Annotated in this window: 56 protein-coding genes (1 of these 56 only partly in view); 30 read left to right on the top strand and 26 right to left on the bottom strand. The window is 69.0% G+C overall.

The window, feature by feature from the left end; genetic code table 11:
• Positions 1-449 carry the beginning of a cytochrome P450 gene (locus tag ON19_RS14060; RefSeq protein WP_218006411.1) on the bottom strand. It extends 853 nt beyond the left edge of the window, so the window shows 449 of its 1,302 coding nt (coding positions 1-449); it begins with the start codon at positions 447-449; its stop codon lies beyond the left edge, outside the window.
• A 141-nt stretch (positions 450-590) separates the two neighbouring features.
• On the opposite strand from ON19_RS14060, the gene ON19_RS14055 reads away from it, so the two are divergent.
• Genes ON19_RS14055 through ON19_RS44515 form a run of 4 tightly spaced genes read left to right on the top strand, consistent with a single transcriptional unit; the run spans position 591 to position 3,590 of the window.
• On the top strand, positions 591-1,742 hold the full coding sequence (locus tag ON19_RS14055) for an acyl-CoA dehydrogenase family protein (protein ID WP_043691316.1): 1,152 nt from the start codon (positions 591-593) through the stop codon (positions 1,740-1,742).
• A gap of 34 nt (positions 1,743-1,776) precedes the next feature.
• On the top strand, positions 1,777-3,006 hold the full coding sequence (locus tag ON19_RS14050) for an acyl-CoA dehydrogenase family protein (protein WP_043691313.1): 1,230 nt from the start codon (positions 1,777-1,779) through the stop codon (positions 3,004-3,006).
• A 24-nt stretch (positions 3,007-3,030) separates the two neighbouring features.
• Positions 3,031-3,333 (top strand): hypothetical protein, encoded by a 303-nt coding sequence (locus ON19_RS43290; protein WP_043691311.1) that lies wholly within the window; start codon positions 3,031-3,033, stop codon positions 3,331-3,333.
• Positions 3,330-3,590: a hypothetical protein gene (locus ON19_RS44515; protein WP_043691309.1), complete on the top strand. Its 261-nt coding sequence runs from the start codon at positions 3,330-3,332 to the stop codon at positions 3,588-3,590. Before ON19_RS43290 ends, ON19_RS44515 begins: the two co-directional genes overlap by 4 nt.
• A 6-nt stretch (positions 3,591-3,596) precedes the next feature.
• Here the strand turns inward: ON19_RS44515 and ON19_RS14035 are convergent, their stop codons facing one another.
• Positions 3,597-4,250 carry a TetR/AcrR family transcriptional regulator gene (locus ON19_RS14035; protein ID WP_227954722.1) on the bottom strand — a complete coding sequence of 218 codons (654 nt, stop codon included), beginning with the start codon at positions 4,248-4,250 and terminating at the stop codon, positions 3,597-3,599.
• A gap of 132 nt (positions 4,251-4,382) precedes the next feature.
• Between ON19_RS14035 and ON19_RS14030 the strand changes: the two genes are divergently transcribed.
• Together ON19_RS14030 and ON19_RS14025 are read left to right on the top strand one after the other, a co-directional pair.
• Positions 4,383-5,210, top strand: coding sequence for an enoyl-CoA hydratase-related protein (locus ON19_RS14030; RefSeq protein ID WP_227954721.1), 828 nt, complete (start codon positions 4,383-4,385; stop codon positions 5,208-5,210).
• A 1-nt stretch (position 5,211) separates the two neighbouring features.
• Positions 5,212-6,180 carry an NADPH:quinone oxidoreductase family protein gene (locus ON19_RS14025; RefSeq protein WP_043691303.1) on the top strand — a complete coding sequence of 323 codons (969 nt, stop codon included), beginning with the start codon at positions 5,212-5,214 and terminating at the stop codon, positions 6,178-6,180.
• Between the two features lie 82 nt (positions 6,181-6,262).
• Here the strand turns inward: ON19_RS14025 and ON19_RS14020 are convergent, their stop codons facing one another.
• The 4 genes from ON19_RS14020 to ON19_RS14005 all read right to left on the bottom strand — a co-directional run bounded on the left by ON19_RS14020 (position 6,263) and on the right by ON19_RS14005 (position 9,969).
• Positions 6,263-6,577 (bottom strand): 2Fe-2S iron-sulfur cluster-binding protein, encoded by a 315-nt coding sequence (locus ON19_RS14020; protein WP_051168848.1) that lies wholly within the window; start codon positions 6,575-6,577, stop codon positions 6,263-6,265.
• A 181-nt stretch (positions 6,578-6,758) separates the two neighbouring features.
• Positions 6,759-7,526, bottom strand: a complete 768-nt coding sequence (locus ON19_RS14015; protein WP_043691301.1) for an enoyl-CoA hydratase/isomerase family protein — start codon at positions 7,524-7,526, stop codon at positions 6,759-6,761.
• On the bottom strand, positions 7,526-8,797 hold the full coding sequence (locus tag ON19_RS14010; protein WP_083899362.1) for an acetyl-CoA hydrolase/transferase family protein: 1,272 nt from the start codon (positions 8,795-8,797) through the stop codon (positions 7,526-7,528). Before ON19_RS14010 ends, ON19_RS14015 begins: the two co-directional genes overlap by 1 nt.
• A complete protein-coding gene (locus tag ON19_RS14005; RefSeq protein ID WP_043691524.1) occupies positions 8,794-9,969 on the bottom strand; it encodes a CaiB/BaiF CoA transferase family protein in 1,176 nt (391 codons plus the stop codon). Before ON19_RS14005 ends, ON19_RS14010 begins: the two co-directional genes overlap by 4 nt.
• Positions 9,970-10,074: 105 nt before the next feature.
• On the opposite strand from ON19_RS14005, the gene ON19_RS14000 reads away from it, so the two are divergent.
• The 5 genes from ON19_RS14000 to ON19_RS13980 all read left to right on the top strand — a co-directional run bounded on the left by ON19_RS14000 (position 10,075) and on the right by ON19_RS13980 (position 16,437).
• Positions 10,075-11,607, top strand: a complete 1,533-nt coding sequence (locus ON19_RS14000; protein ID WP_227954720.1) for a class I adenylate-forming enzyme family protein — start codon at positions 10,075-10,077, stop codon at positions 11,605-11,607.
• Positions 11,604-12,380 (top strand): SDR family NAD(P)-dependent oxidoreductase, encoded by a 777-nt coding sequence (locus ON19_RS13995; protein ID WP_043691299.1) that lies wholly within the window; start codon positions 11,604-11,606, stop codon positions 12,378-12,380. The genes ON19_RS14000 and ON19_RS13995 overlap by 4 nt, the downstream gene beginning before the upstream one ends.
• Positions 12,381-12,527: 147 nt before the next feature.
• On the top strand, positions 12,528-13,511 hold the full coding sequence (gene acuI / locus ON19_RS13990) for an acrylyl-CoA reductase (NADPH) (protein WP_043691298.1): 984 nt from the start codon (positions 12,528-12,530) through the stop codon (positions 13,509-13,511).
• Positions 13,512-13,524: 13 nt separating this feature from the next.
• Positions 13,525-14,718, top strand: a complete 1,194-nt coding sequence (locus ON19_RS13985) for an FAS1-like dehydratase domain-containing protein (protein ID WP_043691295.1) — start codon at positions 13,525-13,527, stop codon at positions 14,716-14,718.
• A gap of 9 nt (positions 14,719-14,727) precedes the next feature.
• The gene (locus ON19_RS13980) at positions 14,728-16,437 is read left to right on the top strand and encodes a class I adenylate-forming enzyme family protein (RefSeq protein WP_043691293.1); all 1,710 of its coding nucleotides are present in this window, start codon (positions 14,728-14,730) and stop codon (positions 16,435-16,437) included.
• A 37-nt stretch (positions 16,438-16,474) separates the two neighbouring features.
• On the opposite strand, the gene ON19_RS13975 is transcribed toward ON19_RS13980, so the two are convergent.
• Complete coding sequence (locus ON19_RS13975; RefSeq protein WP_043691290.1) at positions 16,475-16,873, bottom strand: hypothetical protein; 399 nt, start codon at positions 16,871-16,873, stop codon at positions 16,475-16,477.
• Between the two features lie 225 nt (positions 16,874-17,098).
• Here ON19_RS13975 and ON19_RS40190 point away from each other — a divergent pair, with 225 nt between their 5' ends.
• Positions 17,099-17,290, top strand: coding sequence for a (2Fe-2S)-binding protein (locus ON19_RS40190; protein WP_083899360.1), 192 nt, complete (start codon positions 17,099-17,101; stop codon positions 17,288-17,290).
• Positions 17,291-17,348: 58 nt separating this feature from the next.
• Positions 17,349-17,828: a bacterioferritin gene (bfr, locus tag ON19_RS13970; RefSeq protein ID WP_043691287.1), complete on the top strand. Its 480-nt coding sequence runs from the start codon at positions 17,349-17,351 to the stop codon at positions 17,826-17,828.
• Between the two features lie 53 nt (positions 17,829-17,881).
• Here bfr and ON19_RS13965 read toward each other — a convergent pair whose 3' ends face one another.
• Genes ON19_RS13965 through ON19_RS13945 form a run of 5 tightly spaced genes read right to left on the bottom strand, consistent with a single transcriptional unit; the run spans position 17,882 to position 23,120 of the window.
• Entirely contained in the window at positions 17,882-18,997 is a 1,116-nt protein-coding gene (locus ON19_RS13965) for an acyl-CoA dehydrogenase family protein (protein ID WP_043691284.1), read from the bottom strand.
• Complete coding sequence (locus ON19_RS13960) at positions 18,997-20,193, bottom strand: acyl-CoA dehydrogenase family protein (protein ID WP_043691282.1); 1,197 nt, start codon at positions 20,191-20,193, stop codon at positions 18,997-18,999. The genes ON19_RS13965 and ON19_RS13960 overlap by 1 nt, the downstream gene beginning before the upstream one ends.
• The gene (locus ON19_RS13955) at positions 20,190-20,972 is read right to left on the bottom strand and encodes an enoyl-CoA hydratase/isomerase family protein (protein ID WP_043691280.1); all 783 of its coding nucleotides are present in this window, start codon (positions 20,970-20,972) and stop codon (positions 20,190-20,192) included. Before ON19_RS13955 ends, ON19_RS13960 begins: the two co-directional genes overlap by 4 nt.
• A 4-nt stretch (positions 20,973-20,976) precedes the next feature.
• Complete coding sequence (locus ON19_RS13950; protein WP_043691518.1) at positions 20,977-21,918, bottom strand: acyl-CoA dehydrogenase family protein; 942 nt, start codon at positions 21,916-21,918, stop codon at positions 20,977-20,979.
• A gap of 32 nt (positions 21,919-21,950) precedes the next feature.
• Positions 21,951-23,120, bottom strand: a complete 1,170-nt coding sequence (locus ON19_RS13945; RefSeq protein WP_043691278.1) for an acyl-CoA dehydrogenase family protein — start codon at positions 23,118-23,120, stop codon at positions 21,951-21,953.
• A 121-nt stretch (positions 23,121-23,241) separates the two neighbouring features.
• Here ON19_RS13945 and ON19_RS13940 point away from each other — a divergent pair, with 121 nt between their 5' ends.
• The 8 genes from ON19_RS13940 to ON19_RS13905 all read left to right on the top strand — a co-directional run bounded on the left by ON19_RS13940 (position 23,242) and on the right by ON19_RS13905 (position 34,444).
• Positions 23,242-24,048 carry a FadR/GntR family transcriptional regulator gene (locus ON19_RS13940; protein ID WP_043691514.1) on the top strand — a complete coding sequence of 269 codons (807 nt, stop codon included), beginning with the start codon at positions 23,242-23,244 and terminating at the stop codon, positions 24,046-24,048.
• A gap of 515 nt (positions 24,049-24,563) precedes the next feature.
• Positions 24,564-26,174: an SMP-30/gluconolactonase/LRE family protein gene (locus tag ON19_RS13935; protein WP_043691276.1), complete on the top strand. Its 1,611-nt coding sequence runs from the start codon at positions 24,564-24,566 to the stop codon at positions 26,172-26,174.
• A gap of 7 nt (positions 26,175-26,181) precedes the next feature.
• A complete protein-coding gene (locus tag ON19_RS13930) occupies positions 26,182-27,042 on the top strand; it encodes an SDR family NAD(P)-dependent oxidoreductase (RefSeq protein ID WP_043691274.1) in 861 nt (286 codons plus the stop codon).
• 30 nt (positions 27,043-27,072) lie between these two features.
• Positions 27,073-28,449: an aromatic ring-hydroxylating oxygenase subunit alpha gene (locus ON19_RS13925; RefSeq protein ID WP_043691272.1), complete on the top strand. Its 1,377-nt coding sequence runs from the start codon at positions 27,073-27,075 to the stop codon at positions 28,447-28,449.
• A gap of 58 nt (positions 28,450-28,507) precedes the next feature.
• Positions 28,508-30,337, top strand: coding sequence for a flavin-containing monooxygenase (locus ON19_RS13920; RefSeq protein ID WP_043691270.1), 1,830 nt, complete (start codon positions 28,508-28,510; stop codon positions 30,335-30,337).
• Between the two features lie 45 nt (positions 30,338-30,382).
• On the top strand, positions 30,383-31,309 hold the full coding sequence (locus ON19_RS13915; protein ID WP_043691268.1) for an SDR family NAD(P)-dependent oxidoreductase: 927 nt from the start codon (positions 30,383-30,385) through the stop codon (positions 31,307-31,309).
• Positions 31,299-33,005 (top strand): thiamine pyrophosphate-binding protein, encoded by a 1,707-nt coding sequence (locus ON19_RS13910; RefSeq protein ID WP_043691265.1) that lies wholly within the window; start codon positions 31,299-31,301, stop codon positions 33,003-33,005. Before ON19_RS13915 ends, ON19_RS13910 begins: the two co-directional genes overlap by 11 nt.
• A gap of 2 nt (positions 33,006-33,007) precedes the next feature.
• Entirely contained in the window at positions 33,008-34,444 is a 1,437-nt protein-coding gene (locus tag ON19_RS13905; RefSeq protein WP_043691263.1) for an aldehyde dehydrogenase family protein, read from the top strand.
• Positions 34,445-34,501: 57 nt separating this feature from the next.
• Here ON19_RS13905 and ON19_RS13900 read toward each other — a convergent pair whose 3' ends face one another.
• From ON19_RS13900 to ON19_RS13890, 3 genes are all read right to left on the bottom strand, one after another.
• Positions 34,502-35,341 (bottom strand): patatin-like phospholipase family protein, encoded by an 840-nt coding sequence (locus ON19_RS13900; RefSeq protein ID WP_051168846.1) that lies wholly within the window; start codon positions 35,339-35,341, stop codon positions 34,502-34,504.
• 71 nt (positions 35,342-35,412) lie between these two features.
• A complete protein-coding gene (locus ON19_RS13895; RefSeq protein ID WP_043691260.1) occupies positions 35,413-35,784 on the bottom strand; it encodes a hypothetical protein in 372 nt (123 codons plus the stop codon).
• Positions 35,785-35,897: 113 nt separating this feature from the next.
• A complete protein-coding gene (locus tag ON19_RS13890; RefSeq protein WP_218006409.1) occupies positions 35,898-36,410 on the bottom strand; it encodes an ATP-binding protein in 513 nt (170 codons plus the stop codon).
• Between the two features lie 101 nt (positions 36,411-36,511).
• Between ON19_RS13890 and ON19_RS13885 the strand changes: the two genes are divergently transcribed.
• From ON19_RS13885 to ON19_RS13870, 4 genes are all read left to right on the top strand, one after another.
• Positions 36,512-37,126, top strand: a complete 615-nt coding sequence (locus ON19_RS13885; protein WP_157229697.1) for a hypothetical protein — start codon at positions 36,512-36,514, stop codon at positions 37,124-37,126.
• 240 nt (positions 37,127-37,366) lie between these two features.
• Positions 37,367-38,041, top strand: coding sequence for a TetR/AcrR family transcriptional regulator (locus tag ON19_RS13880; RefSeq protein ID WP_218006408.1), 675 nt, complete (start codon positions 37,367-37,369; stop codon positions 38,039-38,041).
• 112 nt (positions 38,042-38,153) lie between these two features.
• Positions 38,154-38,954 (top strand): SDR family NAD(P)-dependent oxidoreductase, encoded by an 801-nt coding sequence (locus tag ON19_RS13875; RefSeq protein ID WP_043691252.1) that lies wholly within the window; start codon positions 38,154-38,156, stop codon positions 38,952-38,954.
• A gap of 40 nt (positions 38,955-38,994) precedes the next feature.
• Positions 38,995-40,431 (top strand): FAD-dependent monooxygenase, encoded by a 1,437-nt coding sequence (locus ON19_RS13870; protein WP_043691250.1) that lies wholly within the window; start codon positions 38,995-38,997, stop codon positions 40,429-40,431.
• 35 nt (positions 40,432-40,466) lie between these two features.
• Here ON19_RS13870 and ON19_RS13865 read toward each other — a convergent pair whose 3' ends face one another.
• From ON19_RS13865 to ON19_RS13850, 4 genes are all read right to left on the bottom strand, one after another.
• Positions 40,467-41,663, bottom strand: coding sequence for a L,D-transpeptidase (locus ON19_RS13865; protein WP_086006640.1), 1,197 nt, complete (start codon positions 41,661-41,663; stop codon positions 40,467-40,469).
• Positions 41,664-41,963: 300 nt separating this feature from the next.
• On the bottom strand, positions 41,964-42,671 hold the full coding sequence (locus ON19_RS13860; protein WP_227954717.1) for a hypothetical protein: 708 nt from the start codon (positions 42,669-42,671) through the stop codon (positions 41,964-41,966).
• 96 nt (positions 42,672-42,767) lie between these two features.
• Positions 42,768-43,094, bottom strand: a complete 327-nt coding sequence (locus tag ON19_RS13855) for a hypothetical protein (RefSeq protein WP_043691246.1) — start codon at positions 43,092-43,094, stop codon at positions 42,768-42,770.
• A 492-nt stretch (positions 43,095-43,586) separates the two neighbouring features.
• Positions 43,587-44,012: a DUF4383 domain-containing protein gene (locus ON19_RS13850; RefSeq protein ID WP_043691243.1), complete on the bottom strand. Its 426-nt coding sequence runs from the start codon at positions 44,010-44,012 to the stop codon at positions 43,587-43,589.
• 484 nt (positions 44,013-44,496) lie between these two features.
• Here ON19_RS13850 and ON19_RS13845 point away from each other — a divergent pair, with 484 nt between their 5' ends.
• On the top strand, positions 44,497-44,679 hold the full coding sequence (locus ON19_RS13845; protein WP_043691241.1) for a hypothetical protein: 183 nt from the start codon (positions 44,497-44,499) through the stop codon (positions 44,677-44,679).
• 145 nt (positions 44,680-44,824) lie between these two features.
• On the opposite strand, the gene ON19_RS13840 is transcribed toward ON19_RS13845, so the two are convergent.
• Positions 44,825-45,130: a hypothetical protein gene (locus ON19_RS13840; protein ID WP_043691239.1), complete on the bottom strand. Its 306-nt coding sequence runs from the start codon at positions 45,128-45,130 to the stop codon at positions 44,825-44,827.
• Between the two features lie 170 nt (positions 45,131-45,300).
• Positions 45,301-45,891 (bottom strand): HdeD family acid-resistance protein, encoded by a 591-nt coding sequence (locus ON19_RS13835; RefSeq protein WP_043691236.1) that lies wholly within the window; start codon positions 45,889-45,891, stop codon positions 45,301-45,303.
• 212 nt (positions 45,892-46,103) lie between these two features.
• Between ON19_RS13835 and ON19_RS13830 the strand changes: the two genes are divergently transcribed.
• Positions 46,104-47,090 carry a glycosyltransferase family 9 protein gene (locus ON19_RS13830; RefSeq protein ID WP_043691234.1) on the top strand — a complete coding sequence of 329 codons (987 nt, stop codon included), beginning with the start codon at positions 46,104-46,106 and terminating at the stop codon, positions 47,088-47,090.
• A 63-nt stretch (positions 47,091-47,153) separates the two neighbouring features.
• On the opposite strand, the gene ON19_RS13825 is transcribed toward ON19_RS13830, so the two are convergent.
• Complete coding sequence (locus ON19_RS13825; protein WP_083899359.1) at positions 47,154-47,474, bottom strand: ArsR/SmtB family transcription factor; 321 nt, start codon at positions 47,472-47,474, stop codon at positions 47,154-47,156.
• 185 nt (positions 47,475-47,659) lie between these two features.
• Between ON19_RS13825 and ON19_RS13820 the strand changes: the two genes are divergently transcribed.
• A complete protein-coding gene (locus ON19_RS13820; protein ID WP_083899358.1) occupies positions 47,660-48,376 on the top strand; it encodes a M23 family metallopeptidase in 717 nt (238 codons plus the stop codon).
• A gap of 266 nt (positions 48,377-48,642) precedes the next feature.
• Positions 48,643-49,725 carry a hypothetical protein gene (locus ON19_RS13815; RefSeq protein ID WP_063709429.1) on the top strand — a complete coding sequence of 361 codons (1,083 nt, stop codon included), beginning with the start codon at positions 48,643-48,645 and terminating at the stop codon, positions 49,723-49,725.
• On the opposite strand, the gene ON19_RS13810 is transcribed toward ON19_RS13815, so the two are convergent.
• On the bottom strand, positions 49,697-50,017 hold the full coding sequence (locus ON19_RS13810; RefSeq protein WP_043691232.1) for a hypothetical protein: 321 nt from the start codon (positions 50,015-50,017) through the stop codon (positions 49,697-49,699). The two genes, ON19_RS13815 and ON19_RS13810, sit on opposite strands and share 29 nt — an antisense overlap.
• A 243-nt stretch (positions 50,018-50,260) precedes the next feature.
• Here ON19_RS13810 and ON19_RS13805 point away from each other — a divergent pair, with 243 nt between their 5' ends.
• The gene (locus tag ON19_RS13805; protein WP_043691230.1) at positions 50,261-50,596 is read left to right on the top strand and encodes an RNA polymerase-binding protein RbpA; all 336 of its coding nucleotides are present in this window, start codon (positions 50,261-50,263) and stop codon (positions 50,594-50,596) included.
• A 75-nt stretch (positions 50,597-50,671) separates the two neighbouring features.
• Here ON19_RS13805 and ON19_RS13800 read toward each other — a convergent pair whose 3' ends face one another.
• From ON19_RS13800 to ON19_RS13790, 3 genes are all read right to left on the bottom strand, one after another.
• The gene (locus ON19_RS13800) at positions 50,672-51,454 is read right to left on the bottom strand and encodes an ABC transporter permease (RefSeq protein WP_043691492.1); all 783 of its coding nucleotides are present in this window, start codon (positions 51,452-51,454) and stop codon (positions 50,672-50,674) included.
• Positions 51,455-51,543: 89 nt separating this feature from the next.
• Positions 51,544-52,536 (bottom strand): daunorubicin resistance protein DrrA family ABC transporter ATP-binding protein, encoded by a 993-nt coding sequence (locus ON19_RS13795; protein ID WP_043691490.1) that lies wholly within the window; start codon positions 52,534-52,536, stop codon positions 51,544-51,546.
• The coding region (locus ON19_RS13790) for a non-ribosomal peptide synthetase (RefSeq protein ID WP_043691228.1) at positions 52,533-56,682 on the bottom strand (4,150 nt) is incomplete at its 5' end. The genes ON19_RS13790 and ON19_RS13795, both read right to left, overlap by 4 nt.

Here is a 56,682-nt window from a genome sequence, read left to right as displayed (position 1 = left end):
CAGTCCCCCTTGCCCTTGGCCAGGTACTGGTCGAGCATCCGGTCGGCGATCGCCCACATCGCTTGCTCGTTCTCCTTGAGGCGCTTCGGGGTGATCAGCCGCATCAGCAAGGCGCGGTGATCGGTGTGCACCGGCGGGTCCAGGGTCGGCAACTGGTCGCTCATCGGCAGTTTGTCCCGGTGCTCGGCGATCAGCGCGTCGACGTCGGATCCCGCCTCCAGCGGAACCGGGAAACCCGGGAACGGGCCGGTGACGGAGACGCAGGAGGAGAACCGTTCGACGTCGTTGTAGACCTCGAGCGCCTCGTCGTAGCCGGTCACCATCATCACGTCGTGATGCTTCTCGCGTGTCACCGGGCACTGCTCGCGCAGCGCGTCGAAGTACGGGTACGGATCGGCGACCAGCTCCTGCCCGAGGAAGAAGTCCAGCTCCTGGAAGTTGTTCACCACTCGACGGTCCCTTCGACGCCCCGGCCTGCCTCGCTTTCGACGGGCATTGCCAGTTGACTTCCCTGATTGAGAATATGCCTCTCATCTGTGAGTATGAGATTTCCATATCCCGCGCTGCGCGTCAACCGAAGGACCGGAATCATGCCCCTCGACACCACCGCGGATCAGCGGTTTTTCCAGTCGACCACCCGCGACTTCCTCGCGAGCACCGTCCCGGTCGCCACCGTGCGCGCCCTCGCCGAGTCCGGGACCGGATTCGACCGGAGCTGGTGGCGGCGCGGAGCGGAACTGGGGTGGACGGCCATGCTGGTGCCCGAGAAACTCGGCGGCGGAACGGTCTCCGGCAGCCCGATGACCGAACTCGCCCTCGTGGCGGAGGAACTGGGTCGCGCCTGCGCGCCCGGCCCGTTCGTCACGACCAGTGCCGTCCTTGCCGGGCTCGCCGCGGAAGCGGATCGTCTCGCCGACCTCGTCGCCGCCGTATGCACCGGCGAAACGATCGTGACGTGGGCGGTGTACGAACCGGGCCGCGGCTTCGAGGCACTCGCCCCCTACGCCGGCGCCACGGAACCGAGCACCGTTGCCGAACGCGACGGCGACGGCTACCGGGTCGACGGTGTGAAAGACCGTGTGGAGGCAGGCGACCAGGCCGACCTGTTCCTGGTGAGCGCCCAGAGCCCGGACGGCCCGGTGCAGCTGCTGGTGCGTGCCGACGCCCCGGGCGTGACGATCACTCCCACGTGGACGCTGGATCTGGTCCGCCGTACCGCACGGGTGTCGTTCGAGGACGTCGCGGTCTCCGCCGACGCGGTGGTGCACGTCGGCGACGATGCCGTGGCCGCGATACGCGCGCAGGCGCAGGCGGCGGCCGCACTCACCGCCGCGGAAATGGCCGGCGCCGCCGACACCGCCCTCGCCGCGACGCTGACCTGGTTGTTCGACCGCTACACCTTCGGGCGGCAGCTGGCCTCCTACCAGGCGCTCAAGCACCGGATGGCCGACAACAAGACCTGGCTGGAAGCTTGCCGAGCCACCGCCACCGCCGCTGCCGCCGCGTGGGACGACGACCCGGCCGGTGCGGGCGAGGCGATCAGCATCGCGAAGTCCTATGTGGGAGCGAAAGCCCCGGTGATCGCCCAGGACTGCGTGCAGTTGCACGGCGGCATCGGCGTCACCTGGGAACACGACATGCACCTGTATCTGCGCCGGATCACCTTGGGCCGCGCCCTCTACGGCACGCCCGAGGAACACCGGCGCCACATCACCGACCTGCTCGACACCGCGGCCGCGTGAGCCCGATCGAACCCAACTGGAAGGCACCGTCGCAATGACCACAGATCTGGAGCCCGTCGAGGACTTCCGCGCCCGCGCGCGGACCTGGTTGCGGGACAACCTGGGCCCCGCTTCCGCGACGGACCACAAGTCCGACACGGAGGAGGCATGGGAGCGCGCCCGGCACTTGCAACGGACCCTCCACGAGGGCGGATTCGCCGGGATCTGCTTCCCTGCGGAGTACGGCGGGCTCGGCCTCACCCCCGACCACCAGCGTGTGTTCACCGAGGAATCACTCCCCTACGAGATGCCACTGCTGCTGAATGTGCCGACGCTGGCCATCTGCGCGGCGAGCCTGCTCGATCTCGGCACCGAAGAGCAGAAACGCAGCCACCTGCCCGCGGTGCTGCGCGGCGAGGAGATCCTGGCGCAGTTCCTGTCCGAGCCGCGCGGCGGATCGGATCTGGCCGGACTCACCACCCGCGCCGAACGCGACGGCGACCGCTGGATTCTCAACGGGTCCAAGATCTGGAGTTCCGGCGCGTACGCCGCCGACTACGGCCTGTGCCTGGCTCGCACCAACTGGGAGGTCACCAAGCATCGCGGGCTCACCATGTTCCTGGTGCCGGTGCACGCCGAAGGCGTCACCGTGCAGCGGATCAAGCAGGTGACCGGCTCCACCGAGTTCTGCCAGGAGTTCTTCGACGACGTCGCGCTGCCGGAGGAGGCGGTGCTCGGCCAGGTGGACGGCGGGTGGGACGCCGCGTCCCGGCTGCTGCACCACGAGCGGGCCGCGCTGGGCGGCACCTCGCCCTACACCAGTGGCGCACGCCCGCACCTGGGCGGCGAGGCCGACCGATTGATCGAGCTGGCCCGCGCCACCGGGCAATGGAACGACCCGCGCACCCGGGAGGACATCGGCGAGGCGCGGGCCATGAACGTGGTGCGCGACCAGCTCATCGCGCACGTCTCGCGGGCGATCGCCAACGGCGATCTGCCGCCCTCGGCCGGTGCCATTCCCCGGCTGCTCAGCGCGGAGAACGCTTGGCTGCAAACGGACATGGCCGTCCGCATCGCAGGTTCCACCGCGGCGACCCACAGCCCCGGGGACGCGGCCGACACGGCCGAGGTGGGTCTCGAGTACCTGTTCCGGTCCGCGTGGAGCCTGGCGGGTGGCAGCACCGAGATGGCGCGCAATGTCATCAGCGAGCGCGTGCTCGGCATGCCCCGCGAATTCGCCGCCGATCGCGACGTCCCGTTCAACCAAGTCAAGCAAGGCCGCTGACCGGCGCGAAGCGACAGGCAGACAATGCGTTTCATTTTCCACTATCCGGAAACCGCAGGGTACGACGGTGATCTGCTCGACGCGGGACCACTGCCGGAGATCGCCGCCGCCGCCGAACGGCACGGGTTCGACCTCGTGTACTCCTACAACCCACCTGGCATCACCACTCCCACCGTCGACGCCGAGCGCCATCGGGCGGCGCTGGCGGAACTGGCCCAGGCCGGAGTGGATTGGATCGTGGTGTCCGGCCGCACAGGCGACCGTCGGGCCACGCTCGATTTCCTCGCCGCGTTCGGCGAGACGTATCTCGAGCGGTCGCCGCGATGACGTGGTTCGAGCAACGGGCGGGATTGGACGGCGCCGTCGCGGTCGTCACCGGCGGCGCCGGAGGTCTCGGGCAAGCGATCGTCGCGGATCTGGCCGCGAACGGAGTGCGCCCAGCGGTGCTCGATCTCGATGCGGAGGCGGCCTGCGCGCTGCGGCACCCCGACGGCGGGACCTCGGCGTCGGCGGGGTGGTTCAACTGGCCGCAGGAGGGCTGGGCCGATCACGCGCCGCTGCGGCTGCTGCGCGACGACGCCTGAGCACCCTCACTCCGGGCCCGCCGGGGTCAGGGCGCGCAGGCAGAAGGCGGTGATGCGCTCGACGTCGTCCGGCGAGGGCTCGCTGCGCTGCCGCAGCCGCTCGGCCAGTGTGCCGATCGTGGCGTGGGCGATCAGCGCCGCATCGGAATCCGGTGCGGCGCTGCCCAATTCCGCGAGCGTGTCGCGCAGCAGCGCGGCCAGCGCGCTGTCCACCGCGCCCGGTCCCGCCGCCAGCCCGAGACCCGGCCCTGCGGCGTTCCACAGGACAGCCAGCGTCGCGGCCGCCGTCCGCTCTCTGGCCTGCGCCAGAATCGCCGCCACCCAGCGCCGCACGCGCGCACGCGGGTCGGCCTCCTTGCCCATCTGGTGCGCCACGTAGCCGGTCAACCGCTCGGCTCCGTCCTCCAGCAGGGCGGCCACCAGCGCGTCCTTGGACGGGAAGTGGCGGTAGAAGGCATCGTTGGACAGTCCCGCCGCGGCGACGATATCGGCCACCCGCGGACGTCCGGCGGTACCGGCCGCGCTGATCACCGTCAGCGCGGCGTCCAGGAGCTTGCGTACCTCGGCGGCGTAGTCGGCACCGCGTTTGGCCAACGTCCGCCGGGCGATCCTGGTCGCCACGTCGTCGGCCGGCGCCGCCGTCACGTTCTCTGCTGCCACCGCACGGTTCTCCCTCCGCTTCCGCTGTGCAGAAAGCCGTCTTCTCCAGCGATGCTGCATCCTCTGACCGGGCCGTTCAAGAATTGCATTCTGAACTCAGAGAAGTCTATTCTCGCACAGAGAGGAGTTGTCATGACGTGGGATCATGATGTGCGAGCTCGCCGGGACGAGCGGATGCCGCGGATGAGCCGGCTCGACGAGTACCGGATCGAACGGGACGGCGCGGTCTCCGTCATCCGACTGAACCGGCCCGACGCGCGAAACGCGCTGACCATGGCCATGATGCGGGGCATCGGCGCGGCGGTGCTGGCGGCCGAAGCCGATCCCACCATCCGCGTCCTGCTGCTCACCGGCTCCGGCGATCGCGCGTTCTGCTCGGGCATGGACCTGCGCGCCTTCGCCGACGGCGCCACGTTCGACGACGACGACCCGGCCACCAGCGCCTACACCCGCCTCGCGCACGGCCGGGTCACCGTCCCGGTGGTCGGGGCGGCGAACGGTTCCGCGATCGGCGGCGGGCTCGAGCTGCTGCTGGGCAGCGATCTCATCATCGCCTCCGAGTCCGCGCAGTTCGCCTTCCCGGAGGTGCGACGCGGCTTCTTCCCCGGCGGCGGTGGCACTTTCATCGGTTCCCGGATCCCGATGAACATCGCGCTCGAGCTGACCCTGACCGGCGAACCGATCACCGCCACCCGCGGCTACGAGATCGGCTTGGTCAACGCGGTGGTCGCACCGGATCAGGTGCTGACGACGGCGCTGAGTTACGCCCAGCGGATCGCCGCCAACGCGCCGCTGGGCCTGGCCGCCTGCAAAGAACTGGTCCGGCTCGCCGTCACCGACGCCGGCCGCGCGGGCGCACGGCTGCGGCATTGGCAGGACACGGTTTTCACCAGCGCCGACGCCAAGGAGGGCGCGCAGGCGTTCCTGGAGAAGCGGCCGCCGGTGTGGCGGGGGAGCTGAAGTGCGCGCGGCCGTCTGCCCGGCATACGGGCCGCCGGAGGTCGTGCAGCTGCGGGAGTCGGCCGCGCCGCGACCGGCGGCAGGCCAGGTGCGGGTCCGGGTCGCCGCCGCGGCGGTCAATTTCCCGGATGTGCTGTTGATCGCCGACAAGTATCAGGTCAGCGTCGCGCCGCCGTTCGTCCCAGGCAGCGAATTCGCCGGCGTCGTCGAGGAACTCGGCGACAACGTAACCGGATTCGCGATCGGCGACCGGGTGACCGGCACGGGGTTGTTCGGCGCCTTCGCCGAAGAGGTGGTGGTCACGCCCGACGCCCTGACCCGGATACCGGAGGGCGTGGATCTGCGGACCGCCGCGGCCTTCGGCGTGGCCTATCGCACCGCCTACCACACGCTGCGGTCGGTGGCGCGGGTCGGCGCGAGCGATCGGGTGATCGTGCTCGGCGCGGGCGGTGGGGTCGGGCTGGCCGCCGTGCAACTGGCCGTGCGAATGGGGGCCGAGGTCACCGCGGTGGCCTCCTCGCCGGAGAAGCTCGCCGCCGCAAGCCGATACGGCGCCCGGCATCTGATCGATCACACCGAGAGGCCGTTACGCGACGCACTGCGCGCCGCACTGCCCGACGGTGCCGACGCCGTCATCGATCCGGTCGGTGGTGACCTCGCCGAACCCGCCATGCGGTCACTGGCACGCCGCGGGCGTTTCGTCACGGTCGGCTACGCCTCCGGCGTCATCCCGCGTATCCCGCTGAATGTGGTGCTGCTCAAAGGCGTGCGGCTGCTGGGGTTCCAGTTCCAGGATCTCGATCCGGCCGAATATCGGCGCAACGAGGGTGAACTCGCGGCGCTGCTGGCGGACGGGCAGGTCCGGCCGCACATCGGCGCGCGCTACCCGCTCGAACAGGTGGCATCCGCGCTGCGGCACGTGGCCGACGGCCGCGCGATCGGCAAGGTCCTGGTGGACGTGTGGCGATAAGCCGCTCAGCGCGCCGGGCTCCGGCGGAACCGGCTGAAATCCGTGCACTGCGGGCACCCGCGGGCCCAGCCGCGCGATCGGGTCACACGTAGTCGACGCCCACCGACGGGGTCTGCGGGAGGGACTGACAGGTGAGCACATAGCCCTCGGCCACGTCCTCGTCGGTGAGGGCATCGTTCACCCGCATCTCGACGCGACCCTCGACAAGCCGTGCCATGCAGGTGCCGCAGTTGCCCTCCTCACAGGCGAACGGCGGGTTGAGCCCGGCCCGCTTCGCGGCCTCCAGCACGGTTTCGCCGGGACGCGCCTCGATGGTGGACTTCGTGCCGTCCAACAGCACGGTCACCACCCCGCAGGTGACCGACTCCGGCGACTCGGACAGTGGGGATACGGCCATGACGGCACACTCCTGATCGGTGGGGACGCACAGCGCCCGACGTCGCACCGGCGTCGCGGTCGCCGTTCCGGCGCAGACTGAGCACTCGCCCAGCATGCTGTGCTGTGCACATGCTTAGCATGGTTCTTCCAGAGAGGTCAATAGGGACAATAGGGAGACACACGGCGGACGGCAGGCCGGATCAGCGGCCGGTCCAGCGCGGGCTGCGCTTCTCGGCGAACGCGCGAGGGCCCTCCTGCGCATCCTCGCTGGTGTAGCAGCGCACCGAGGCGTGCCGCGCGGCTTGCAACGCGGCCGAGCGCCCCATCTCGGTCGCGAGCATGACCGTCTCCCGGGCGGCCCGCACCGAAAGCGGAGCGCCCGCGAGAATCTCGGCTGCCAGCCCGAGCGCGGTGTCCATCAGATCGTCCGGTTCAGCCAACCGGTTCACCAGCCCGATCTCATAGGCCCGGCGCGCATCGATCGGCTTGCCGGTCAGCAAAATCTCCATCATCACCCGCTGCGGGATCATGTGGATCAGCGGCGCGGCCCACGGCGAGCTGCGGCCCACTTTCACCTCGGTGACCGCGAAGGTCGCGGTGGTGCTCGCGACGCACAGGTCGCATGCCTGGGCGATCATCCAGCCCCCGGCGAAGGCGGCGCCGTTGACCGCCGCGATGGTGGGCTTGGACAGCTCCAGGGTGTCGTAGGGCAGCGGGTACATGTCCCGCGGCGGCACCGTCATGCCGGTCGCGACCATCTCCTCGAGATCCCCGCCCGCGCAGAAGGCTTTCGACCCCGCGCCGGTGAGGATCGCGACGCGCAGCGTGGAATCGTGCTCGAACCGGTCCCAGGCGTCGAACAGGCCCTCCCGCACGTCCCGAGCCAGGCAATTGCGCCGTTGCGGCCGATTGAGGGTGATGATCGCGATCCCGTCAGGGCGGGCCTCGAAGACAACGGCGTCGGACATCAGAACCCTCTCCGCTGGACGACGTGGGCCGCGCGTTCCAGCTCTTCGCGAAAATCAGGGTGCGCGACGGCGATCAGTCTGCGGGTGCGTTCGGCCAGCGTCTGCCCGGCGAGTTCGGCGGCGCCGAACTCGGTGACGATCACGTCGACGTCACTGCGCGCCGTGGTGACCGGCCCGGACAACGTGGCGGTGATCCGGCTGACCGTGCCGCCTTTGGCGGTCGACGGCAGCGCGAGGATCGCGTGCCCACCCGGCGAACGGGCGCCCGCGCGGACGAAGTCCACCTGCCCGCCGGTGCCGCCGAGGTAGGCCGCACCGGTCTGTTCGGCGTTCACCTGCCCGGTCAGGTCGACCTCCATGGCGGAATTGATGGTGACCAGCCGCTCCAGCCGTGCGAGCACGCCCGCGTCGTGGGTGTAGTCGGTGGCGCACATCCGGATCGCCGCATTGCGGTCGGCGAACCGGTACAGGCGCTCGGTGCCGATGAGCGCGCCGGTGACCGACACCCCGCGATCAATGGTCTTGCGCGCGTTGGTGATCGCGCCCGACTCGACCAGGTCGACCAACCCGTCGCCGATCATCCCCGAATGCACGCCGAGATCGGTGCGGTCGTGCAGCAGGCGCAACACGGCGTCGGGCACGGCGCCGACCCCGATCTGCAGCACCGCGCCGTCCTCGATATAGGCGGCCGCGTGCCCGGCGATCGCTTCGTCCACCGGGCCGATCCGCGCGGGCGGCACCTGCACCGGCGGCCGGGAAACCCGGACGGCGTAGTCGATTTCGGCGCCCGGCAGCCGCTCCCCCAGCGTGAAGGGCACCTGGTCGTTGATCTCGGCGACCACGACGCGCGCCGCCGCCACCGCCGCGCGCACATGGTCGCTGACCAGGCCGAAGCTGTGCTCACCGCGCTCGTCGGCCGGACTCACCTGCACGAAAGCGACATCGCAGCCGAGGATTCCGGCTTCGATCATCGGTCCCACCCGGCTGACGTGGCAGGGAACGATGCTCAGCCGATGCTCTTTGGCCAGCGACCGCAGCGCACCGATCGCTCCCATGCTGGACAGGGCGAATGCCTCGGTCGCGGCCGGGGTGAACAGTCCGGAGAAGCTCGTCGCGATGAACGCGGACACGCCACCGATCGCGCCGCCCTGCGCGATGAGCGCCTCGATCAAGGTGGTGGGCTCGCCACACGCCTGCCCGACCACGATGCGGTCACCGGCCCGCAGGATCGTCGTGAGGTCGAGGTCGGCGGCCTCGCGCAACGCGGTCACCGCTGCACCCGGCCGTTCGGGCGACCATCGGCGGCCGATGGCAGCCGGCCGAGCACCTCGGCGGTGTCGGCGCCGAGCCGGGGCGCGGCTGCCGCGACGCGCCCCGGAGTGCGGGAGAACCACGTTGGTGGTCCGGGAAAGCGAACCGTTCCGTACGGAGAATCAACAGTCTCGAAGAAAGTCGCATCGGCGAGATGCGGATTGTCGAAGAGCTCGTCCAGCGAGCGGACCGGCGCGGCCGGAATGTCCAGCGACCGGAGCAGATCCAGCCACTCGCGGGTGGTTCGCTCGCGGAACGTCTCGCCGAGGCGGGCATAGACGGTGTCGATGCGGGCCGCGCGCTGTTCCAGGGTCGCGAACTCCGGGCCGGCCCACGGCGGGCGCACCGCCTCGACGAACGCCGCCCATTGCTTGTCGTTGTAGACCAGCGCGGACAGGTAGCCGTCCGCCGTGCGATAGGGCCTGCGGTTCGGCGTCACCGCGCGCGGATAGGCCGCGGGCCCCAGCGGCGGATCGAACATGGCCCCGTTGGCGTGCTCGACCAGCATGAACGCGGCCATCGTCTCGAACATCGCCACCTCGACCTCTTGCCCCTGCCCGGTGCGTTCCCGGTGGAACAGCGCCATCGTGGTCGCGTACAGCGCGGTCATCCCGGCGATCTTGTCGGCCATGATGGTGCCGACGTACCCGGCGGTGCCGGTGAGCTGCTCCTGAACGAAGGGCAGACCGCACTCGGCTTGGATGGTGTCGTCGTAGGCGGTGAGCCCGGCGTCGCGGCCACGGCGGCCGTAGCCGTAGCAATTGGTGTAGACGATCGAAGGATTGAGCGCGGCCACGTCGTCGTAACCGAAGCCGAGCCGGGCGATCGCCGAGGCGCGCATGGAATGGATGAATACGTCGGCCTGCCCGACAAGTTCGCGCAACGACCGCTTGCCGTCCTCGGACCGCAAGTCGAGCACCACGCTGCGCTTGCCCCGGTTGACATTGACGAAGACGCCGCTCATCCCCCGTTCCGGACCCACCGAGATGTAGCGGGTGTTGTCGCCGTCCGGTGGCTCGATCTTGATCACGTCCGCGCCCATGTCGGCCATGATCTGCGTGCAATACGGGCCCATGACCATCGCCGTCAGATCGACGACACGGACTCCGGACAGCGGACCACTGTGTGCCATCACCATGCCTCTTTCCGCAACCCCTCCGCCGCCGCCCCTTGCCCCCGCAACCGGCGCCGAGCCTATCTGATGAATCTTTGCAAGGATAGTGATATCAAGGACGCTGTGGACAGTTTCAACGGCGGCGCCCCGCCCGGCGCGCCCGCCCTTCGCCCCATCGCCCAGGTGCTGGACACCGCCCTCGGCTCCCGCCCGGACGCGATGGCCGTGGAAGCCACCTCCGGCGCCTGGACCTACGTCGAACTCGACGACCAGGCCCACCGCGCGGCGGGCGCGCTCTGGTCACTGGGCGTGCGTCCCGGCGACCGCGTGGCCGCCTGCCTGCCCAACGACCTCGACATCGTGGCGGCCTTCCACGGCGCGCAGCGCATCGGCGCGGTATGGGCGGGCATCGGCGAGGCGCTGGCCGCGAACGAACAGCAGTACCTGCACGATCTGTGCGAACCGGCCGTCCTGCTCGCCGGCCCGCGGTGCCGGGTGGACTCGCCGCGGACGGTCGACCCCGAGCACTGGGCGGCGCTGCTCGACCGCGCGCCCGCGCCACGGGTCGAGCAGGACATCGACGCCCCGGCCGGAATCGCCTTCACCAGCGGCACCTCCGGGCAGCCCAAGGCCGTGGTGCACAGCCAGCGCAACCTGCTGCTGCCCGGCGCCGTGCTGACGGCGACCCGCGGCTGGGGGCCCGAGCTGCGTAAGGGCGACAGCTTCCCGCTGACGATCCTCAATCTGATGGTGCTGTCCACCCTGCTCACCGCGCAGGCAGGCGGCTGCGCGGTCGTCATGGACCGCCGCGATGCCGATGGTGTCGCCGAGTGGATCGCCGAGCGTCGCGTCACGGTCTGGAACGGCGCACCGGCGCAGCTCTACGACCTCGCGCGCAAACCGGGACTCGATCTCGGCTCGCTGCGCGAAGTCTGGAGCGGCGGCAGCGACACTCCCGACTCGGTGCGCGCGGCTTTCGCGGCCGCGCACGGACCGGTGCCCCGCGTCACCTACGGTCTCACCGAGGCGCCGACGGTGGTCTCGATCGATCCGCCCGGCGACGGATGGGTCCCCGGCGCCAGCGGCCGGGTGCTGCCGCACTACGACGTCGCCGCCTACGACGACGAGGGCCACCGGCTGCCGCCCGGCTCGCTCGGCGAGTTGCGGCTGCAGGCGGCCGCCACCGGCCCGTGGGCCGGAATGTGGACGCCGATGCTGGGCTATTGGGAGCGTGGTGGCGTGCGGCCGCCGGAGCCGGGCCCGATCCCTACCGGCGACGTCGGCACCGTCGACGCCGAGGGCACGCTTTCGGTGCTGGATCGCAAGAAGATGGTCATCATCCGAGGCGGGGCGAACGTCTACCCGCTCGAGGTGGAGCGGGTCATCGCGACACACCCCGACGTGGCGAAAGTCGCCGTGTGCCCGGTGCCGGACGAGCGGCTCGGCCAGAAAGTCGCGGCCGTGATCGAAAGCGCGGTTCCCACAATAGATCTCGACGCCGTAGCGCGATTGTGCCGACGCGAGCTGGCGGGATACAAGGTGCCGGAGATCTGGACCCGCGTGGACGCGCTGCCGGTGAACGCCATGGGCAAGATCGAGCGCACGCGCCTGACCGAACTGGTGACCGCGCCGTCCACGACGCAGGAGCAGCCGTGACCTCCCGATCCGATCGCGCCCCGCACATGTTCGATCTCGACGGCCGGGTGGCGATCGTGACGGGTGCGTCGTCCGGCCTGGGCGCCGCGGTCGCGGAAGCGCTGGCCGCGCTCGGCGCCCGGGTCGCTGTCGCGGCCCGTCGCACGGACCGGCTGACCGAACTCGCCGGGCGCATCGGCGGGCTCCCCGTGAGGTGCGACCTGAGCCGGCCCGAGGACATCGGCGCGGTGGTCACCGCGGTGGTCGACGGCCTGGGACCGCCGGAGATCCTGGTCAACGCGGCCGGAAACCGGTTCACCACCGAACGCGCCGAATCCGAGCCGCTCGACGCCGTGCACCGGACCCTGGAACTCAATCTGGTGGCCCCGTTCCTGCTCGCCCAAGCGGTGTTCCCGCATATGCGCGCGGTGGGCCGCGGCTCCATCGTCCACGTCTCCTCCATCAGCGGCCGGGTCGGCGTGCCCGGCATCCCGCAGGCGTCCTACGCGGCGAGCAAAGCGGGACTGTCCGGCCTCACCGCCGAACTGGCCGTGCAATGGGCGCGACATTCGATCCGGGTGAACACGGTGGCGCCCGGCTTCTTTCGCAGCGAGATCACCGACAGCCTGTACGACGACGAGCGCGGCGCCGCCTACCTGCGCCGCAACACCCCGCTGCCGGTCGAGGCGGAGGCCGCGGACATCGTCGGCGCCGTCACCTGGCTGGCCGGTGACGCCGCCCGGTACGTCACCGGCCAGACCATCGTCGTCGACGGCGGCTGGACCGCCCGGTGAGTGGAGGTCCCGGCCGGTAACCACCGGTTGACACCCGAATCGGACGGTGGGAGCATGCTTTTCTACTATGAGAATCAGATTCTCGTTTATGAAAATGACTTCGCAAAACCTTGGTATTCACCCGTTCTAGGAAGGGAATCTCCCCGCATGTTTGCCGCAGTGCTGATCGAGAAGGGCGAGGCGGGACCGAAGGTCACGCTGACGGACGTGGACGAAGCGACGCTGCCCGAGGGGAACGTCGCCGTCGAGGTCGCGTACTCCACCCTCAACTACAAAGACGCCCTGGCCATCACCGGCAAGTCCCCGGTCGTGCGCGCGTTCCCGATGGTCCCCGGCATCGACCTCGCCGGTGTCGTCACCGAGAGCAGCCACGCGGAGTGGTCGGTGGGCGACGATGTGATCCTCAACGGCTGGGGCGTGGGGGAAACGCACTGGGGTGGCCTCGGTCAGCGAGCCCGCCTGAACGGGGACTGGCTGGTACCTCTGCCCGCCGAGTTCACGGCACGTCAGGCGATGGCGATCGGCACCGCGGGTTACACCGCGAGCCTGTGCGTCGAAGCGCTGCTGCGCCACGGGCTGCGCCCCGACCAGGGCGAGATCCTGGTGACCGGCGCGACCGGCGGCGTGGGCAGCATCGCGATCGCGCTGCTGAGCAAGGCCGGGTTCACCGTGGCGGCCGCCACCGGCAAGACCAGCGAGACCGCCTACCTCCAGCAGCTGGGCGCGGGCACCGTGGTGGATCGCGCCGAACTGGCCGAGCGCGGCAAACCGCTGCAGAAGGAGCGCTGGGCAGGCGTGATCGACACCGTCGGCAGCCACACGCTGGCCAACGCGTGCGCCCAGACCCGGTACGGCGGCGCGGTCGCCGCCTGCGGCCTGGCCCAGGGGATGGACTTCCCGGCCACGGTCGCCCCGTTCATCCTGCGCGGGGTCACGCTGCTGGGCATCGACAGCGTGATGGCGCCCAAGCAGCGGCGGCTGGACGCCTGGGCACGGCTCGCCCGTGACCTGGACCCGGCCGCGCTGGACAGCATCGCCCAGGAGATCCCCCTCGGCGAGGCGATCACCGCGGCCGACCGGCTCATCGACGGCACCGTGCGCGGCCGGATCGTCGTCGACGTGAATCGTTGATCAGGAGCATCTGGTGACCAGGAAATCGACGAAATCCGCCGTGGAACTCGACCTGTCCGACGTCGACCACCGGGTCGGCAAGCCGGTGGGCGGCGGGCAACTGTGGGACCCGTGCAGTTCCTCCGACATCCGCCGCTGGGTGATGGCGATGGATTATCCCAATCCGCTGCACTGGGACCAGGAATTCGCCCGGGAATCCCGCTACGGCGGCATCGTGGCGCCGCAATCGATCGCGGTCGCACTGGATTACGGGCACGGGGCGCAGCCGGCATGTGTCGGCCACATCCCGGGCAGCCACCTGATCTTCGGCGGCGAGGAATGGTGGTTCTACGGCTGCCCGGTGCGTCCGGGCGACAAATTGTTCCAGGACCGGCGATTCCACGATTACAAGGTGGTGGAGACGAAGTTCGCCGGGCCGACGATGTTCTCCCGCGGCGACACCGCCCACCGCAATCAGAACGGTGTGCTGGTCGCTCGCGAGAGGTCCACCGCCATCCGTTATCTGGCGTCGGAGGCCACCAAGCGCGGCATGTACGACAACCAGCTCGGCGCGGTGCGGACCTGGACCACCGCGGAACTGGCCGAGATCGAATCGCTGCGCCATGAATGGATCCTGTCCAACCGGGACGGCGTCTCGCCGCATTTCGACGAGGTGAAGGTCGGGGACCGGCTACCGCGCCGGGTGATCGGACCGCACACCATCGCCAGCTTCACCACCGAATACCGCGCTTTCCTGTTCAACATCTGGGGCACCTTCCACTGGACCGCGCCGGAGGGCGTCGAGGACCCCTGGGTCTACCAGGATCCGGGCTGGACCGAAGGATTCGCCTTCGACGAAGAGGGCGCGCGCATCGATCCGCGCAAACGCGACGGTCTGTACGTGGGCCCGTCCCGCGGGCACATCGACGCCGACAAGGCGGGCGAGGTCGGGATGGCGCGTGCCTACGGCTACGGCGCCACCATGGGCGCTTGGTGCACCGACTACCTCTCCTACTGGGCCGGGCACGACGGCATGGTCCGGCACAGCAAGGCGGACTTCCGCCTGCCCGCCTTCGAGGGCGACGTGACCTATTTCGATGCCGAGATCATCGGCAAGGAAACGGATTCGGCGTGGGGCGTGCCGCTGGTCCAGGTGAAACTGCGGCTGACCAATCAGGACTTCGGCGTGCTGGTGGACTGCACCGCCGAAGTCGAACTCCCGTACTGAGGTTCGATGATGACCACCGACACCAACGACGCCCTCGCGCGAGCCGTGGCGATCGCCACCGGCCCGCCGCTGTCCGACGAGCCCGGGCTCGGACCGCTCACCCTGCCCGGCTTCCTGCGCGAGGTCACCGAGCGGTACGGCGACCGCGAAGCGCTCGTCGCGCACGCCGACACCGGCGTCATCCGCTGGACCTATGCCGAGCTGTGGGAGCGCGCCACCGAAGTGGCGCGCGCCCTGCGCGCATGCGGGGTGGGCAAGGACAGCCGGGTCGGCGTGCTGATGACGAATCGGCCGGAGTGGCTCTCGGCCGTCTTCGGCGCCTCGCTGGCCGGCGCGGTGGCCGTCGCGTTCAGCACCTTCTCCAGCCCCGCGGAACTCGACCATCTGCTGCGGCTGTCCGGCGTATCGGTGCTGCTGTTCGAACGGACCGTGGCGAACAAGGATTTCGCCGCCGTGCTGACCGGACTGGAACCGGCGATCGGCGCCGCCGCGCCGGGCGCCGTGCGCTCGGCGGCCTACCCGTTCCTGCGTCACCTAGCGGTGGTCGGCGAGCCGGTGCCGGGCGGAGCGATCGATTCCTGGCCCACGTTCTTGGTACGTGGGCACGCCGAGCCACCGGCGCTGGTCGAGGCGACAGCGGCCACGGTGCAGCCCAGCGACACCGCGGTGCTGTTCTTCTCGTCGGGAACCACCAGCAAGCCGAAAGGCATCCGCAGCGCCCACCGCGGCGTCGCCATCCAGATGTGGCGGTTGCGCCGCATGTTCGGGTTCGGCCCGGACGACGACGTGCGCTGCTGGACCGCCAACGGCTTCTTCTGGTCCGGCAACTTCGGCCAGGCGCTCGGCGCCACCCTGGCCGCGGGCGGCAGCCTGGTGCTGCAATCGACCTTCGACGCCGCCGCTGCTGTGGACTTGATGCGGGCCGAGCGGGTGAACTTCCCGGTCGCGTGGCCACATCAGTGGGCCCAACTCGAAGGCGCGCCCAACTGGTCCACCACGGACCTGAGCAGCCTGCGATTCGTGGACGTGAAGACGCCCGCGGCACGCCACCCCCGTGTGTCGACCACCTGGACCGAGCCGGGGCACGCATACGGCAACACTGAGACGTTCACCATCACCACGTGTTTTCCGGCCTGCACACCCGAGGAGGAGATCGCGGGCAGCAGCGGCCGACCGCTGCCGGGAAATACCGTCAAGATCGTCGACCCGCTCACCGGCGGCGTCCTGGCGCGCGGCGAGCGCGGCGAGATCTGTGTCAAAGGACCGACGCTCATGCTCGGCTACCTCGGCACCGCGCTGGACGAGACGCTCGACGCCGACGGATACTTCCACACCGGCGACGGGGGCTACCTCGACAACGCGGACCGGCTGTACTGGGAAGGCCGGCTGACCGACATCATCAAGACCGGCGGCGCGAATGTCTCCCCGCTGGAGGTCGACGAAGCGTTGATCCGGTACCCGGGCGTCAAGGTCGCGCGGACCGTCGGCGTTCCGCACGAGACGCTCGGCGAGGTCGTGGTGGCGTGCGTGGTGCCCCACACCGGCGCGACGGTCGACGGCGCGCAGCTGCGCGCGTTCCTGCGGGAGCGGCTGGCCAGCTACAAGGTGCCGCGGCATGTGCTGTTGTTCGCCGAGGAGGACATCGCGCTCACCGGCAGCGCCAAGATCAAATCCAGTGACCTGCGGCAGCTCGCCGCGAAACGGCTGGCCCACGGCTAGCGCCGGGGCGGGCCGCCGCCTGCCACGCTTCCGACGATCATCGGCCGGAGAGCCCGGCAATGGCCTCTTGCCCGAATTGCTCGCACTGACGCGCGCCGAGCCGGGCATAGATCTTTCCCAAGGATTCCAGGTAGGGCCGCAACTCCGCCGGACCCGCTTCGGGCCCGCTCGGCGCCGCATCGAGAGTCGCGATGAGGCTCTGATGATCCTGCGCCGATCCCAGTGGCGGCCGCAGGCTCGCGACGCTCGAGCGGAAATCGGCGGCGCGTTCTTCCGCCCGCCGGCGCACCTGTTCGATGCTAGAGACCTCCCGGCGCTGCAGATCCGGCAGTGTGCGGACGAAGTCCCTTTGCGCAGCGCACAACCCGTCCAATTGCCGGGCGTAATCGGATTGCGACGACGTCTCGTCCCCGCACCCGGACAGCAGCACGGCCACCGCTACAACCACCGACCGACACACAATGCGCATTCTCCCGACCCTAGAAATCCCGCGACCGGCCCGCGTGACGCGCAGGCGTCGATCGGGTGAACAAGAGTCTTCGCACGCGCCCGGCGGGCCGGGCTTCACACCGGCGGGTCGAGCTGCTATACATTAGGGGAGGCTTACCTCGTTAGTCGAGGCTAACCTCAGTGAAACGGTGACCCTTGGCTGTGAGGCTTCATGTACGTGTGCATTTGTAACGCGCTGTCCGAAGGTGACGTGCACACCTGCGTTGCGGCCGGGGCCGACAGCGTCCGACAAGTGAAGAACGCCTGCGGCTGGAAGCCCGGCTGCGGCAGTTGCACGGCGCGATTGGCCGAGGTTATCGGCCGTGCCCGCGCGACGACCGGGGCACAGCCCACGGCCGCCTGATCCGACACACCAGGCGGTCTCTGCCGCGCTGCGCACATTTTGTGCCACGATCGCTGCTATGGACGGCGACAAGGACATCGTGGCGTTGCTCAACGAGCAACTGACGGCCGAACTCACGGCGATCAACCAGTACTTCCTGCACGCCAAGATGCAGGAGAACTGGGGCTTCACCAAGCTGGCGCGGCACACCCGGCACGAATCCATCGATGAGATGAAACATGCCGAGCTGCTCACCGACCGGATTCTGTACCTGGAAGGGCTGCCCAACTACCAGAAGCTCAACCCGCTGCGCATCGGACAGAGTGTTCCGGAGCAACTGCGGGCCGACCTGCAAATCGAGTTGGAAGCGGTCGAACGGCTCCGCCGGGGCATCGAGTTGATGCGTTCGCGCGGCGACGTGACCTCGGCGCGCATCTTCGAGCACATCCTCGAAGACGAGGAGCAGCACGTCGACTACCTGGAGACCGAACTCGATCTGGTGGAGAAGCTGGGCGAGCCGCTGTACCTCCAGCGCTTCACCGAGTCTCCGGAGGACTGACCCGGCCTCCGGGCGCCCGCGAACGGCTGCCCGGCCGTACGCCCCGGCGCGCACTATGCCGAGGCGTACCGCCGGGCCAGTCGTTTCCGATGCTCGGCCGGCGTACCGAAGAGGGAACGATCGAGCGTGGCCCGCTTGAGGTATGCGTGGATTCCGCTTTCCCAGGTGTAGCCCATGCCGCCGTGCAGTTGCATGGCCTTCCCCGCCACCCGCACCGCCGTGTCGGTGCTGAACGCCTTGGCCATCGACGCCGCGTGCCCTGCGTCCGGTGCCGACGTCACCTGGGCTCGGACGGCGGCCGCCACCAGCTGCCGGGCCACCGAGACCTGCACCAGCATGTCCGCGCAGGCGTGTTTGACAGCCTGAAAGGAACCGATCGGACGGCCGAACTGCTCGCGCACCTTGGCGTAGTCGACGGTGGCCTCGAGCATGGCCTCGCTCAGCCCCAGACTGTCACAGGCCGTCGCGACCGCGGCCCGGTCGTACAACCGCCGCAGGGCGCGCTCTCCGTCGCCGCGGAATCGCCACACCGCAGACGGCGACACCGCTACGCCGTCGGCGCTCACGCGCCCGAGACTGCGGGTCGCGTCGACCACCGGTCGCGCGGTGACGGATATCCCGGGAACACCGGGTTCGACTGCCGCTATCACGATCTCGCCGCCGGGATGGCGGGCGGGTACGAGCAGCCGGTCCGCGCCGGGCGCGTCGAGCACGAATTCGGCGTCACCGCGCAGTCGCAGGCCGTCGGTATCGGGCACGAGCCGGAACGGCGCGAGATCAGCGTGCGCGTAGTCCGCGCCGGGCGGCACGGCGCCGACCCGCTCCTCCCCCGTGAGCGCGACAACCGGCAGCACCGCACCCGCGACGGTGCCGCGAAACAGTTCGTCTCGTTGTGGATGAGGCTCCAGTAGGCCGAGCGCGCCGACGGCGAGCACCGCGACCGAGGGGTACGCACTGCGGGCGACTGCTCGGCCCATCTCCTGGAGAATCACCGCGACTTCGGCGAAAGTGGCGTCGGCTCCGTCGAATGCCGCGGGCGCTTCCAGGCCGAGCCACCCGGAGCGGGCGATCAGCGACCAGTCGACGGCAGACTCGGAATCGGCTTTGCCGATCAGGTCGCGTGCCACCGCTCGCATTTCGTCGTGGATCTCGGCGTATTCGTCGCTCATCATGTTCCCGCCGGTTCCCTGGGCAGGCCGAGTCCGCGCTCCGCGATGATGGTGCGCTGGATCTCGCTGGTCCCGCCCGGAATGGTCCATTCCCAGGAGCCGATGAAGTCGAGCACCCAGGCGCCCGACTCCCAGCCGCCGGACATCGGTTTGCGCAGCATCGTGTGCGCGGCCACTCCCCCGACCTGTGTGCCGAAATCCGTCATCCGCTGCAACAATTCGCTGTAGTACAACTTCACGACGGAAGCGTCGGCCGGACCCGCGCGGCCCCCGTCGTGCCGCTCTACCAGGTCGCGGCACAATGCGCGCAATCCGGCGATCTCGATGTCGAGCGCGGCCAGCCGGTCGGCCACCAGCGCGTCATCGATCGGCCGCACGCCACCGGGATCGGCTCGCTCGCAAGCCTCGACCAGCAGGCGGAATCCGGCGTTGCCGAGCCGTTCGGACAGTTCCAGCATGGTGAGGCCGCGTTCGGCGCCGAGCGTCTGCTGCGCCACCTGCCAGCCCGCGTTCTCCGCGCCGACCAGCCCGTCGGCCGGGATCCGCACCTCGTCCAGGAATATCTCGCAGAAGTGCGATTCCCCGGTGGCCTGCCGGATCGGACGCACCTCGATGCCGGGGCTGCGCATGTCCAGCAGGAAGTAGGAGATCCCGCGCCGCTTCCGGGCGGCCTGGTCGGTGCGAGCCAGCAGCAGGCACCAGTCCGCGTACTGCGCACCGCTGGCCCACACCTTCTGCCCGGTCACGACATAGCCGTCGCCGTCGCGGCGGGCGCTGGTCTGCAACGCCGCCAGATCGGACCCGGCGCCGGGTTCGGAGAAACCCTGTACCCAGATCTCGCCGTCCAGGATCGCCGGGAGATGCCGTCGCCGCTGCTCCTCGGTGCCCGCCGCGAGCAGCGTCGCGGCCGCGTGGTGAACGGCCACGAAGGCCAGCACCAGTCGCGGCGCGTCGTGCGCGGCGAGTTCCTGGTACAGCACGATCTGTTCCGGGACGGACATGCCACCGCCGTATTCGCGCGGCCAGTGCGGCACCGCGTATCCGGCGCGGCGTAGCTGCTGGAACCAATCGTGCTGAAAGAGTACGAATTCCGCGTCCGTCGGGCCGGTCTGCGCCCGCCGCCAATCGGCAGGCACGTGCGTGCGGCACCACTCCCGGACCTCGCCGCGGAACTCGTCGAGGTCGCGCCCGGTCACCGTGCCCGTGCCCGCTGTCGCAGCGCCAGCAGCCGGTCCCGGTGCTCCGGTGACTGCATGGTCACCACCTCGGCGGCGAAACCGGCCTGCATCGGACCGCCGAGAGCTTGGGAAAGGTACATGTTCACGACCCGTTTCGTGCTGCGCATCGCCTCCGGCGGCAGGGCGGCCAACCGGACCGCCAGTTTCCGTGCCTCGTCGAGCAATTCGTCCGCGGCGACGACCCGCGACGCCAGTCCCACCTCGACGGCGGTGGCGGCATCGATCCGGTCACCGGTGTACAGGAATTCCCGCGTCCGCAGGATGGGAGTGAGCAGCGGCCAGAACGCGGCGCCGCCGTCCCCGGCGACCAGCCCGACGGCGACGTGCGGGTCGGCCAGATAGGCGCGATCCGACATCAGCACGACGTCGCACAGCACCGCCAGGCTGGCGCCGAGCCCCATCGCGGCACCGTTCACCGCGGCGATCACCGGCAGTGGAAAGCGCAGCATCTCCTCGATGATCTGGGCGCCTTCGCGGATGCTCTCGTCCCGCGCGACCGTGTCGTCCAGGAAAGAGGTGATCCAGTCCAGGTCACCGCCCGCGCTGAAAGCCCGGCCGGAGCCGGTGAGGATCACCACTCTGGCCTCCCGGTCCGCAGCCAGTTGCCGCCACACCTGCGCCAGCGCTCGGTGCAACTCGGCGTTCACCGCGTTGAGCTCGTCGGGGCGGTCGATGACGACGATGCGGACCGGCCCCTCGGAGGCGACGGTCAGCGCGTCGGGCAGGTCATAGTGCATGGCGTCACCCTTCTCCTGGCTCGGAGAACAATCCGGTCAGGCCGCGGCGGCCGGCCAGCCGGGCCAGCAGGTCCTCGGTGGCGACCAGGCCGAGTGGCAGCCTGCGCGACGGCAGGCTGTAGCGCGACAGCCAGGACAGTGGCGACTCGTCGCAGAAGCCGAGGGCGCCGTGCAGCTGGTGGGCCACACGGAACACGGCCTCGGCCGCTTCCAGCGCCGCCGCGCGCAAGGCCAGCGCATCGATCAGCGCCTCGCCGCGATCGGCCTGGATGCTCCACAACGCGTAGCGGGCGAGCATGTCCACGCCGCGCCGTTCCACCTCGGCGTCGGTCAATTGGAACTGCACCGACTGGAACTCGGCCAGCGGCTTGCCGAACTGCTCCCGCACCAGCACGTGGGCGCGGGCGAGTTCCACCGCGCGATCGAGCATGCCGAGCAGGGTCCAGCACGGCAGTACCAGCGCGAGCGCCAGGTCGGCCGCGCCGTCGGTGTCCACCGGCGACACGTCCAGTCGCGCCACGAACGCCGACTCACGCGCGGACACACCGGACGGTCGCACCACCACCGACCCTCTGGCACCGTCCAAGGTCACCGCCGCCCAGCGCAGGTCGAGATCCGCGACCGCCGCGGCGGGCTCGTCATCCGACACCACCACCAACCCGTCGACGTCCAAGTCGACCGGGCGGGCCAGCCGCTCCGCCACCGGGTAGGGCGTGGCCCAGTAGCCGGCGCTGCGGCACAGCGCCGCAGCCGCTTCCAGCTCGACCGGATCACGCCGCGGCTCCAGCTCCCAGGCGCCGAGTTCGCCCAGCACCGGCGCGACGAGTGTGCGCCGCGCGGGCTCGCGCTCGGCCCACTGCACCAGTTCGTCGCCACCGGCCGCGCGCAACGCGCGCAGCGCCTGCACGCCGTATTCCCGTGCCTCGGCGCAGAGTTCGATGGTCATCGCCCGCCCGTCCGCCGGGAACGGTGCGGCGGTCACGCCGCCTCCCCCGCCCGGCGGGGCCCGCTCAGCAACGTGCGCGCCAGCAGAATCTTCTGCATCTCGATACTGCCGGAGGCCACCGTCGCGGCGTTCGCGTATCGCCAATGGTCGTCCACCGCGCGCCGGAACCGGCGCTGGGTCTCCTCCCGCGAGCCCGCGAACGCGGCGAGTTCGGCCAGCACGCTCGCGCTTTCCTGGTCGAGCCGGGTCACCGCGATGCGGTAGGCCGCGGCGTCACCGGGGGCGACCCGCCCGGCGCTCTGCAGCGCGATCACCTGGTAAGCCAGCAGCCGCGCCCGCCGGGCCCGGGTGAGCATGCGGGCCCAGCGACCGCGCAGCTCGGCAGGCACCGTGTCCCACCGCTGCCCGAGAACGTCCGGCGCGGCCTGCAACAGCCGCTCACAGCGCGCATAGCGGGCGATGCCGACGCGTTCGAACGCCAGCACCTCCTGCACCACCGACCAACCCTCGTCGACCTGGCCGAGCACGTCGGCATCGGTCACCCGCACCCCGTCGAAGAAGACCTCGTTGAGATGGTGCGGCCCGAGCATGGACCGGATCGGCCGGACCTCGATTCCCGGATCCGACATCGGCACCAGGAACACGGTGAGCCCCTGCTGTTTCCGCGCCCGGGTCGCGGTGCGCGCGAGCAGGAAGCACCACTGCGCCATGGTCGCGTACGAGGTCCAGATCTTCTGGCCGGAGATACGCCAGCCGTCGCCGTCGCGGCGGGCGGTGGTCCGCAGCGAGGCGAGATCGGACCCGGAGTCCGGCTCGCTGAATCCCTGGCACCAGATCGCCGCACCGCGCGCGATCGGCGGCAGGTGCTCGCGTTGCTGTTCGGCCGTGCCGTGCCGCATGATCGTCGGGCCCACCCAGTTGACGCCCATGTACTGCGCCCCGCGCGGTTCGTGGTGCGCCCACATCTCCTCGCGAACCACGGTCTGCTCCCACACCGAGGCGCCGCGGCCACCGAACTCCGCGGGCCAGGCCGCGCACAGCAGGCCCTGTTCGGCGAGCACCCGGCAGAAACGCTGGGCCACAGCCAGATCGGCCGGATCGTCGGTGAACGCGCCGAGATAGTCGGCGGGGACCTCTTCGGCAATCAGCCGCCGCAGATCGCCCCGGAGCCGGGTGGCGGCCTCACCCATAGTGAAGTCCATGTGGCGCACAGTACTTCAATCCTCATAAGGATAGCAATATTTGTAGGGTCATCGCGCGGTGACTACACTGCCGCCATGACGGAAAGGTGTGCCGGGTGAGGACCAACCAGAGGCGGACCGCATGACGGCCGCCAAGCGCGGCCGGGTCCCGCAGCGGCGCATCGCGGAGACCGTCGCCGCCGAACTGCGCACCCGCATCCTGGCCGGCGACGACAACTACCGGCTGCCCACCCAGGATCAGCTGGTCCAGGACTTCGGCGTGAGTTACCCCTCGATCCGCGAGGCGCTGCGCATCCTGGAGACCGAGGGCCTCGTCACCGTCCGCCGGGGCAATGTGGGCGGCGCCGAGGTGCACCGCCCGGACGAAACGTCGGCGGCGTATCACCTGGGTCTAGCCCTGCAAGGCGCGCGCGTCACCCTCGGCGATCTCGCCGCGGGCCTGCGCACGCTGGAACCGCTGTGCGCGGCCGCCTGCGCCGAGCGGCCCGACCGCGCCGAGACCGTCGTCCCCGCGCTCACGGAGAACGTGGAGAAGTCGGCCGAACTCATCGACGACGGCGTCGCCTTCACCCACACCGCCCGCGAATTCCACGACCTCATCGTCTCGTTCACCCCGAACCTGACCATTCGCTACGTCGTGAGCACGCTGGTCACCCTGTGGTCGGCACAGGAAGAGGCGTGGGCGGAGGCATTGACCCGGCGCGGGGAATACCCGTCCGAGGCCGAGTCGAGCGAAGCCCTGCGCACCCACCGCCGCATCACCAGGGAGATCGCGGAGGGGCGGGCAGCCGAAGCCGAACGCCTGTACCGGACCCATCTCGCCGCCACCCAGACGCTGGTGCTGCAGCGCTTCGACGACGGCGTGGTGAACGCCTCGTCCGCCGGGGCGCGGCCGGCCATCCAGTCCGGCCTCCGCTCGCAGATCTGAGTTCGTCGATCTGCCGCATCTATATACGTCACCCCGCCCAGCGTCGTGCAGAGGCGCTTCGGTTACGCGTTGCTCCGCCGACTGGAAACAGCGTACGATAATGCCGTTTCCATAGTGTGAAAGTGGATTACCGAACGGCTGGTAAGCGCCTTTCCGGAGGACACATGGCTTCCAGCCGTCCCCATTGCACCCCTCCGCAGGGCTGAGCTTGCAAGCAAATACCGACATCTCTCGAAACATGCTGCTGAACAGCGCTATCAGACCTGATATCCGAGCCGTTCGGTCGCAGCGGTCCGCGCTCGTGGCACCGCCACGATGGGCGCATTCAGCGCTCGCCAACGGACGACCGCAACCTACTGGGCGGTATCCAACAGGTCAAGTATTGCTATCCTTGCGAGGATTGAAGTAGCGTGGCCCACGACACATCGGCCCGCCACACGCGGGGGCCGGATTCCCGTCGCCCCGGGCCGCCGGGCCGGGCTGTGCCACATCTCGAACATCGACTTTCTCATCGCATGGGAGGCCCCGCCTTGACTCGAGGGGCGCGCTACAGCACCACCACACCGATAACCCTCGCCGAGGGGTGGAGCGTCCGACAGCTCACCCCGCCGAGCCGACTGTTCGGTGCGAACGGCCTACGTACGGGTACCGACGGGCGAATCTACGTGGCCCAGGTGGCCGGCAGCCAGATCAGCGCACTCGACGTCGCCACCGGCGACCTCGAGACCCTCAGCGCCAAGGGCGGCGACTTCGTCGCCCCCGACGATCTCGCCTTCGATCCCGAGGGCAATCTCATCGCCACCGAGTACATGGACGCGCGCGTCAGCATGCGCGGCACCGACGGCCGCACCCGGGTGATCCGCGACGATCTTCCCGGCGCCAACGGCATCACCGTGCACAACGGCCGGTTGTTCGTCAACGAATGCCGGATCGGCGGTCGCCTCATGGAACTGCCACTGGACGGCAGCGCGCCGCGCGTTCTGCAGGACAACTTGGCGATGCCCAACGCCATGGAGGTCGGCCCGGACGGTCTCCTCTACTACCCGGTGATGGGGACCAACGACATCTGGCGCATCGATCCCGACGGCGGTGCGCCCGAACGGGTCGTGGGTGATCTCGGCGTGCCCGACTCGGTCAAGTTCGACTCCGCGGGCTTCCTCGTCTCCACCCAGGTGCAGACCGGTGAGGTGCTGCGGATCGATCCGCGCACCGGTGACCGTCAGGTGCTGGCGAACCTGGACCCCGGCCTGGACAACTGCACCTTCGTCGGCAACCGGCTGTTCGTCTCGAACTTCTCCGGTGAGATCACCGAGATTCTCACCGGCGGACAGACCCGGTCCGTTCTGGCAGGCGGGCTGCTGTGGCCGCTGGATCTGACGGTCGGCCACGACGGCGATCTCTACGTCGCCGACGGCACCTTCTTCTACGTTCTGCGTGACGGCAAATTGCACACGGTCGCATCGCTTTTCAGCGCGGGCAATCCCGGCTACGTGCGTGGCGTCAGCGCAGTCGGCCCGGGTGAGTTCCTGTGCGCCACCTCCACCGGGCAGATCTCGTACTACCGACCGGGCACCGACGAAGAGCCCGAGGTCGTGGCGGACGGGTTCGATCAGCTCTACGGTGTGGCGGCAACCGTCGACAGGACGATCGTGGCCGCGGAACTCGGCGCCGGCCGTGTGCTTTCGATACGGTCCGGGCAGGCCGAAGTGCTGGCCTCCGGCCTGAACGCCCCGATGGGCGTGACATTCGGACCGGATGGCACCGCCCTGGTCTCCGAATCCGGGGCCGGACGGATCGTCTCGATCAGCGGCGGCGGAGTCGACACGGTGGTGGACGGACTGGAGACGCCGCACGGAATCCTGGTGCGCGGCAAGCAATTGCTCATCCTCGATGTCGGCCTCAAAGCGTTGATCGGCGTCGATCTGGAGACCAAGGCCCGGCAGACCCTCGCCGCGAATCTTCCGGTCGGCGCGCCGCCCGGGGTGGTCGCCAAACCGCTGCGCGGGACTCCGCCGTTCTCCGGACCCATGGGCCCGTTCGCGGGCATCGCCGCCGGACCGGACGGCACGGTCTACCTGTCCGCCGACGCCGAGGGCAGTGTGCTCGCACTGCGCGGGAAGGCCTGATCCGACGATGACCAACGACGGCCTCGCACACGACTTCTTCGGACTGACCGGACGCGTCGTCATCGTCGCCGGCGCGGGCGGCGGCGGTATCGGCACCGCGGTGACGCGCCTGATCGCCAGGGCAGGCGCCACCGTGATCGGGGTGAGCCGCTCGAAGGAGAACCTCGGCGAACATGTCGAACCACTGGCCGCGGAAGGTCTTTCCGTGGTGTCCGTCGCGGCCGACGTCGGTACCGAGGAGGGTGTCGCGACCGTACTCGAGCATGCCCGCGCGGCGCCCGGCGAGCTGCACGGGCTGGTCAACGTTGCGGGCGGCGCCGCGGTGCGCACCTGGATGCCCGCGACCCGGGTGACCAGGGAGGACTGGCGCGCGTTGTTCGCGCAGAACTTGGAGACGATGTTCTTCATGAGCCAGGCCGTGGCCGCCGAGCTGAAGTCGCAAGGCAGGCCCGGTTCGCTGGTATCGCTCTCCTCGATCAGCGGCATGAACACCGCACCGTTCCATATCGCCTACGGCACCGCGAAGGCGGCGCTGGTGGCGGCGACCAGGACCCTGGCGGTGGAGCTGGCCCAGGACGGCATCCGGGTGAACGCCATCGCGCCGGGTGTCACCGAGACACCTGCCTCCGGCACCTACGTCGAGGACGATCCCCAGCGGGACCGCCGCGCCATCGCCATGGGCAGACGCGGGCGTCCGGAGGAGCAGGCGGGGCCGATCCTGTTCCTGCTCTCGGATCTGTCGACCTACGTCACGGGCCAGACCCTGCTCGTGGACGGCGGCCTGAACCTCAGGTGGACCCACCTCGGCGAGGACCACACCTCGCTGTTCCTCAAGGACGAGAACTTCCGCGCATCGATCACCCGCTGACGCACCCAACGTTGTGACCAGGAGCATGTCATGAGCGAAACGACGACCGAGACAACGGATTCCGCTACCGACGAACCGCTGTCGGCGCCGATGACGATCGGCGTCGAGGCGTACATCTCCGAGGAATACGCACGCGCCGAGGGCGACAAGCTCTGGGCCAAGGTGTGGCAGCAGGTCGAACGCGTCGAGGAGATTCCCCGAGTCGGCGACTTCCTCACCTACGAGATCCTCGACGACTCGATCATCGTGGTGCGCACCGCACCGGACACCATCCGGGCTTACCACAACGTGTGCGCGCATCGCGGCCGCAAACTGATCGATACACCGGAGGGCGCGCACGACGCCCGGGGCAGCCGCAAACAGTTCGTCTGCGGTTTCCACGGTTGGCGCTACGACCTGGAGGGCCGCAATACTTTCGCGGCCGAGCGCGAGGACTGGATCTGCGGGCTCACCGAACGCAACGACGGACTCAACCACGTCGAGGTCGACACCTGGGGCGGCTGGATCTGGATCAACATGGACCCCGACGCCGAACCACTCCGCGAGTACCTCGAGCCCGCGGCCGGCCTGCTCGAACACTTCGAACTGGAGAACATGCGCTATCGCTGGCGGCGCTGGCTGACTTTCGACTGCAACTGGAAGGTCGCCTTCGAGGCGTTCATGGAGACCTACCACGTGCCCTACACCCACCCGGAGTTCATGAACTTCGGCACTTTCCTCGGGTGGTCGCGGGCGCAGGGCAAGCACAGCAACATCGGCTACGACGCACCCAAGGGCATGGAGGAGAACCAGGCCAAGGTGCGCGTCGGCAGCGGTCCCGACGCGCGCGTCTCCACCGCCACGCTCCAGAACTTCACCTGGGAGAACGCCAACACCAACACCACGCGCACGCTGGTCGACGTCGCCAACCGGCTGGTCGACGAACTGCCCGAGGGCACTCCGGCCAACGAAGTGCTGCGCTACTGGCTCGACACGGCCCGGTCGGAGGACGAGGCGCGCGGTGTGGTCTGGCCGAAGGTCGACCCCGACATCGTCGCCCGGGCCGGTACCGCGTGGCAGATCTTCCCCAACTTCCAGATCGGCCACGCACTGAACAACATGCTGTGCTACCGGTTCCGGCCCTACGGCTACGACCCGGACAAGTGCATCTTCGAGGCCGCAGTGTTCGAGCTCTTCCCGCCCGGCGAGGAGCCGCACACCGAGTGGGAGTACACCCCCGTCGGCGATCCCGGGTGGCGGACCGTCCTACCGCAGGACTTCGCCAATATGGCCGCTGTCCAGCAGGGCATGAAGAGCCGAGGCTTCTCCGGGCCGAAACCCAACCCGTATCGCGAACGCAGCGTGGTGAATCTGCACCACAACCTCGCCGCGTACATGGGTACCGGCGCGCCGCGCGATCTGACCTGAACGGGCGGGACCCGCCGGTCCGCCCCCAACGACCCGAGTTAGAGATCCAGGAATTCGAATGCAAGAGTGCAAGCCCACGGTTACGCCCGATGTCGATCGGGATGCCCTCCGCGCGAGATATCTCGCCGAACGTGACAAGCGCCTGCGTCCCGAGGGACAGAAACAGTACCTGCTGACCGAGGGCGAATTCGCGGACTACTACGAAGAAGATCCGTACACGCCGGTCGAGCCGCGCGACGCGATGACCGACGAGATCGAGGTGGCGATCCTCGGCGGCGGTTTCGCGGGTCTCATCACCGCGCACCGGTTACAGCAGGCCGGCGTGGAAGATTTCCGGATCATCGAATTGGGCGGCGACTTCGGCGGGGTGTGGTACTGGAATCGCTACCCCGGCATCCAGGTCGACTCGGACAGCTACTGCTATCTGCCGCTGCTCGAAGAGACCGGCTACCTGCCGAAAGAGAAGTTCTCCTTCGGCGACGAGTGCTACGAACACGCCCAGCGCATCGGCAAGCACTTCGGCCTGTACGAGAAGGCGGTCTTCCACACGCTGATCCGCTCGCTGGAATGGGACGAGCGGATCGAGCGGTGGCGGATCGCGACCAACCGGGGCGACGACATCCGCGCCCGGTTCATCGTGATGTGCCAGGGGCCCTACAACCGGCCGAAGCTGCCCGGTATCCCCGGCATCACGCAGTTCCAGGGCCACACGTTCCACACCGCGCGCTGGGACTACGAGTACACCGGCGGCACGCTGAAGGGCGGGCTGGACAAGCTCGGCGACAAGAAGGTGGCCATCATCGGCACCGGTGCCAGTGGCATCGGGACGATCCCGCATCTAGCCGACGGCGCCGAACACCTGTACGTATTCCAGCGCACGCCGTCCTACATCTTCGAGCGCGGCAACACGGCGACCGATCCCGAATGGGTGAAGTCGCTGCGGCCGGGCTGGCGAGAGGAGCGGCAGCGCAACTTCCACAACGCCGCCTACGCGTTCTACTCCCCGGGAGAGCCGGATCTGATCTGCGACGGCTGGACCGAGGTCGCCCGCAATGTGGCCGCCCACCTGGACGCCACCGGCGGCTGGGCCGAACTGGCGACGAATCCGATGAAGGTCATGGAACTCAAGGAGGCCGAGGACTACCGCGCGATGGAGCGGGTGCGCCGGCGGGTCGATGAGATCGTCGCGGACAAGGCGACGGCCGAGGCGCTCAAGCCGTACTACCGGCACCTGTGCAAACGGCCGGGCTTCAGCGACAACTACCTGCAGGCCTTCAACCGCCCGAACGTCACGCTCATCGATGTCTCGGACACCAAAGGGGTGGAGCGCATCACGGAGAAGGGCATCGTCGCGCACGGTGTCGAATACGAAGTCGACTGCATCGTCTTCGCCAGCGGCTTCGAGATCAGCAGCGACATCGACCGCAGGCTCGCCATCCAGCCGTTCGCCGGGCGGGGCGGCCGGTCGCTGTACGAACATTGGAACGAGGGGTTCCGTACTTTGCACGGGATCATGTCGCACGGCTTCCCGAACCACTTCGCCACCGGGTTCGTCCAGGGCGGGGTGACCGCGTCCACCACTCGGATGTTCGAGCAGCAGGCCGATCACATCGCCTACATCATCCAGCAGGCCTCGGCCCGGGGTGCCGCCACGGTGGAACCCAGCGCGGAGGCCGAGGAGGCGTGGATCGCGACCATCCGGGCGAATTCGTTCGACAACAGCAACTTCGTCCGCGAATGCACCCCCGGTTACTACAACAGCGAGGGCGAGCCGAACGGGCGGTCGTTCCTCGGTGATCCCTTCTGGGGCGGCTTCTACGTGCTCGAGGATCTGCTGCGGAGCTGGCGCGAAGAAGGCCGGTTGGCGGGTCTCGTCCTGGATGCATGACCAGTCCCCGAGCACCGCGACGCACCTGGGAGAGGACCGACCACCTTGCGAGAACTCAGATTCGACGATCGCGTAGCCGTGATCACCGGCGCCGGACGGGGGTTGGGCCGCGCCTACGCCCTGCTGCTCGCCTCGAAGGGCGCCAAGGTGGTGGTCAACGACCTCGGCAGCAGCGTGCGCGGCGACAGCGTCGAGGCGGACCCGGCCGCGGAGGTGGTCGCCGAGATCGAGGCGGCCGGCGGCACCGCCGTCGTCTGCACCGAGTCGGTGGCCACGGCCGAGGGCGGGCGCGCGATCATCGACGCGGCGCTCGACCATTACGGCCGCCTGGACATCCTCGTGCACAACGCGGGCAACGTCCGTTACGGTTCGCTGCGGGACCTGAGCTACGAGGATTTCGACGCGGTGCTCGACGTGCACCTGCGCGGCGCCTTCCACGTCGTCCGGCCCGCGTTCCCGGTCATGGCCGACGCCGGCTACGGCCGCGTGGTGCTCACCTCGTCGATCGGCGGGCTGTACGGCAACAAGGGCGTAGCCAACTACGCCGTGTCGAAGGCGGGCATGATCGGCCTGTCGAACGTGATCGCGCTGGAGGGAGCCGAATTCGGCATCCTCGGCAACGTCATCGTGCCCGCCGCGGTGACGAGGCTGGCCGACGGACTGGACACCTCGTCCTACCCGCCCATGGGGCCCGAGCTGACGGCGCCGACCGTCGGCTGGCTCGCCCACGAGTCCTGCTCGATCACCGGCGAGATGCTGGTGTCGGTCGCCGGACGCGTGGCGCGGGCCTATATCGCCGAGACCCCGGGGGTCTACCGCCCCTCGTGGACGGTCGAAGAGATCGGTGAGCAGATCGACGCCATCCGCGATACGACCGGCTCTTGGATTCTGCCTGCCGTCCCCGCGGGGCACAGCGATCACATCAGGAAGAGTTTCGAGCTAGCCACGGAGGCAGGACAGCATGCCCGTTAAGGTCTACGAACGTATCCTTCAGCTCTTCGAAGCCGAGGGCATCAACACGATATTCGGCATTCCCGATCCGAATTTCGTGCATATGTTCCACCTCGCCGAGGAACGCGGCTGGAACGTCGTCGCACCGCATCACGAGGAATCGGCCGGATTCATGGCCGAGGCCGTGTCGCGGATGACCGGCAAGGCCGCGGTCTGCATCGGCACGCTCGGCCCCGGTGTCGCCAACCTGGCAGGCGCGATGATGTGCGCGAAGGTCGAGAACTCGCCGGTGATCTTCCTCGGCGGGCAGCGCGCTCGGATCACCGAGCAGCGGGTGCGGCGCGGGCGGATCCAGTTCGTCAAGCAGGCCGAACTCTTCGCGCCGTCGGTGAAGTACAGCGCCAGCATCGAATACGCCGACCAGACCGACGAGATCATTCGCGAGGGTCTGCGCCGGGCGCTCACCGGAACCCCCGGACCGGTTTACATCGAGTGGCCCAAGCACATCATCCAAGCGGAACTCGACGTACCGGAACCATTGCCGCCCAACCGGTATCGCCTCGTCGGCCAGACCGCGGGCCAGGACCGGATCGAGGAGGCCGCACGACTGATCCGCGCGGCGCGCCAGCCGGTACTGCTGGTCGGGCACGGTGTGCACACCGCGCGCGCCGGGGAGTCGGTGCGCGCACTCGCCGAACTGATGGCCTGCCCGGTCATCCAGACCTCCGGCGGCACTTCGTATATCGAGGGTCTCGAGGACCGCACCTTCGCCTACGGCTTCTCACCGTCGTCCATCGACGCGGTGGTGAAATCGGATCTGTGCCTGGCTATCGGCACCGAACTCGGAGAGCCCGTCCACTACGGGGTCGGGCGGCACTGGGTGGCGGGCGAGGCGAACCGCAAATGGGTCCTGGTGGAACAGAACCCGGAGGCCATCGGGGTCAACCGGCCGATCGATGTGCCGCTCGTCGGCGACCTGCGCGCGATCGTCCCGCAGCTGGTCGACGCGCTGAAGGATACACCGCGCACGCCGTCGCCCGAGCTGGCGAGCTGGATCGAGCAGGACGCCGCCCGCCTGGCCGAGCTGTCCGAAACGGCGCCGTCGGGCCGGTCTCCGGTGCATCCCGCGCGGCTGATCGTGGAGGCGACCAAGGTGTTCCCCTCCGACGGCATCATGGTCCGCGACGGCGGCGCCACCACGATCTTCGGCTGGACCTACTCGCAGGCCAAGCCGCACGACGTGATCTGGAATCAGAACTTCGGCCATCTCGGCACCGGGCTGCCCTACGCTGTCGGCGCCTCGGTGGCCGAGGGCAGGAAGCGGCCGGTCATGCTGGTCACCGGCGACTCGTCGTTCCTGTTCCACATCGGCGAGTTGGAGACCGCGGCGCGACTGAACCTCCCGCTGGTCTGTGTGGTCGCCGTCGACTACGCCTGGGGCCTGGAAGTCGGCGTCTACAAGGGCCTGTTCGGGCCCGGGTCGCTGGAGACGGGTACACACTGGAGCACCGACACCCGCCTGGACAAGGTCGCCGAGGGCTTCGGCTGCTACGGCGAATACGTCGACCGCGACGAGGACATCGCCCCCGCCGTCAAACGGGCGTACGCCAGCGGCAGACCGGGCGTCATCCACGTGGCCGTCGACCCGAAGGCGAACTCCGAGGAGATGCCGAGTTACGACGAGTTCCGCACCTGGTACGCGGAAGGGACACAGTAGTCATGCGCGAGTATTCGAAGTTCTACATCGGCGGCGCCTGGGTCTACCCGGCCGAGGCGCAGTCCTTCGAGGTCGTGAACCCGGCGACCGAGCAGGTGTGCGGCACCGTCGCCAACGGCTCGGCCGCGGACGTGGACCGGGCGGTCGCGGCCGCCCGCGAAGCGTTTCCCACATGGTCGGCGTCCCCGGTCGCCGAGCGGATCGAGCTGCTGCGCGCGATCGGCGTGGAATACGGCAAACGCGCGGGCGATCTCGCCGCGGCGCTGACCGAGGAGATGGGCGCACCGAGCACGCTGGCAAGCGGCTTCCAGGTCGACCTCGGGGCCGGGCACCTGGCGACCGCCATCGAAGTCCTGCAGAACTTCGTCTTCGAAGAGCAACGCGGGGCAACCCTGATCGTCAAGGAACCCATCGGCGTCTGCGGCCTCATCACACCGTGGAACTGGCCGATGAGCCTGATCGCCGTGAAGGTGTTCCCCGCCGTCGCCACCGGCTGCACCACGGTGCTCAAGCCGTCGGAGCGCTCGCCATTCACGGGGCAGATCTTCGCCGAAATCCTCGACGCCGCAGGCGTTCCCGCCGGCGTCTTCAACCTCGTGCAGGGCGACGGTCCCAGCGTGGGCGTACCGCTGTCGGCGCATCCGGACGTGGATCTGATCTCCTTCACCGGCTCCACCCGCGCGGGTATCGAGATCGCTCGCAATGCCGCGCCCAGCGTCAAGCGGGTGACCCAGGAACTGGGCGGCAAAAGCGCGAACATCGTGCTCGACGACGCGGACTTCGCGACCAATGTCGCCGCCGCGATCGGCCCGATGATGATGAACTCCGGCCAGACCTGCAGCGCGCTGTCGCGCATGCTGGTTCCCCGTCCCCGCATGGACGAGGCCGTCGACATCGCTCGCCGCGCCGCCGCCCAGCTCACCGTGGGTGACCCCGCCGGGGACGTGGCGCTGGGCCCCGTGGTCTCCGGATCACAGTTCGACAAGATCCAGGCGCTCATCCAGAAGGGCATCGACGAGGGAGCCACGCTGGTGGTGGGCGGCACCGGCCGCCCCGACGGACTCGCCAAGGGCTACTACGTGCAGCCCACCGTGTTCGCGAACGTCACCAACGACATGACCATAGCCCGCGAGGAGATCTTCGGCCCGGTCCTGGCCATCCTCGGCTACGACAGCCTCGACCACGCCGTCGACATCGCCAACGACACCGAATACGGACTCGCGGGCAACGTCGCGGGCGCCGATGTGCACCAGGCCCGCGCCGTGGCCCGCCGCATCCGGTCGGGTTGGATCACCATCAACGACGCCTTCGACTTCCACGCGCCCTTCGGCGGCTACCGCAAGAGCGGAAACGGCCGCGAGTGGGGCGAATTCGGTTTCCACGACTACCTGGAGACCAAAGCGATCCTAGGGTACGCGCCGGACGAAGCCGGGTCGTAGCGGAGTGGATGCCGGACCGAGAGGAACCGGTGCGCGGCGGCGGGCACCGCGCGTCGGTCAGCGGTCGGGCCAGATGTCCTTCAGTCGCGGCGCGGCATCGGCGGACTGGCGCACACCGGCCGCATGCGCGGGGGCCAGCGCGGCCGGCGCGAACAGATCGAGCCCGAACGCGGCGATCGAGTCCTCGTCGGGAACTACGGAAATCTCTGTGGCCGAACCCAATTCGCGGTCGCTGGGGATACGCGGGAAGATGTGCGCCAAGGGCTCGACGATCACCACGACATCCGCGCCCGCGGCCAGGTCCGCGTTGACCGGTGAACGCAACCCACCGTCGATGTAGTGACGGCCGTCGACCGGAATCGGCGGGAAGACGCCCGGCACCGCGGTGCTCGACGCGAGCGCCTCGGGCAACGACGCCGCACCGTCTCGGCTCCACACCTGTAGCTCGCCGGTGGTTATGTCGATCGCGGTGACGAGCAGGTCGCGTGCGGGCCACTGCGCCACACCGGCCAGCCCGCCCATGCGCGCGATGTGCTCGTCCGGATCGCCGACCTGGGCGGCCAGCGCCAGTTCCCCCGCCCGGCGACGCGCCTGGGCCGGTTCCTGCCCCGGGGCGCGCAGGACGGCGAATATCTCCCCCATCCGCACCGGATCCGCCTGCACCGGCGTCGACGTCGACGGCGGCCGCAGCAATCGCGCCGGATCACCACCGTCGGCCAGGACCGCGCCGACGACCGCACCGGCCGACGTGCCCACGAACCGGTCCGCAAGCGCCAAGTCGATCCCGTTGTCCCGCAACCCAGTGGCGAACCCCGCCAACCACGCAAGGCCGACCGGCCCACCCCCGCCCAGCACGAGCGCGACCGAATATCCGTTGGATGCCACCGTGTCCGACATACCGCCAGCCTATCCGCCCCGGTTGCCCATCGCGTTCGCTCGGTCGGCTACCGGACACCCTCCGGGATCTCTCAGCGGCGATAGATCTCCGCGTATGCGTTGGTGACCACCCCGACGAGGCCGGGACCCCAATTCATGCACCCTGTCGTCGTGCGCTGACCGTTGGGGGTGAAAGGGTAACTGAGCTGGGTGTAGGGCCCGACAGCGTACAGCGGAAACGGCCCCGAGCTGTAGACCCCGACACATTCCACCCGAAGGACGTACTCGGCGCCACCGAGCCCGTCGTCCGGTGGACAGATCGCCGAGGCGCTGAAGACATCGCGCTCGATGACGCAATCCTGCGGCGCCGCCTGCGCGGAGCCCGAACCGGCAATCGCCACAAACGCCAGCCCTGAAACACCGGCGACCCCGAGCCGCGCGACGGCGACAAAAGCCCTTCTCATGCAAGCTCCTTCTGTCCAGCTCTCGACTCGTACAGGGTGGTGATCGTCCGGCCGAGTTCGTGCGTTAGCGTTGCGGCGCACCCGTCGATGAGCGAGCGGCCGGTGACCGATGCTCAGTGGCCGTGTGCGGCGACGATTTCCACGGACAAGTGGCGCCACGGTGACGTCAACTGCGTCAGCTCACGGACTGTCGGCTCAACCATCTCGAGCAGATCGCGGTCCGGGTGGAAGTGAACGGTGGTCCCGGTCGTGCCATTCGGGGTAACGGGGAGCAGATCGGTGACGGGGACGCCATATTCGTAGCGCTGAGTCCAAGCTCCGTGCTGCCGCCGATTGGTATGGACGAGCCATCGGCTCAGTGCCGCGACAACGGACATGCCACGGCGAGGATGACCGTCGGGCAGATCCTGCGCATCGGGAGAATCGAAGAATCGCAGGTCTTTCGACGCCATGATCGGCTTCTTGACGTGGCGGCCTTGTTCGTCGGTGCGCGTGTCGGTGCCTCGCCCATTGTCCGATACCGACACCGAGCCGTCGGCGTGGAGGGTCACGACGCATCGCGCCCCCTCGGTGCACTCGGCTTCGTCCGCCGCATAGGCGACGACTTCGAGGATGAGGTGCCGCACACCGCCGGGGGCCATCGTTTCCGGCTCCCGCCGGATACTTTCCAGGTGGGCAGAGTCTACGGTGCTCGCCCAGTCGTGCGTCGTATTCACCCACCGGCCCCTTGCGGCATCCATCGCAGAAGTATCCCACTCGGTCCGACCGGCTGGTCACCTTCCTGAAACTCGCCGCCGAAAACACATCGCACTTCAACGCGCCGGGCCAGGCCATCGACCGTTGGGCCACCGACCACACCGCGGCCATCACGGCCGCGCTGGGCGCTGGCCTCACCAAGAACGAGGTGGGCTTGCAGCTGGCTCTTGCGCGCGAGGCCTTCGCCCAGCACTTCCTGACCGACGCGTTCTCCGGCGGGCATATCCGCACGCCGCGTCCGGACATCATCGGCTGGTACCGAACCAATTTCGGCCCACCGGTGGTCGATTTCTTCATCAGCCGGATGTCCGAGAGGCTGATCGAGGGATTGGTTGATCAGATAGGCCCGCAGACAAATTGGCCGGATTTCGTGGTGCGGCGGAAAGTTCGCGCTGCCGTCGGCGCGCGACTGGCCACGGCGATCGCGCAGATCGATGGTGGCCGAGCCAAGCTGAACGACTACTTCGCGCTCGCGGTAGCCGGTGTGGTCAGCGGAGCGATGCACGACCTGGAAGGCGGCCGCGCGTCGAGGGATACGACATCCACCCGCGCCCGCTGGTCGAGGCGATCGCCGGGGGCTTGCTGAGAGATCCGTCCGGATTCTTGGAAGAGGCATTCGGCAGGCCGATGAGTCCGTGACTCCGTTCCACCCTGGCCGGGCAGCTGGTCGGCGGGGCTGGCGGTGCACCGGACAGTTGGGTAAAGTGATCGTTGTACTTTTGGGGCGGCTCGGCTGCTGATGCGGCGGCGGCGCAAAAGCAGGAGGAATGCCGATGTTCGTCGCCGAAGGACCGATCGCACAACGAGGGCCGATCGGCGTGACAGCATGTTCGGGCAGTTCGGCGAACCGATCATGACGAGTCTGGACGTGGCCGTGGTTCGTCAATTGCGGCCGGAGAAACGGGCTTCCATCTTGCGGGGCGCCCGCGCGGTGTTCTGTCGCGACGGTTATACCCGCGCCTCCATTGATGCCATCGCCCGCGAATCCGCGGTGTCGACCCGCACGATCTACAAGCACTTCACAGATAAGAAGCAGCTGTTCACCGCGGTGATCATCGAAAGCGCGGGGCGTGCGCGGGCCAGTCGATGTGCTGCGATCGAACACCATTTGAGCAATGTCGTGGATCTCGAGGCCGCTCTCATTGCCCTGGGCCGCACCTTCGTCGTCGGCGGCGACGAGGACCACTTCGCCCTTGTCCGCCAGATCCGTGCCGAAGCAGACCATATTCCGGGCGCGATACTCGATGCATGGCTCGACACCGGCCCACGGATGGTTCATGCCGCTCTGGCCCGGAGGTTTTCGGATCTCGCCGTGCGAGGATTGCTCGACCTCGAAGACCCCGAAAGCGCAGCCGCTCACTTCGTCCTCCTCGCCGCCGGTGAGGCCAACAATCGGACTTTCTGGGGCGCTATCGACGCCGAGCCCGGCGCCGTCGACGCCAGTGTGACATCCGGCGTCCGTGCCTTCCTCCGTGCCTATCGAGCCGGTCGCGCGAGCTGAACCGGCCCATAAGGCGCCGAGGACGGGATGCCCTCACCGTGTGGCGCCGAAGTCCCTGCCACCTCGATCGAGCCGATCGTCGACGTCGCCGACGGTACGAAAGGAACCGATCATGTCCCCTGTCGAACTGGCCTCCGCCAGAGTGCTGCTCACCGGCGCTACCGGTGGTCTCGGGCACGCGGTGGCGCGTGAACTCGCCTCCTGTGGTGCCGAACTCGTGCTTACCGGCCGTCGCCCCGACGCTCTGTGCGCGCTCGCCGCCGAACTGGACGCAGCCGTAATTCCCGCCGATCTGTCGAACCTCGAGGACCTGTCGCGCCTGCTCGCCCAGGCCGGACCAGTGGATGTTCTCATCGCCAACGCCGGTCTACCGGCAGGCGGGCATATTCTCGATTTCTCCGACGCTGATCTCGACCGTGTCCTCGATGTCAATCTGCGGGCGCCGATGTTGCTCGCCCGCAATCTGGCCGCGCAGATGAGTACGCGGCGAGCGGGTCACATCGTATTCATGGGGTCGGTCGCCGGCCTGCTGCCCGCACCGCGGGTCAGCTTGTACAACGCGACCAAATTCGGCCTGCGCGGCTTCGCGCTGGCCCTGCGGCACGATCTTCGCGACGCCGAGATCGGCGTATCCATCGTCGAACCCGGGTTCGTCCGTGACGCCGGAATGTTCGCCGACAGCGGCAGCCGAGTCCCACCGGGAATGCGCACGGCCACACCACAGCAAGTTTCCCACGCTGTCATCCGAGCAATTCGCGATAACGTCGATGAAATCGTCGTCGCCCCCATCGAAACACGCCTACTGGCCACGATCGGATGCATCGCCCCGGCGCTCGTCGCACCGATACACCGCCTCATCGATTCCGAACGCCTAGGCACCGAACTCGGCAGCCGATTTCACCACGAGGCCTGAACTTCTACCACCTTGTGATGACTTGTGAGAGGAGGCGGCCGTGAGGCATCGCCAAGTCGTTGTAGTCGGCGCGGGCCCGGTCGGGCTGTGGTTGGCCGCGGAATTGCGCTTGGGCGGCGTCGAAGTGCTGGTGTTAGAGGCACGTACCGAGCCGGACCCGAATTCCAAAGCGCTGGCCATCCATCCGCGCACCCTCGAGATGCTGGCGTCTCGAGCCCTCGTGCACCGTTTTCTCGCTGAAGGGAGCCGGATCCCGAGCGGACACTTCGCCGCGCTGGATACTCGGCTGGATTTCCGGCTGCTGGATACTTCGTACCCATTCACGCTGTCACTGCCGCAGATACGGACCGAACAACTTTTGGAAGCACACGCTCGTGCGGCCGGAGCCGATATCAGGCGCGGGCAGCGCGTAGCCGGATTGACCGTACGGGGCGAGTCGATCACGGTGCACGTCGATGAGGGGGCCGACATCGAGGCCGAATGGGTCGTGGGGTGTGACGGGGTCCGCAGCACGGTCCGGCAGGCCGCGGGCATCGCCTATCCGGGCGACGAGTCGACCATGCTGGGTTGGCTCGGCGACGTCGAACTCGCCGACCCACCGCCCCAGCCCGTCCTCACCGAATGGACCGAGTCGGGCCTGCTCATGAGTGTGCGACTACCCGGTGGCTCATACCGCCTGATCGGTATCACTCCCCAGGATCTGCGGACCGACTGGCCCGGTGCCCTCACACTTGACGAACTGCGGGCGAAGACCATCGCAATCGCCGGGACGGACTGGGTAATGCACTCGCCGAAGTGGTTGTCGCGCTTCGGCAATGCCACCCGGCAAGCCGAACGCTACCGAACCGGCAGGGTATTGCTCGCCGGTGACGCGGCACACCAGCACATGCCGGCCGGTGGGGTCGGAATGAATCTCGGCCTCGCGGACGCGATGAACCTCGGCTGGAAGCTTGCCGCCACCGTGTCAGGGCGAGCACCCGAAGGTCTGCTCGATACCTACCACACCGAGCGACATCCCGTCGGTTCTCGAGCGCTGCGCAGCACACAAGCCCAGGCAGCACTGATGACCGCCTTCTCACCGGACGGCAGGCAGTTACGCGCACTCTTGTCCGCGATGATCACCGACCGACCCGAATTCGCTCGCACGCTCGGCGAACAAATATCCGGGCTGTCGGTGACCTACCCGGCCGCACCCGGCACGCACCACCTCACCGGCCACCACGCCCCCGACCTGCCGCTGACCGACGGTCGCACGCTCTTCACAACCCTCACCGACGCACGTCACGTACTGCTCGATCTAACCGGCGCCCTGAAGCCGGCCGCGAATCTGCCGCTCGCGCGAACAGTCCCGATCCAGGACCGGCCGGAGTGGGCAGGAGCGACAGCCGCTCTCGTCCGACCGGACGGATACCTGGACTGGGTCGGCTGCCACAACACCGGCCTCGCGACCGCCCTGTCCACCGCAGGTCTCGCCTAGTACTGCAACAGATCAGCGCTTCTTTCTCGTTCGTGTCATGTGTGGGCGCCACCGCGAAGCCAGTCGGACCACGGGATGCTCCAATCCCCGTTCTGCCAGATATCGAGGGTGTCGCCGCCGGTGTTGCGGACTTCGACCACGTCGCCCGGGATGACGAAGTCGTAGAACCATGCGGCATCGGCCGGGGAGATGTTCAGGCAGCCGTGTGAGACGTTGGTGTTGCCTTGGGCCCACATGCTCGCGGCCAATGCGTGCACGAAAATTCCGTCGTGGCTGATGCGGACCGCATGGTTGATGCTCGTGCGGTAGCCGAGCGCGGAGTTGGTGGGCAGGCCGTAGCTGGCGGAGTCCATGATCACCGGGTTGTTTCGGTCCAGCACGGTGTAGATGCCCGGCCGAGTCCAGAACGACATGACTGTGCCGCCGACGACCGCGGTGCCGCCCATGCCCATCGATGTCGGCATGCTGCGCACCAGGTCTCCGTTGTCGAAGACCTCGATCTGTTTGGTGTCGTCGTCGGCGATCGCGACGTGCGCGGGCCCGATGATCACCGAAACCCGTTGGTCACGCAGGCCGTAGCGGCCGTCGCCGAGCGCGCGGCCGAAGAGTTCGGCCGCGACCGTGATCCTGGTTCCCGGTGCGTGATAGTGCTCCGGCCGCCAGTGTGCGTTCTGTTCGTCGAGCCAGTACCAGCCACCGGTGACGGCAGGCTGGGTGGTGACCTTCAGGTGGCGTTCCACAGCCGCTCGATCGACTGGTTCATCGAAATGGGCGACGAGCACGAAACCCACCCCGTAAGTGTCGTTTTCGGCCAGCTCGACGAGATTGGCGGAGCGTAGGGAGACGTCGATGAGCTGTTGCGGTGCCACTGTGGTGCAGGTTGTCGTCGCGGTGACCTCGCCGGTTTCGCCGTGAGCGACGGCTTTCGCGGTGTAGGTGTGTCCGTAGCCGAGTGGTTCGGTGCTGGTCCAGGATCGATGATCGGGTGCCGATGCGCCCGGCAGGGATCTGCCGGTTTCATCGATCCATTCGACCGACCGCAGCGTCCCGTCGGTGACGGTGATCGTGCCGGGGCTGCGCGCTTCGACTTCGTGGGTGCCGGGTGGGGGATCGAATCGGATTGTGGCGGGTTCGGGTGGCGGCGCGAGTTCTCGCGACCATCCCCATCCGGCCAGGGCGAGACCGCCCGCACCGGCGAAGCCGATCAGCAGCCGACGACGTCCCAATGCCACCGTCCATCTCCCTTCTCCGGGTGCTGGGCCGACCTCCGTCCGTCAGCATGCGGCAACTACGCCCCGGCCGAGACACTGACGACCAGCATCTCCACCGATCCGCCGCACAACCGATACCGTTCCTCCATCGATCCGGGTGCCCCTGAGACGGTCGCCGGTGATCTGCAAAAACCCGCACAGTCACACGGTCCAGTGGCGCAACGGTCAACCGAACACCCGCTCAGGGTCGCGCGACGGTAACCATCCTCCAGATCGCCGACCCTGACGAGCTGCTACGGCGCCGACTTCCGCCACGAACGCCTAGCCAACAACCCGACCATCGCTTGTCGACATACTCCCCCTAGTACGACGTGATGATTTGAGAAGCGTCGGCGAGGTCGAAAACCGGGAATCGACCGCGATATCCACCCGCATTCCCTCCGGCGCGGCCCCGGTCAAGTCGGTGAAGACACCGACGACCTGGGGACGCACGTCGGAATCGGTCACGCTGTCCGGATCACCCAGGCCCGACACCGCCGTCCGGCCTGCCGACACCTCGATCGCCACCGTGCCGGACTGCCCGCGGACCGACTCCAGGGGCGCGGACCAGAGCAGTGTGCTGCGGGAGACCACGTCGACCCGCCCAGGCTGATCGGCGGTGTCCGGAACGACTTTGACGACGAATCCGTACCGCTCCATATCCGCCGACTGTCGCGGCACCGTCGAGACGGCGACACCCCCGGTGGCGGCCAGAGTGGTCAACGCAGCGTAGGGAACCTGCGCGGACAGCCGAGTGGGCGCGTAGGACACCAGCGGCGCCGCCACACTGTTCACCACGCCCGCTTCGGGCCAGGCAATGGTTGCGGCGTCCATCCGGACCGGGAGGAACGGCACGGCCACGGCGAGCAGCGCGCCGATCAGTCCGGTGACCACCGAGATCAGACGGGCCCGGTCCCTACGATTCGCGCGCTTGCCGGTATCGACATCCCCGAGGGACGGCTGCCCCGCCCACACCACTGTGTCAGCCACGGAGCTCGATCGTAGCCGAATGGCCGGGTGCGCGAAACGATCTGACGGAGCTCCGGTGCGCACGGGAATCGCGCTTCACCGAGCTTGCTGGGGGAACTACGCCCAGATCCGGGAGAGTGCCGAGCGGGAGTAGGTCTGCTGCGGCGTGACCGTGATCAGGTCGCAGACCTCCACGAGTTCGCCGGGCACCGTATTGCCGAAGTGATCCAGACCCGGGGCGATGACCGCGTCGACACCGAAATTCCGGGCGGCGTCGATCAGGCGATCCACCGGCGCGTCGGTGCCGGCGCCGAAGGTGACGGTTTTGCACAACTCATAGCCCAGGCGTTTCGCCAAGCTCCGCATCTGCGCTTCGTCCCAGTCCTGGGACACACCTGAGATGTCCTTGCGGAGGTATCCCAGCGCGGGTGGTTTGGCCCTCATCGGTAGCTCCCTTGCCGCGATCGTCGCTGAAGTGGTCGAGTGCCTGCCCGCCTCCAGCTGCCACGGTGTCGACGCGGCGGGCCGAGGCTCACAAAGTATTGACATCATATGTTGTCAACAGCAGTCGATGTCAACATATGCGGCGATCCACGCACCACGACTCCCCGCCCGACGATCAGGCCAAGGGTACCGCCGTACACCCAGCGCTGCCGGGTCGTCGACATTCACGAGATCCACTGGATTGCAGCAACATTTGATGCATCTCCTCTCCCGTCGGTGTAGCTGGAGCGTTACTTCCAGCGGTTGGATGGAAGCGTCTCCACCGTCGGAGCTCGGCGACCTCGCTCGAGACGTAGCATCGCGTTCATTCCGAACCTGCGGCCGCGACATCTCGCCCGAAATCCCCGAGCATACGAATACGATCTGGCAGAGGCGGTCTACGCCGCCCTGATGCCATGCGGCTCGAGGGACCGCATTTCCCTCAGCGTCGCGCTATTCCAGAATGCCGGTCTGCCCGCCCGCTCCGGGCGCTCGAGTCGTCGGCCGGCGGGCCAAGAGCGCCCCGAGCGCGATCATGGCCGCACCGAGGGCGAAGTGCAGCCAATTGTCGGCCGTGTCGAGCGGCACGAAATTGGCGTCGCTGTGCGGATCCACGATCAGCCCGTACAGCCACAGGACGAGATAGATCACGCCGCCGCCGAGCAGGTACGCCCGTGCCGCCGCGGCGGTCCGAGCGGCCAGCACACCGGCGATGCCGAAAGCCAGGTGCACCACATTGTGCAGGACGGATACGTTGAACAGACCCAGCAGTTGGGCTCGGGAGTGGTGTCCCGCCCACTCCAGCTCGCTGTAATCGGTGGTGATCCCGGGAATGAACCCGAGGATCCCGACAAGGAGGAAGACCGCCCCTACCGCCATGGCGGCAACTTGGAGCGGGGATCGCCGATCTTTTACCGCACCTGGTGTAGAAGTAGACATCGCCGCCCCAGCCCTTTCCGGTGTTACGTGGTGACCTCGGTCCCCACGTGCTACCCCGGCCGGGAGTGGGCAAACAGGCAGCTGAGCGCCTCCGCGCACGCCGCCCGGGACCTGGCGAACGCGGGCGCCGGCAGGATCGAGCGAGTCGCCCGGTCCGGCATCAGGCGGTGGCGCGTCCGTGATCTCGGTCTCCTCCGGCGACTGCGCCGGAAGCCGTCGCACGGGAAGAATCTGCGTTCGGGCTGGTGCGCGGACCGTGTCGAGATCGGTGGCGAGCTTCGTCCGCCGCACCGGAGGGTGAGCGCCGCGCCGCCGACTCGCGCGCGCCACCAACCCGGGGAATACTGTGCGCGACTCGAAAACAACTGTCCGCCTTGGTAAGCCAACGCAGTCTGTCAGCCGGATGGGGGATGCCAGGGAGGCAATGGCGGTGTTGGTTTGGTGCGTTGTGGCGATGATCGTGGTCGTCTTGTTGGGCGGCGCGGCGGTGGCGATGGCGTGGGATCCGCGCGGCCGTCGCCGCTCGGCTGTCGCGGCGTCGATCCCGGTGCCGGGAGCCGTGGAGTCCGGGGTGCCGAACCCCGGCGATTGGCCGCGCACACGCTGAGCGGCGAGTGGTGCCGATCCGGGGGCACCGGATCAGCACCACCCAGAACGGTTCCGGCCGGGACGGATCCCAGCGGCGTCGGTGATCGACGCCCTGCTCGGATCACGACCCGGCCGGTTTCGCCTACTGCGACAGGCGTTCGGCGTCAGCTGACCGAAACGCTGCCGCCCTTGGGCAGGTAGCCGATCCTTTCGGCGGGCAGCTCACCGATCACGGAGCCGGTGCAGTCCCGCCCGGAGTGCAGCGTGATGGCACGGTCGGTGCTGTTGACGACGGTGATCTGGAAGGTGGAGTAGAAGGTGCCGTCGGTGTTCAGGCAACCCACCGGATCCACCCGCTGTTCCCCGTTGATCGTCACGATGCCGACCGCGGCCTGCGCCGTTCCCGCCGACAGCAGGGCCGCGGCCCCTGCCAGGGCCAGCGCACCGACAAACCCAGCAGTACGAATCATTCGTGCCTCCAGTTCTTTTCGATGTCGGCCAACCCCGAAGCCGACGTCTGTGAAAATGCGCCTGTGATTCTGTCACGAGTTCCAACGAGACGGAACCGTGGTGGTCAGGCGCCCGGAGACACCGCATCGCGCGAGCCGGCGCCGTGGCGCACGGTCGCGCGGATTCGTGATCAGGCGACAGCGGGTGCGGTGCGCACCACCTTCGCATCGTGGCGAACCCCGAACGCCACGATGACTTCCATGATGCCGATGATGATCAGCCACACCCCCGCCAGCACGGCCAGTGTGGCCACCGACCGCACCGGCCAGACGATCAGCACAACGCCCGCGACGGCGGTCACGAGGCCGAAGAACACCTGCCACCAGCGCCCCGGCGTCCCCGGCTCGGAGAGCGCGGCCACCAGCAGCGCGACCCCGCGGAACAGCCAGCCGATCCCGATCCACAGACCCAGCAGCAGGATCGAGGCCAGTTCGTCGCGGAAGCAGAAGACGCCGATCACGATGGACAGCAGACCGATGACGAACGACAGCACCCGCAGTCCGGTGCTCGCCGGCGCGCCGAAGGCTGCCATCAGCTGGAGGAAGCCGGTGACCACCAGGTAGACGCCGAAGATGATGCCCGCGGCCTGCAGGGTGATGTCCGGCCAGGCCAGGATCAGGACGCCGAGAATCACCGCAAGGATGCCGGTGACCAGGATGGTTTGCCACGCCCTGCGGGCAAGAGACTGCATAGGGCCCTCTACCACGCTGTTTGTCGTCATGCATTGATGCTATAGCCCGTCGGTACGTGTTTACTGCGCATTTGCCAGCAGGCTGCTGGCGCGCTTGCCCAGCCGGTACCGCAGCGTTGCCCGGCGTTCACGTTTCGCCGCCGGAGCGGTCGGGTAGTTATTCCTAAGTGACTCTTCGTTGGCGCCCCTGGGGTGAACGGGTGGGTCGGGTTCGGTGAGACTCGGGTGGCTAGGAGAAGAGGGTGGCGGTTCTGCTCGTGTTGCAGGCGCGTGGGCTGGGTGATCTACTCACCGCGGTCCCGGCTTTACGTGCGCTGCGCCGGGCCAAACCGCGCGACCGCCTCGTCCTGGCGGCCCCGCAGCGGCTCAAGCCGATCGTCGATCTGATCGCGTCGGTCGACGCCCTGGTGCCGACCGCCGAGCCCAGTAGCCTCCGCTGGGACGCGCCTCCACCCGAATTGGCGGTCAACCTGCACGGCGCGAGCGCCGAAAGCATCGTCACACTGGCCAAAATCGAACCCGGCCGCATCCTCACCTTTCGCAACGCCGCCTTCCCCGAGCTGTCCGGCCCCGAGTGGGATCCCGATATGCACGAGGTGGACCGCTGGTGTCACCTGCTGGAATACGACGGCATCGGGGCGGATCGCCGCAACCTCGGACTGGTGCCGCCGGTCTCGACGACCAGCAGGCGCGACTGCGTGGTCGTGCATGTCGGCGCGGGCGCACCGGCCCGCCGCTGGCCGCCGGACCGTTTCGCCGCCGTCGTCCGGCACCTGCTGGTACTCGGCCGCGAAGTGGTCCTCACCGGCGACGAGAACGAACGCGAACTCGCGCTGGGCATCGCCGCACGCGCGGGTCTACCCGTGGGCCGGGTGCTCGCCGGGGAGCAGAACCTCATCGATCTGGCCGCCACCGTCGCCGAGGCCGCCCTGGTGATCTGCGGGGACACCGGCGTCGCACACCTGGCCACCGCCTTCGGCACCCGCACCGTCCTACTGTTCGGTCCCACGCCGCCACGGTGGGCCGGTCCGCCTTCGCACCTCCTGAACCGGCACGCCGTGCTGTGGGCCGGCCAGGTCGGCGACCCGGACGCCGATACCCCCGACCCCGGCCTGTTGCAGATCGGCGTCACCGAGGTGATCACTGCCGTCGACAAACAGCTGAGCAAGCGCAACTGGCCCGGCACGGGCGCCGACCGACGCAAGACGGCGTATCGGCGCGTCGGCTGACGCCCCATACCGTCATCCCGACGCCACCCAGGGATGACGGTCACGCGGGCGCTGTCCACCGAGTCACGCGGTCGCCGTCGCGGCGGTTCGCAGCGCCGCGGAATACGCGGCGATCGCACTCGGCCAGAACTGGTCGAGATAGTCGCGGGCGTCTGCGAGGCCGCGCGGGTCCAAGGAGTACAGCCTGCGGTTGCCTTCCGGGTGCATCATGACCAGCCGCGCCTCGCGCAGCACCCGCAGATGCTGGGAGACCGCCGAGCTGCTCACGCCGACTTCTCCGGCGAGTTCGCCGACCGAGCGCGCGGCCTGCGGCAAGGCCTCGAAGATCGCGCGGCGAGTCGGGTCCGCCAGCGCTGTCAGAGCACGAACTCCATTAGTCGCCACTCACACAGTGTGATCAACTGACGTTTCGCTGGTCAACTGCTGGGTAATACGACATAGCCCCAGTTCGCACACGGAAAAGCGGCCGGACCGTTACCTCCCCGTGACCGACGAGCTGGGCATTTATCTACCCGTGACGGTAGCCACAGGATTGCAGAACGGGCGCGCCGCTGTCGTACGTTCGGTTCATGCCCGTGACCTTTCCGTTACAGATCCGTCGCGGCGTGACTCGGTTCCGCCGCCATCGCGCCGCCCCCCGTGTGGTCGCCGCCGCCGCGGTCGTCACCGCGTCGGTCGGCATCCTCGCCGCCGCCCAACAGGACCCGAACGCCGATGCTTCGGCCCGCCTCGTCGCGGGCAGGATCGCCTCCGGCGAGATCCGCCCCGCCCAGGACATGGCCCAGTTCGCCACCTTCACCCAGCACGAGACGCAACCTCCGCAGGTCGCCCCCGAGCCCGCGCCGTGGGACCCGACCCACGTCGCGCAGGAATTCACCCGCCCGAAGACCGTTCGGCCCGTCGCCGGCGTGCTCACCTCGAACTTCGGCGCGCGCTGGGGCGCGATGCACGCGGGACTCGACTTCGGCGACCCGCTCGGCGCACCGATCGCCACGGTCACCGACGGCGTGGTGATCGAGGCCGGTCCCGCCTCCGGCTTCGGCCTGTGGGTGCGTGTGCAGCAGGACGACGGCACCGTCGGCGTCTACGGCCACGTCAACGACATCCTCGTCGAGGTCGGCCAGCCGGTCCGCGCGGGCGACGTCATCGCGACCGTCGGCAACCGTGGCTACTCCACCGGTCCGCACCTGCACTACGAAGTCCATCTGCCCGGCGGCGAACCGATCGACCCGCGGCCCTGGCTGGCCGAGCGCGGCATCGACGTGGGATTCGCTCCGGAAGACTGATCCCGATCGCGAGACATGAGGGGCTCGCGAAAAGACTCGGCGACAGAGCCGTCGCCTGCCATGGGCCGCGAACGCAACGACGCGTTCGCGGCCCGAACACTTTCGGGGCCGCACGCGCACGCACTGCCGCAGGAGCAGATCCGAACCTCGGCGACCGGTGACGGCTCTGCGGTATCGGCCGGATTTCCGCCCGATACCGTGGTACTAGACGCGAATAGCGCTGCGGCGGGACGACCGCCGAGGGCGGCGATTCCTACGTTCGGTCCATGTCCACAACACATTTCGTCGCCACACCGCAGGACGGGCCGTCGGCGCCGCGGCCGCGCGGGCGCACGAAGCCCGCGACGCGTGGGCGCCTGCATCGGCCGCTGCTGGGAACCGTCGCCGCGATGGGAGCGCTCGTCGTCTTCGCGCTCGCGGCGATGCTGGTCGACGACCGCATGCTGCTCGGCGAATCGGTATGGCTCAAGCCGATGAAGTTCGGCCTGGCGTTCTTCCTCTACAGCCTCACCCTGGCCTGGCTGCTGTCGTTGCCGCACAAGGGAAGCCGAATCACCTGGTGGCTGGGCACGGTGTTCGCCGTCACCGGCTTCGTCGACGTCGGCTTCATCGTGTTGCAGGCCGCACGCGGCACGTTCAGCCACTTCAACACCGAGGACGATCCGGTGAACTCGATCGGGCAGCTGGTCTTCGCCTCCGGCGTGCCCGGCCTGTTCCTCGCCAACCTGCTCATCGTGTCGATCCTCGCCTGGCAGCGGTTGGTGGACCGGCCGACGGCACGGGCGATTCATGCCGGTCTGGCGCTGTCCGTCGTGGGAATGGCGCTGGGTTACCTGATGGGCTTCACCGGCAAGCAGCTCGTCCGCGACAGCGACGGGCGGATCGTCGAGCTGGCCGCCGGCCACACGGTCGTGCCCGACGCGAGCGATCTCGCGCCACGCGACGCCATGGGCGGCATGCCGCTCACCCACTGGAGCACCGTCGGCGGTGACCTGCGCGTTCCGCACTTCGTCGGCCTGCACGGCATCCAGGTGCTGCTGCTGGTGGCCGTCCTGCTGGCCTGGCTGGCTCCGCGCTACCGCTGGCTGCGCCCGGAGCGCACCCGCGCGGCAGTAGTCGGCGTGCTCGCGACCGGGTATGCCGGTCTACTGGCGCTCGTCTTCTGGCAGGCGATGCGCGCACAGTCGCTGGTCCACCCGGACACGGCCACCTGGCTCGCGGCCTGCGGGCTCGCCGCGACCGTCGCGGCGCTGCTCGGCGCGGTGTATCTGCGGCACCGGGCAGCCGGCGTCGCGCACGATGGCGCGGCGGCGGAGCCGGTCAGCGCAGACGTTCCGCGTCGCGGGTGAGCTCGACCAGGGTCTTGCCCAGCGCCGCCAGCTCCTCGGGCGTGGCCCCCTCCTCGATGGCGATGGCGACGTCCTCGGCGGCGCAGCGGGCGGCGAACCAGCGATCGGCCAGGTCGGCGGCCTCCTGGGCGCTGAGCACCACCGCGTCGTCGGGAATCCCGGTTCCCTTCACACTGTTGCGGTGTTCGTAGGCGCGTTGACGACAGGACTGACGGCAGTACCGGCGACGACGGCCGGCCTCCGATTCCACGATCTCCCGCCCACACCACTGGCAGGACAAGCGGCGCGACATGACGCAGAACACTAATAGCTCGCCGTCCGCGCTCCGTTCAGCGACCCCGGCGAAACGTCCCGCGCCGGGCGTGGCGACCCCGGCGCGCCGAGGGCACTACAATGGAACGGTTCGCTGCGGCCGCGTCGGGAACTATCGGCGCAGGCCCGATCGTTGTACATCAAGGTCCACCGAGCGCCCCGCGCACTCGTGCGGACACCGTGGCAGCGCACGAAGACTCGAGCACACAGGGAGAGGCACACCATGGCAGATCGCGTACTCCGAGGCAGCCGGCTCGGAGCGGTGAGCTACGAGACCGATCGCGACCACGACCTGGCTCCGCGTCGGATCGCCCGCTACCGGACCGACAACGGCGAAGAATTCGACGTTCCGTTCGCCGACGACGCCGAGATCCCGCCGACCTGGCTGTGCCGCAACGGCCAGGAGGGCGTGCTGATCGAGGGCACCACCCAGGAGGCCAAGAAGGTCAAGCCGCCGCGCACGCACTGGGACATGCTGCTGGAGCGCCGCAGCAAGGAGGAGCTCGAGGAGCTGCTCAAGGAGCGCCTCGAATTGCTCAAGACCCGCCGCCGCGCCTGACGGTCCGCGTACACCGGCACGGCCGCCGCATCATTCGATGCGGCGGCCGTTCGCTGTTCGTGCCACGCACGCCGGTCAGTGGCTGGCCACCTTGCGGTAGCGCAGCAACGCCAGCGGCACGGCCAGCACGAGAATCGCCGCCGAGCAGGCCACCGCGTATTCGACGCAGTGATCGGCCGCCCAGCCGGTGGGCGGGACGAAACTGGGCGGCGAGTCGTTGTCGAACAGTTTGCGTCCCGCCGCCGACACCGCGGTGATCGGATTCCACTCGGCGATCGTGCGCAGCGGGCCGGGCAGGGTCTCGGCGGAGATGAACGCCGAGGAGATGAACGTCAGCGGGAACAGCCAGATCAGCCCGGCGCTCTGCGCCACCTCGACGGTCGGTGACAGCAAGCCGGTCAGCGCGCCGACCCAGGACATCGCGAACGCGAACAGCAGGATCACCCCGAACGCCAGCGCGGCGTCGGTGAGACTGCCGTGGATGCGCCAGCCGACGATGTAGCCGCACCCGACCATCACGGCCAGGCTGAGGATGTTCACCACCAGGTCCGACAACGTGCGGCCCATCAGCACGGCCAGCCGGGACATCGGCAGCGCCCGCATCCGGTCGATGATGCCCTTCTGCAGGTCCCCGGCGAGACCGACCGTGGTGAACGCGGCGTTGAACGCGACCGTCTGCGTGAAGATGCCCGCGAGCAGGAACTCCCGGTACTGGCCGCCGCCCAGCGAGGCGCCGAAGATGTAGGCGAACAGGAACACGAACATCAGCGGCTGGATCGTGGCGGTCACCAGCAGGGTGGGCACGCGCAGAATGGTCAGCAGATTGCGGTGCGCGACGATCGCGCTGTCCCGGAACAGCCGCAGCCGGGGGCCGGGATCCGGCTGTGCCGCAGCTGCTTTCGGCTTCCGCTCCGCCTTCGGGGCTGCCTCCCCGACCATGGCCGCGCTCACGACATGATCTCCTCTTGTACGTCGTCGGTCTCCGGTTCCGCGGCGGGCGCGCCGCCGGGCTTGCCGGTGAGGGAAAGGAATACGTCATCGAGGCTGGGCCGGTGCACGTTCGCGTCGACCACGCAGACGCCCGCGTCGTCGAGCCTGCGCAGGGCCTCCACCATGGTGCGCGACCCGTCGCCGACCACCACCGACACCTCGTCGGTGCCCGGCTCGTGCCCGGGCTCGCCCACGCCGACCTGCGTGAGCACCGCCAGCGCGGGCTCGGCGGCCTGCCCGGCGGCCAGGGTGACGGTGAGCCGGTCGCCGCCGATCGAGGTCTTCAGCTCGTCGGCCGAGCCGCGGGCGATGACCCGCCCGTGGTCGATGACCGTGATCCGGTCGGCCAGCAGGTCGGCCTCTTCCAGGTACTGCGTGGTCAGCAGCACTGTGGTGCCGTCGTCGACGAGGTCGCCGATCACCCGCCACATGTCCAGCCTGCCGCGCGGGTCCAAGCCGGTGGTCGGCTCGTCCAGCACCACCACGGGGGGCCGCGCGACCAGCGCACCCGCGAGGTCGAGCCGCCGGGCCATGCCGCCGGAGTAGGTGCCCGCCCTGCGGTGCGCGGCGTATTCGAGCCCGAGGGCGCCGAGCAGTTCATCGGCCCTGGCGGTGGCCTGACGCGGGGACATCCCGTACAGCCGGGCGACCATGCGCAGGTTCTCGTAGCCGGACAGGTTGGCGTCGACGGCGGCGTACTGGCCGGACAGGCCGATCCGTTTGCGCGCCGCCGCGGGATCGCGCAGCACGTCGATGCCCGCCACCCGCACCGACCCGGCGGACGGCTTCAGCAACGTGGTGACGATCCGCACGGTCGTCGTCTTCCCGGCGCCGTTGGGACCGAGCAGGCCCATCACGGTACCGGTGGGGATCGATAGGTCGACCTCGTCCAGCACGCGGGCCCGGCCGTAGTTCTTCACCAGGCCGGTGACCTCCACCGCCAAACTCACCTGCGCGTCTCCTTCGTCTCCAGCCACCTCCGCAGCACCGGCCCGATCACCGCCAGCGCTTCCGGCGTGGTCATCGCGGAGTGCGCGCAGCGCAGCTCGTGGTCGTGGACGGCGCCGGTGACGTAGGGCTGCCAGGCGTCGGCGCGCCGGTCCGGGTCGGCCCGGTTGATCGGGTCGTCGCCCGCGCTGAAGAACAGCAGGTCGCCGTCGAAGGCGCGGGGCCGGAAGCTGTGCGCGAGCACGGTGCCGTTGTCGTAGCCCGCGTAGAGCCGCTCCAGATGCTCCACGGTCAGCGCCGCGAACGGCCCGGACCGGGCGCGCAGCAACTCGGCCGCGTCCCGCAAGCTCATCTCCGGATCGATCTCCGCGTCGAGTTCGTCGCTGCCGAACTCACCGACGATCTCGGCGATGCTCGGGGTCGCGTGTTCGCGCAAGTCGTCGGACAGCCGGTAGCTGTCCATCATCGACAGCAGCGCGACCTCGTCGCCGTCCTCTTGCAGCTGTACCGCCATCTCCTGGGCGATCAGTCCACCGAGCGACCAGCCGAGCAAGTGGTAGGGCCCCTCCGGCTGGATCTGCTTGATCGCGGCCACGTAGCGGCTCGCGGCCTCATCGATCGACCCGTAGCCGTCCTCCCCTGCCACGTGCGGAGCCTGCAACCCGTACACCGGCCGGTCCGCCGGAAGGTGCGCGAGCAACCCCGAATAGCACCACGCCAGTCCGATCGCCGGATGCACACAGAACAGTGGCGCCTGACTGGTCGCGGTGCTCGGGCGGATCGGCAGCACCGGCGCCAGCATCGCCGCCACCGCGGCGTCGGAGGACGCGCCCGTTCCGTCCAGCCGCGCGGCGATGGCCGCGGGCGTCGCGTCGCCGAACATCAATTGCACCGGGAGGTCGATGCCGGTTGCGCGCACGTGCGCAACCACTTTCGTGGCCAGCAGCGAGTTGCCGCCGAGTTCGAAGAACCCGTCGTCCACGCCCACCGATTCCACGCCGAGCACCTCGGCGAAGGCGGCGCACAGCGCCTCCTCCGTAGGGGTGGACGGCGCGCGATAGCCCTCGCCCGCGCTGAACACCGGCTCCGGCAGTTTCGCCCGATCCAGCTTGCCCACAGGGTTCAGCGGTACGTCGTCGAGCAGCATGATCGACTGCGGCACCATGTAGTTCGGCACCAGCCCGGCCACGTGCCCGGTCAGCTCCGCCGCCGTGAGCGACACGCCGTCGCGCGGCTTCACGTACGACACCAACGCCGTCGCGCCCGCCGGGGTGCGATGCCCGATGGTGGTGGAGAACGCCACCGCGCCGTGGCGGGCGAGCGCGGCGTCGATCTCGCCGAGTTCGATACGGAAACCGCGGATCTTGACCTGATGGTCGGTGCGGCCGACGTACTGGATCTCCTGCGCACCGTCCGCCGAGGACCCGTGCTCCCGCGACCCGGCCCACCACCGCACCAGATCGCCGGTGCGGTACATCCGCTCCCCCGGCTTGCCGAACGGATTGGCGACGAACCGCTGAGCGGTGAGGCCGGGACGGTTCAGATAGCCGCGGGCCAGCGCGTCACCCGCGAGGTGCAACTCGCCGGTCACTCCGATCGGAGCCGGATGCAGTCGCGCGTCGAGGATCGCCGCGTTGACGCCGCGGATGGGTCCGCCGATGGTGATCGGCTCGCCCGGCGTCATCGGCTGCGAGATGACGGTCACGATCGTGGTCTCGGTCGGGCCGTAGACGTTGTACAGGTTGCGGCCGGGCGCCCATCTGGTCACCAGGTCCGGCGGCAGGGCCTCGCCGCCGACCAGCACGTGCTGCAACTCGGTGAGCCCGGTGGGGTCGACCGTGCCGAGAGCGGAGGTGGTGATGAACGCGTGGGTGATCCGCTCCCCGGCGAAGACCTGCCGCAGCTCGTCGCCGCCGACCACGCCGGTCGGCGTGATCACCAGAGTCGCCGCGCCGCCGAGGGACAGCAGCAGATCGAGCATCGCGGCGTCGAAGCTCGGCGTGGCGAAGTGCAGGACGCGGCAGCCCGGCTGGACGTCGAACCGGTAGGCGGTCTCGGCGGCGAAGTTCGACAAGCCGCCGTGAGTGACCATCACGCCCTTCGGTGTGCCGGTCGAGCCGGAGGTGTAGATCACGTAGGCCGGGTTGTCGATCCGCAACGGCGCGAGGCGCTCGGTGTCGGCGATCGGCGCGTCCGGCGCGTCCAGCACGAGCCTGCGGAACACCGGATCGTCGAGCACGATCCACTCCGCGCCCTCGGGCAGCTCGGCGCGGTAGCCCGCCAGCGTGATGCCGAGCGCCGCACCGGAATCCGACAGCATGTGCGCGATGCGCTGCTGCGGGTACAACGGGTCGACCGGGACGAACGCCGCACCGGCCTTGGCCACCGCCAGTACCGTCGCCACCGACTCGATCGACCGCGGAATGCCCAGCGCCACCAGCGTTTCCGGGCCCACGCCGCGCTCGATGAGCACGCGCGCCAGCCGGTTCGTCCAGCGATCCAGCGCGTCGTAGGTCACCTCCGTACCGTCGGAGACCAGGGCGACCGCGGCGCGATCGACACCGGCCGCTTGCTCGAACACCTCGGGGAAGGTGGTCGGCCGGTCCGGTTTCGCACCGCGCACCGGGGCCAGCCCCGACCATTCGGCGGGGTCGAGCAGTTCCAGGTCGCCCACGGCGGTGGTCGGGTTCGCGGCGATCGCGGCGAGCAGCCGGGCGAGGCGCTTGCCGAGCCGCTGCGCGGTCGGCTCGTCGAACAGATCCATCGCGTAGTTCACCGCGACGGTGATGCCCGCCGGATCGCGTTGCGCGGTCTGCGTTTCGGTCAGGGTGAACTGGAGATCGAACTTGGCGACACCCGTGTCGATGTCAGCGGCCTCGATGCGCAGCCCCGGCAGGTCCAGCCCGCGGACCGGCTCGTTGCGGACCGAGAGCATCACCTGGAACATCGGATGGTGCGCCTGGGACCTGGCCGGGTTGAGAACCTCCACCAGGCGCTCGAACGGCAGGTCCGCGTGGGCGAAGGCGTCGAGGTCGGTTTCGCGCACCGCGTGCAGCAGGTCGGTGAACCGGGCGCCCGGGTCGATCCGGGTCCGCAGCACCAGCGTGTTGACGAACATGCCGATCAGCCGGTCCAGCGCCGGGTGCCCACGGCCCGCGATCGGGGTGCCGACGGTGATGTCGTCGGTCGCGGTCATCCGGTGCAGCAGCACCGCCAGCGCGGCGTGCAGAACCATGAACAGGCTGACGTTGCTGCTGCCCGCGATCGCCTGCAGTTCACGGTGGGTGACCGGGTCCACCGCGCACTCCACGGTCCCGCCCCGGTAGGACGGAGTAGGCGGACGCGGCCGATCGGCCGGTACGGTCAGCAGCTCGGGCAGCCCGTCCAGGGTGTGCCGCCAATAGTCCAGCTGTTTGCGCACCGCGGCGTCCGGGTCGTCCTCGCTGCCGAGCACGTCCTGCTGCCACAGTGTGTAGTCGGCGTACTGCACCTCGAGCTCGGCCCACTCCGGCGCGCCGCCCGCGCAGGCTGCGCGGTAGGCGACGGCGACGTCGGTGGCCATCGGCTCCAGCGACCAGCCGTCCATCGCGATGTGGTGCACGACCACGATGAGAACGTGCTCGGTAGGCGCCACCGAGCCGCTCGCGGTCGACACCGACAGCAGCGCCGCACGGATCGGTACGGTGGCGGCCAGATCGAATCCCGGTGCGGCGAAACGCCGTACGGCGGCGTCGAGCTCGTCGGGCCGCACCGTCACCCGCGTCAGCGGGATCGCCGACTCGGACGGGTCGAGCACGACCTGGGCGGGTGCGCCGTCGGTCTCCGGGAACACCGTGCGCAGGGTTTCGTGCCTGGCTTGCACGGCGTGCAGCGCGTCGACCAGCGCGTCGACGTTCAGGCTGCCGGTCATGCGCAGTACGAGCGGGACATTGTAGGCGCCTGCCGACTGTCCCCCGGTCGACGTGCCGCCCGCGTTGAACCGGTTGAGGAACCACAGCCGCCGCTGCGCGGCCGACAGCGGGATACGCTCCGGGCGCTCCCGGCGCACCAGTGCGGGCCGGTCCACCTCGGCCTCGGTGCCCGCGTCCAGCAGCTCGGCGAGCCCGGCGACCGTGGGCGTGCCGAACACGGTGCGCACGGCGAGACGC

This window comes from Nocardia abscessus NBRC 100374 (assembly GCF_000308455.1).
Taxonomy (GTDB): Bacteria; Actinomycetota; Actinomycetes; order Mycobacteriales; family Mycobacteriaceae; genus Nocardia; species Nocardia abscessus.
Note: the sequence above shows the minus strand (reverse complement) of the source record. Positions and strands in the feature narration are given on the sequence as shown.

What these genes read in the sequence shown, in the direction of transcription:
- ON19_RS14055 (WP_043691316.1), top strand. Translation starts at nt 591, where the DNA reads ATGCCCCTCGACACCACCGCGGATCAGCGGTTTTTCCAGTCGACCACC.
- ON19_RS14050 (WP_043691313.1), top strand. Translation starts at nt 1,777, where the DNA reads ATGACCACAGATCTGGAGCCCGTCGAGGACTTCCGCGCCCGCGCGCGG.
- ON19_RS43290 (WP_043691311.1), top strand. Translation starts at nt 3,031, where the DNA reads ATGCGTTTCATTTTCCACTATCCGGAAACCGCAGGGTACGACGGTGAT.
- ON19_RS44515 (WP_043691309.1), top strand. Translation starts at nt 3,330, where the DNA reads ATGACGTGGTTCGAGCAACGGGCGGGATTGGACGGCGCCGTCGCGGTC.
- ON19_RS14030 (WP_227954721.1), top strand. Translation starts at nt 4,383, where the DNA reads ATGACGTGGGATCATGATGTGCGAGCTCGCCGGGACGAGCGGATGCCG.
- ON19_RS14020 (WP_051168848.1), bottom strand. Translation starts at nt 6,577, where the DNA reads ATGGCCGTATCCCCACTGTCCGAGTCGCCGGAGTCGGTCACCTGCGGG.
- ON19_RS14015 (WP_043691301.1), bottom strand. Translation starts at nt 7,526, where the DNA reads ATGTCCGACGCCGTTGTCTTCGAGGCCCGCCCTGACGGGATCGCGATC.
- ON19_RS14005 (WP_043691524.1), bottom strand. Translation starts at nt 9,969, where the DNA reads ATGGCACACAGTGGTCCGCTGTCCGGAGTCCGTGTCGTCGATCTGACG.
- acuI (WP_043691298.1), top strand. Translation starts at nt 12,528, where the DNA reads ATGTTTGCCGCAGTGCTGATCGAGAAGGGCGAGGCGGGACCGAAGGTC.
- ON19_RS13980 (WP_043691293.1), top strand. Translation starts at nt 14,728, where the DNA reads ATGACCACCGACACCAACGACGCCCTCGCGCGAGCCGTGGCGATCGCC.
- ON19_RS40190 (WP_083899360.1), top strand. Translation starts at nt 17,099, where the DNA reads ATGTACGTGTGCATTTGTAACGCGCTGTCCGAAGGTGACGTGCACACC.
- bfr (WP_043691287.1), top strand. Translation starts at nt 17,349, where the DNA reads ATGGACGGCGACAAGGACATCGTGGCGTTGCTCAACGAGCAACTGACG.
- ON19_RS13965 (WP_043691284.1), bottom strand. Translation starts at nt 18,997, where the DNA reads ATGAGCGACGAATACGCCGAGATCCACGACGAAATGCGAGCGGTGGCA.
- ON19_RS13955 (WP_043691280.1), bottom strand. Translation starts at nt 20,972, where the DNA reads ATGCACTATGACCTGCCCGACGCGCTGACCGTCGCCTCCGAGGGGCCG.
- ON19_RS13950 (WP_043691518.1), bottom strand. Translation starts at nt 21,918, where the DNA reads ATGACCATCGAACTCTGCGCCGAGGCACGGGAATACGGCGTGCAGGCG.
- ON19_RS13945 (WP_043691278.1), bottom strand. Translation starts at nt 23,120, where the DNA reads ATGGACTTCACTATGGGTGAGGCCGCCACCCGGCTCCGGGGCGATCTG.
- ON19_RS13940 (WP_043691514.1), top strand. Translation starts at nt 23,242, where the DNA reads ATGACGGCCGCCAAGCGCGGCCGGGTCCCGCAGCGGCGCATCGCGGAG.
- ON19_RS13935 (WP_043691276.1), top strand. Translation starts at nt 24,564, where the DNA reads ATGGGAGGCCCCGCCTTGACTCGAGGGGCGCGCTACAGCACCACCACA.
- ON19_RS13930 (WP_043691274.1), top strand. Translation starts at nt 26,182, where the DNA reads ATGACCAACGACGGCCTCGCACACGACTTCTTCGGACTGACCGGACGC.
- ON19_RS13925 (WP_043691272.1), top strand. Translation starts at nt 27,073, where the DNA reads ATGAGCGAAACGACGACCGAGACAACGGATTCCGCTACCGACGAACCG.
- ON19_RS13920 (WP_043691270.1), top strand. Translation starts at nt 28,508, where the DNA reads ATGCAAGAGTGCAAGCCCACGGTTACGCCCGATGTCGATCGGGATGCC.
- ON19_RS13910 (WP_043691265.1), top strand. Translation starts at nt 31,299, where the DNA reads ATGCCCGTTAAGGTCTACGAACGTATCCTTCAGCTCTTCGAAGCCGAG.
- ON19_RS13905 (WP_043691263.1), top strand. Translation starts at nt 33,008, where the DNA reads ATGCGCGAGTATTCGAAGTTCTACATCGGCGGCGCCTGGGTCTACCCG.
- ON19_RS13900 (WP_051168846.1), bottom strand. Translation starts at nt 35,341, where the DNA reads ATGTCGGACACGGTGGCATCCAACGGATATTCGGTCGCGCTCGTGCTG.
- ON19_RS13895 (WP_043691260.1), bottom strand. Translation starts at nt 35,784, where the DNA reads ATGAGAAGGGCTTTTGTCGCCGTCGCGCGGCTCGGGGTCGCCGGTGTT.
- ON19_RS13880 (WP_218006408.1), top strand. Translation starts at nt 37,367, where the DNA reads ATGTTCGGGCAGTTCGGCGAACCGATCATGACGAGTCTGGACGTGGCC.
- ON19_RS13875 (WP_043691252.1), top strand. Translation starts at nt 38,154, where the DNA reads ATGTCCCCTGTCGAACTGGCCTCCGCCAGAGTGCTGCTCACCGGCGCT.
- ON19_RS13855 (WP_043691246.1), bottom strand. Translation starts at nt 43,094, where the DNA reads ATGAGGGCCAAACCACCCGCGCTGGGATACCTCCGCAAGGACATCTCA.
- ON19_RS13850 (WP_043691243.1), bottom strand. Translation starts at nt 44,012, where the DNA reads ATGGCGGTAGGGGCGGTCTTCCTCCTTGTCGGGATCCTCGGGTTCATT.
- ON19_RS13845 (WP_043691241.1), top strand. Translation starts at nt 44,497, where the DNA reads ATGGCGGTGTTGGTTTGGTGCGTTGTGGCGATGATCGTGGTCGTCTTG.
- ON19_RS13840 (WP_043691239.1), bottom strand. Translation starts at nt 45,130, where the DNA reads ATGATTCGTACTGCTGGGTTTGTCGGTGCGCTGGCCCTGGCAGGGGCC.
- ON19_RS13835 (WP_043691236.1), bottom strand. Translation starts at nt 45,891, where the DNA reads ATGACGACAAACAGCGTGGTAGAGGGCCCTATGCAGTCTCTTGCCCGC.
- ON19_RS13820 (WP_083899358.1), top strand. Translation starts at nt 47,660, where the DNA reads ATGCCCGTGACCTTTCCGTTACAGATCCGTCGCGGCGTGACTCGGTTC.
- ON19_RS13815 (WP_063709429.1), top strand. Translation starts at nt 48,643, where the DNA reads ATGTCCACAACACATTTCGTCGCCACACCGCAGGACGGGCCGTCGGCG.
- ON19_RS13810 (WP_043691232.1), bottom strand. Translation starts at nt 50,017, where the DNA reads ATGTCGCGCCGCTTGTCCTGCCAGTGGTGTGGGCGGGAGATCGTGGAA.
- ON19_RS13805 (WP_043691230.1), top strand. Translation starts at nt 50,261, where the DNA reads ATGGCAGATCGCGTACTCCGAGGCAGCCGGCTCGGAGCGGTGAGCTAC.